Raw genomic sequence first — 57671 nt, 5'->3', positions numbered from 1 at the left:
TCCCAACGCACCTCGAAGCGGAATCCCTCGTCGTAGGCGTCGGCCGCCACGTATCCCGCATCGGTTCCAAATCCCGTCAGCGTATCGAACTCGCTCGCCCGTACGCGATACAGGCTGTCCGAGTTATCGGGGTCGTGGAGATTCCAGTCCCAGCCGACCAAAAAAGTCAGCTCGGTCCCAAGTTTGAAGTTGAGTCCAAACTTCGAGTATCCAATGTAGACTCCACCGCCGATCCCTCCCAGAACACGTGCCTGGGGCTCATCATTCAGTAGTGAATTGGCATTGCTCGTGCTCGCGGCGCCCAGCCCGGTGCTGTAGCTGAAATTGCCAAAGTTGGTTCGCTCGTCACCGCTTCGATCATCGTTGACAAGCAAACTCGGGGTCGGTGCAATTCCCTCGCTGTCATCGAAGTAGAACCCCTCCACCAAATCGTGCGGATTGCCAGTCTTGCCGAACAACCCGAGACCTGTTGCATCCCATCCGATTGCAAAATCGGCCCGCGCTTCGAAGTTGATCGAGATGAAAGGCGTCGGCGCGATTTCTGTCAGCGGAATCGCATCGCACGTAAACCCGAGTCCAGGAACCTCGCAGAAGAACTTTTCTTTGCTCAGGGGAAAGTCCTGATACAAGGCGACAAACAGCTCGGGCGTGCCGTAGTTCATCAACATGCTGTCGTGCTCGGCCAACTGCACCTCGACCAGATTGTAACCGTCCAGGAGAAAGTCTAAGTTTCCAAACCCATCGGGAATCAGGACTCGTTCTTCGGGAAGGATATCGCCGGTTGCCTTCACCTCGGCCCCATAGAACGTTGTATCTCCTAACAAGACGCCAAAAGCATTCCGTTCGTCCTTGAGCATTGGAAAGTCGATCGGGTCGATCTTTGTCGTGAGCGCCAAACCGGCACCCGAGAGAACGCCATCGATCGCGTTGCGGCCCGGCAACAGTTGCGTCACGATAAACGAATTCGCCGCAGCGCCAGCCAAACTCGCTTGCTGCGGATCGCGAGCCAATGCCATGATTTGGCCGAAGATCGAACCTTTCGTACCGTCGGGGTTGGCCGCGGTAATCGACACCCCGTTTCGCGAATCGATGGTCTCGTCAACCACGCCACCGGTCTTGGTGATGGTGATGTAGGCGGCGGTTACGGCCGTGATGGTTGCGGTTCCATCATTCTCGGCGGTTCCTTTCACTTCAATCGTTTGCCCGACCTCGAAACCGTCGGTTATCCAGGTTGCGAAATTCCCTGAAAATGTCCCGAACTCCACCGTCGGGGCTGTCGTGAGACCGGCTGCATCGCCCCATTCAACCGTCAGGTGTGTCGCCGTGTCCTCGATAATCCGGAAGGCTTGTCCGTCGTAAGCACTGGGGGTACCGCCAGGAAGTATCTGAGCATCAAACGTCAGATACATTTGCTCCTGGAACCCATCTGCCAACCAACTCCCGCTCGCGCGAACAATCTGTCCCTCGCTCCAATTGCTTGGCAAAAAGAGAACTTCCAGCTCCGTCTTCGCACCGTTGCTGGCACGCCCGATGCGGCTGGTACCTGCTTCAAACGTCAAGGTCGAGGCGCCAGTTAAGGCAAGTGGTTTATCGTCGATGTTGCCGAAGAGTCGTGTGGGCGTATCATCCCAGCCACGCCGCGCATAATATTCTTCGAGCGACTCGTTCGCCGGTGCGACGACGTTCGCCGCATCGGTAACGGGCGCTATCGGCCTGGTCTGCGCACTGTCACGCGCCTTCTCGAAGTCGACGGTGAAACCGCCGACATCGATCCAAGCACTGCCGATCAATTGGTCGATCGGAAGGACCGCGACATCGTCCCACGGATTGGAATTAAAAATGTCGGAGAAGAACTCGATCAGCGCATCGCGTTCGAAAGGCGTTCCGCCATGAACGAGCTGTTTAATCGCGACCGACGCCCCCAGATAATCACCAACCTCTGCCTCGCCGCCAAACGTTCCGGCCGCGGAAATGTAGTTGGATCGTCCAAACAACAGCGATAGGATCGGGAACGCTTCGCTTTCGAGAAAGTTGGTGATCGGTTCAAAGGCTTCGAAGGCAACGTCCAGCCTTTGCAAGCCCGGCCCAACAAAATCCCGCATGAAGCTGACGAATTCAAATTGCACATCGTCAAAGTGGATCTCCCCTTCGGTGCGGCTGTTTTCGGTCAAGAGGGAATTGTTAACGTAGAAATTCCAATTCGAGATCGTTAGCTCCGATCGATAGGGAGCGAAGGCAGATCCCGGTGCCAGCGCCGTCTCGATGTTCAGCTTAATGTCGCGGAGGTCCAACGGATCGTTGGGATCGGTCGTTATCGTCATCAGGTCCGACAGCGGTGCGGCCACGAAGCCACCTGGAGGTGCCTTTTGCCGGGTATTGATCCCTCGCAAATCGTTGACCGACAATCGCTCCTTTCCGCCGATGACATTCGGGTCCAGTAGATCAAACTGGAATGTCCCCGTCAGTTCCGATTCGCCCGGCGTAGCATCCCAAACACGATAGGGCAGAATCCCCATCGTGGCATCGAAGCCGTGGAAATAGCCGATCGGATCGGCTTCGTTACTCTGATTGCCCGAGCTTGTCGGTGCGCCAGAACTTGCGTAGTTCAACGTGCCGATACTGGCGAAGACGTTGGCGACATTGCTCTCCGGCGCTACCGTCTGTTCGACCTGGATTGTCTTGCCATCGGCGGCCAGTGCCGCGATCGTGTAGATGGTATTGTTGTTTGCCGTGCCACTGAACTGCACGTGGTCGCCAATTCGAAAACCGTCGTCGAACCAGGTTCCCGTATCGCGTGAGATCGTGCGCGGCGAGGTGAACGTCAGCTTCGATCCTCCCGTCATCGAAACCTTGGATACGGTGACGTGGAAATCTTCCAACGAACCTTGCGACCGAATCTCTGCCGCATCCAGTTGATTCGGAAACAGCGTCAGTGTGGTTCCTGCGGTGTCGATCGACTTGATGACATATTCGCCTTCGTTAAAGACCTGCGAATCATCATGGGAATCGGCGACATTGATGATCTGCCCGGCTTTGAAGCCATCGAGAATCCAACTGCCACGATCACGAAAGAGTGTGGGCTCCGGATTCAAAATCGTCGCGCTGGTAAACGTCAATTGCGGATCACCAACCATCTAAACGATAGACGATGGCAACGAGACGTCGAGACTGACATCGAGATCCTTGGCGAGATCGACGTCGATGTAGACGCCGTCCGCTGTGCTAATGCCTACCTTCAGCGGCAGATGGAAACCGATCATCACCTGGGCCAACGCGTCGATATCGAGCCCAAGTCCAGGGAGCAGCAGGTCCAAGGCAACCGGGAAATCGAGCAATTCGGGCGGCATCATCAAATCGAGGTCATATTCAACACCAACGACCAGTTCACGACCGCCGCTGGGAGTCGTCTTCTCGAACGTGGTCTGAACATCCTCGATATTGATCGCGTTATCCGCATCGTCGCCGTCTTGCAGCCACGCCAAGCCGCCAGGCCCCAGTGCATCAAAGAGTGATTGGCGAATCGAATCGGGAGTCAGCACATCGGACAGGAGGCTTAAGTTGTCCGTGACCGTATCACGAATCTGCAAAAGAAAGTCGGATGCTTCGGCCAGTTGCGTGCCGACCAATGGGATTTCCGAGCCAAACAGCGAGGTGTCCAACGACTCATCAAGCTTGGTGAACAGTTCAAAGACCCCTAACTTGAACCCGTTCATCGAATCGGACAGCGAGAAGTTTTGGGAGAGCGAATCAAACGTCGACCAACTCCCAGCACCTCCCACAAGGTTCGTCGTCACGCTGCTAGTCGATGAGGCCGAAGGAGCATTCAAATCTCCAATCCGGACATTGATGGCAGGCAAAATTGCTGTTGGTGCAGAAGCTGGAATGACCGAGTTGGGAAACTCCAGGGTGAATTGGGCGTCGGCCTCTCCAGCAATGGAGACCAACGTCCTTGAAGGCAGAGCAGCCGCCTTGGCGTGCGCTGTCGTCCCCAGAATCGCGTCGCTTTGCAGTCCCACGCTATACGCGGCACCCGCTGTTGCGACTCCGAAACCATCTGTATCGAGGACAAAACTTCCGCTGGCGACATCGACCTGCATGCTGCCGAACAACACAGGGAAGCTCAGGTTCTCGTTCTTCGCGGAGATGCTGAACGATGCGCCGGTGCCCGAGTTAGGCGCCGAGTCGCCGTAAAGGAACGGGGCGGGAACCGATGCGTTGCTAAGGTCGATGCCGACATCCAAGTTAATCGTGCCATCGGCCGTCACGTCCAGCGGGCTGGCGGATGTGACATCAACGATCGATCCAACGGTTGAAAGCCCCAACGTGGAAAGATCGGTTCCCAGGTCGGAGATATTCAAGTTCAACGGATACGGAGCGTTCAAAATCGTATCGAGATCCAATCGCAGCGCCAACTTAAGATCCTGCGCTGCCGCGTCAAAACTCATCGCGGCCGACAGCGGGATCACGTCGTCGAGCAATGTATCGAGCTGACTAGCTAGCTCTTGCAGCGTTTGCGGGTCCGCCTCGGCAAGTTTATCGATTTGCAGTTCGAACTTCGTGCCAAAGTCGAACAATTCGCCGATGCTTATCGGCAGACCTGGCAGATTTTCTGCGAGCTCGGATTGCGATTGCAGTTCCAGGAGATAGTCACGGGCATTGCGGAGTGCCGACATCAGGTCGTCGATCGACAGTTCTTGAACAGCTTCCAGAAGCGTCTTCGTATCGTTCGCGGTTGCGTTTTGGAACGTCGGATCAGCGGAAACGACGCTGATTTGATTCGAACCGGTCGACGTATCGGTCGAAAAATCGATCGTCGTCTGGATTTCCGCAGCACCGGCGCCAACAGAGTTTGTGATCACAACGCTAGGATCAGATATAACATCGAGTTCCAGCTGCGCCTGTCCGGCCACGACGGCGGCGCGGCCAGCGATCAAAGAATTCGGATCGGAGAGCCGTTGTTTGATCGAACTGAGCGACGCTGGCAATGGCAGCGGAGTCCCCGTTGGACTCGGCTCTGGATCTCGTGGATCGATCGTGATGGCCGCGGTGAATGGAGTCAGCGTCGTGACGGTGCCTCCTTGGAAGGCTACGCCAAGTGCTCCCCACTGTGCCGTCCCCGTTGCGTTGGCGGCATTCACGCTCAAGCTGGTAGAAACATGCGGCAACGATCCCGCGTTCTCAGCAAGGTAGAAGTGCTTGACGGGGGTGTCGCCATGAAGCGGGTCGCTGCTGATGGTTTTGGCAGGCGCCGTCATTACAATCACACGTTCATCGGCGACCGGATCGTCATTGAGATCCGCATCCAACATCTCGGCTGGTCTCGCAAATAGATCGCCCGCCGCAACGCCACTGACTTGGAAGCTGCTGCGCGTGCCGGCTGCCGCACGATCGACCAAATAGATCGCGCCGGAGTCGGCAAGGATCAATTCGAATTTCGCGGGATCGCCCGACGCGGTAGCCTTCAGCGAAGTCGGAATTGCGGCACGGATCCGGTCAACGATCTCCTGTCCGGTCGATGCACCATCGAGATTCACGTTGAAGCTGCCCGTGCCCCCACCCAACGTGATCGTGAGATCTGGTGATGCATTCCCGCTCAGCGAAACCGGCATACCGCCAGCGACGTTGATGCCGGTCGTGGTACGAAACGGCACTTGAGCTCCCGTACCTGAAAGCCCTAAATCGGTCACCGCCGACGAACCGTTTAGCGCAGCGAGGCTGAAGGTTGTCGGGATTCGGAAGTGCGTGCCAACCGATACGTCATCATCCCAAGGACCGTTCAGAATCAAAACGGTGTTGCTGTTGCCAACGATCTGTCGACTGTCGACAACATTGCCACCTGGCCCATCGAGCAGTTCAACGGTTCGACCAACCAAAGCTCCGGCAATAAAGCCCGCTCCGGTCAGCGTATTGTTATCGGCTGGATCGGGATCACTTTCCGAATCAACAATGATCTCGGCGGCGACGGTCCCGAGAATCGACGAGCCTGAAGTCGTTCGATCCTTCAAGACAAGACCATCGGTCTCGACCTGAACATCCAAATCCCAATCGTCCGCCACGCCAACGGTTCTGGGAGTGCTGACGCCAGCGGTTTCGGCGGCGTCGAAGATCTTCGCAACCAGAGATGCTACGGTCGCGGTGTTCGGGGCGAAATCAAGATCGACGGTGAACGAGGTACCGCTGTTCAGCTGCACTTGCATGTCCGCCGCGGCAACCGCATAGGCGCTTGTCGCATCGGGGACCACGCCCCAAGGACTGTCGACAGTGATGGTGTCTAATGAGTTAGCGACGATGGTTCGCGATTGTCCTGCACCGGTCCCGGAAGTGATCCCGATCACGCGGCCCACCAATGCGTCGGTGCCACCAAATTCCGCATCGACATCGAACAGCATGACAGTCGACTCATCGACGGCCGTCTCAGCAGAATCAATAACTGGACCAGACGACGTTCCAGAAATCGTTCCGACCGTGCGAACGCTTTCGCCACGATTAAGGCTGGTAACCAGCGCCGCTGCGTCAAGCGGAGTACCAACGGTCGTCAGGTCCATCTCAAACGGAAAACTCATCGCCACCGCAGGGCTGGCGACGTTCAACTTGTTCGCACTTTGAATCCCCGTTAGTGAACCAAAGTCCGAAACCATTAGATCGTATTGCGAATTTGGGAGCGTCTCGCTGATACCGAGCAAAAAATGGATCGACTGATTGCTGTAAGTAACACCGCTTAAAACCGGCGCCGTGAGGGAAGCCAACTGTTGGATTGTCGAGAAGTTTGCTCCCACATCGGGAATCAACGGCAATTTGTCGACAATCTGCTGATCATAAATATCCGCGAGGTCGAAGACGTCCGAGAACAATGCACCGGTGTAGGGGACCGGAACGGCCAACGCTGATGGTCCAAAAACCTGCAGCAGCGAGTGAAAGTCATCGACAAGCAACGTTCGCAACGTGCCAGCATCGGTGTTGTAGAACGGTTCGATGTCATCGAAGTTCGTTTTCGTGATACTTGGCTCGATTGTCGAATCGTAGGCGCGTGCATTGACATACTGTAGCGATCCGCTTCCGACCCCAGTGATCCCGGCCAAGGGTGTCACATCCAGTGCGATCGTCAAATCGTCGGTCGCGGTGCCAATCGTTTGGCTTAGCGTCGTCGCGTCAACTGACAGTAGATTGTCCGTGTCGACAGTGATCTACATGTCCAGATCCAGCGGTCCCGCTGCGTTAACGCCTAGAAAACCAGCTCGCGCCTCGAAGTCCAAGTTTTCGTCGACCGCCGCGGTGACGATCATGTCGCTCGTATTAAAGTCCCCGACAAAGTTGCCGGCGGCATCGACACCAATTTCGAACTGCCATTGAACTCGTGTCGTCAAATCACCAAACAATTTGGTGTCATCGGGCAGCGTCAACAGCGACTGTAATTCGCCGGCGAAAACATTCAGCTCGACGGAGCTGACTCGGCTAACATCCAGACTGACATCCAAATTCATTCCGCCGCCGGCCAGCAGCGTTCCTATCACCGATACATCGCCGGTCAGTGGACCGGAGGCGTCGTTGACGTCTAATGCGTTCACCAACGAATGAAGCTTTGTGCCGCTGGACTGGCTACTGACCTTATCAACGATATAGACATCCAGAATGTCAGCAAGATCCAGGAAACCGCCGATCGTCTGGCCTGACGCGCTATCGAGAAACGCGACGTCCTGGCCGAGCGGTCCGGTCGCGCTCAATTCATCGACGGCGTCGATCAGATCGGACAAACCTGTGACGAATTTGTTTTTGCCGTTGGCGGGCGTAAACGCGTCTCCATTCCCCGTGTCAACAATCGACACACTGCTCGATGCAGCATCCAGCTGGTATTGGTCGTTCCCTGCGGCACCGGTCAGCGTTGCCGAACCATTCCATCCGGAAAGCTGAAAACTGTTGGTCCCCGTGCTGCCTTTGAGTTCTACGCTTTCGACGCTATTGAGCGTGAACGTGGCTTCTCCAGCGATTAACTGGTTTCCGGCGAGTTGAAAGTCGTCATTCCCGGTCACCGCGGCAAAAAGCACGTCGTTGTTACCGCCTGCGTTGTAGGTCAATTCAGCGCCGGCAGGCAGCGAGCTCATCGACGCATCAAGCCGCAGCTGGTCATCACCGCTGCCAAAATTAACTGAAATCTCGGACGCACTGGAAATCGCCATCGATTGAACCCCGCCAGCCGGGCTCAGATCGTTGATCCAGTTCGTTCCATCGGAGCTAAATTCAAGCGTCCCTGCATCGATCCGCAGGAAGACCTCGTCCGCTGCCGATGTCCCAACGAAGTTAACTTCGGTGGGGCTTATCAAATCGGGCGTAACGGCCAGCAACAGACGGCTCTCGAGGCACTCGAAATTCGTCCTCCTTCGGTAAAGCTTGTCGAGTAGTCTTCTCTTGCGACGGGACCGTTTCGAGAATCGACAAGCCTTACTCTTCATGTTGCTATAGCCAGATGTGTTCGTAGGTTCGATGGCGTTCCGAACAATTTGCAAATGGCCGCTTGCCGTGTTCGATACAGTCGTCGATTCTATAGAGAATCTGGCCGCTGTGGTCAATTTCGATAGGTGCAATGGACCATTTTAAGTAAACAGCTTGCGGCTTTCTGCCATCCGTCAAGCTGTACTCTTCAGGGTGCCCTAGCCACTCGCGGCATCTTGTTGCTCGCGGCACCTAGAAAAGAAATGCCATCCGGGCGAACATGCCGTCGAGCAGCAGATTCGTCGAGTTGGGCGAATAAGCGCCTTCGTGAGCGCTGTCGACGAACATCGATCGGTCGGAGACGTCGAACCAACTTGTTAGCTCATATCCGCACGCGAGTTCGATGTGATCGGAGCGCCAAGAGAGCCCCACGGCGGCTTCGATCGCCGGCAACGCTTGCTCATACCGATCGGTGACATCGACAATCGCATCGACGCCGCTCTGATTCGTTTCCAGGAGATGATTCTCAAACTTTCCGTAAGCAAGCGTTCCAGCCCCGCGAGCAAACAGACTCAGGCCATGCGACAATTGCCATAGCCCCATCGCCCCCAAACGAACTCCAAAACCGTCCATGCGTCCTGCGTTGATCACTTGCCCATTGGCAAAGTCGTCGCCGTCGTAATCGATTCGCAAATCTTGGTCGATCGAAGCCCAACGCAAGCCACCCAGGAACTGAATCGCCGCCACGCGATTGATCAGAAACCAGCGTCGCAGCTCGAGATCGAAGACATCGTAATCGAGATTCGCAAATGCGCTCGCCGTGCGCGCCTCTTCGTTCTCGTTGGGATGGCTGCGAGTCGCCCACATATTCCCAAGTGCAGGGGCTGCGGCGGAGCTTGCGGCATCGATGTCCAGGTAGGTGTATCGGAATCCAACTTCCCATCCCGTTGCGGTCGTGTAATGCAGACCGGCACGAAACCCCGATTCGCTACCAAACTGGACGTTGTGGACATCGCCCGCACCGACCGCACGGGTGCTATCTTCGGTTGTTATCGCGTAATCGAGTCCGCGGCGCCGAACGTTCCAGTTCAAGTAGTCGACGCTCGCGTTCCAGCCCGGACGCATCAACGAACTGCTTGCGACACGAGGGCGTTGGGGTAGGTAGCGGACCGAGTTTTCAGCTTCTTCCGCTGCCAGTCGCTGGCTCAGGCTTTCGACCTTCTGATCCAACTGCTCCATACGCTGAAGATGCTGTTGCCAGAGTCCGCCGTCCTCGACACCAAGAATCCCCGTCTCCGTTGGCTGCCCCGAATCGGCGTTGCAGAAGCTAACAGAAACCAACCCTAGACAGATGCTTGCCCAAACCTTCATTTCGAACCTCCGTGCCCCGTCAACTATCTAGCGCGTTGCTCTTTTAGGTGCCATCCGGAATGCGGAGGATGTTTACCAAGCAATCAATACATCGGTGTTTGATTCACGCGCGAAAAATGAACCGCCCTAATCAAATCGTTTCTGATCGGCAGGCTGTCGCTACCGCGCTGGCGAATCCGTCGTTGTCTGGCAAGAACTGACCGACACTTTACTAACGCGATAATTCTCGTATCGCATGGATGGCTCCCTGAGATGCAACCAAATTGGTTGAATCACACGGTATCCGGTATCTCAACGACCCATTGAGTAACCAATTCGTTGCAACCCGATGCATTGGACACAACTCAATCCGCTTGGATGCCCTTTCGATTCGGTTCGATGTCGAGTGTGATTGGGCAAACCGCCACTCGGAAAGAAACGTAAGAGATCGCGACCCGCTGCGCGGAGAGCCAAAATCAACGCATGATTGAGAACCGAGTGGACGAGTCCGTCATACGGCACTCCAGTTCAAAACACATGTCCCTAGGTTGTCCGATGAATATCCGTGGAGCGGTTTCGCTAGCCGCGCACCAGCCGTGTCAAACGGTTCCGCCAAGAGTACTGATGTTATGAATGTCGCTTGGTGCGCCAATCACTTCGTACGAATGCGTTTTCGAAGAGAGTTACGAGCCAACGTAGTCCCCGTCTGCACGCTTCACGCGCAACAAATGACGTGGAACGCGAGTTTCGCGCAAATCATTTACCACCTAATCGCAGTCGATGACGCTATTCGTTACGCTGGGTTCGCGGAGACACCTAAAGCACAAAGGTATATGCAAGACATGTACAGTTGGCGTGCACAATCGGATGATGCGATTACGCAGCCACTACCGAAACATACTCCCTGTTCCGAGTGCGAATGGCTGGGAGTCAATACTGGAATCGTGGAGCGTTGGTCGCATCTCGACCAGCGTGATGTCGAATCGCTCCAATGCGATCTGCAGGAGATCGATGCCGTCTATGTTGAATACACTGAAATGACTACGAAGATGATTCCGGCATTCGTCCGCAAGTTCGCTCCTCCCTTTTGGATATCCAATGCGAAAGTCACTTGACTGAACATTTCGTTAGCCAAATTGTCCGACCGATTCGATCAACGATCGAATGCGTGCGTTACGAAGTCGCCGGGCATGGTGACGCCTCAGCGAGATCCGATTTCGTGACTGGTGTCCATTTTAGTCGACCTGGCCAGCACAGCCCATTTTCGTTTCAACGGTGAGCTTCATCGGCGCAAGCCTGCCTCGCCTCTCCATAGCGACAACAAGCATTATCGAAGTCGTTCGCCGACGCGTTTCAGTAGAAACAAGATCGTGTCAGCTGGAGCAAATCATCCTTGTCTGAAAGTCGGAGTTGCCCACTGAAGCACCCAGCTCTGGTTCGTCACCGCAGAGCCTGACACCGGTACAACGACCGTGCTTAAGCTCTTTACCGGTGTTGAACTCTACGTATCATTCGTTTGAGGCAGAGCGTCTCGATCTGGCACATCCTCGAACCACTCAAAGGCTGCTCTGCCTAGAATTACCATTCGCTTACAACTACAAGCGAATATCCTTCATAACATTGTCGTATTAGAACTGGACCTCAAGCAATGTAGCTAAGATTTTAGGAACGCAACCAGATCATCAGCAAGTTGATCTTTATGTGTTGCGAACAATCCGTGCGGCGCTCCGTCGTACTCCTTCAGCGTCGAAGTTGCAATCCCTTTCGCTGCCGGGCGGCCACTCGCTTCAATTGGAACGGTGGCATCATCGGTTCCATGTATGATAAGCGTCGCAACGGAGAACGCTCCTAGGTCCGAGCGGAAATCGGTGGTGGCAAACGACTCGGCACACGCCAGCGTCGCTTTCAAGCTTGCCTGCATCGCAACCGTTCTTGTCCATTGCAGGAACTCTTCGCTGACGGGTTTGGATGAGGATCCAACCCCGTAGAAGTCTTTGAAGAACTCACTAAAGAACTTGGGACGATCTGCCAACATTGCTTCGGTCATCCCATCGAATACGGATTGTTCCACGCCGTTAGGATTATCATCCGTCTTTAGCATGTAGGGGACGACCGACGATATCAGGCCGCATTGCTGCACATGACGACCTGCGTGTCGTGACATATATCGCGCGACTTCACCGCCCCCCATCGAAAACCCGATGATTGAAGCGTCTTCCGCTTTCGTCGCAGTCATTACATCACTGAGGTCGTCTGATAGCGAGTCATAGTCGTAGTCGCCGAACGGTTGATCCGATCTCCCAAAACCACGTCGGTCATAAGATATCACCCGGAAGCCAGCGTCTGCGATCTTCATCGCGTGATAATCCCAGCTATCAGCCGAGAGCGGCCAGCCATGGAGCAGCACAACGGGTCGCCCGCTACCCCATTGTTTGACGTAAAGTGCATGTCCGTCGCGTGTTGGAATCATCGTCATTGTAAGTAACCTCGTTTTTCTACTGAGCGTTCCAGGAAATGGGGAATTGCGTTCACCAACGTGGTTCCACGCCGCTCTACTGTCACATTGGTTATCATTCAGTCATGCACGGTTCATTCCCTTGGGGTGCGCCGATGCCATCGGCTCATCTAGGTGCAAACCGCATTCCACTCGCACCCAATCAAGATGGAAACGTCGCGTGAGTTCCGAATTTTTTTCCTTCGCTAACTCCATTGCAGCAATAAAACTGCCAAATACTCTTGTTGCTTTGTTTGAGCGATCCCGTTTGCAAACAGACACAAACAAATGGGCAAAGAAATCTAAATCGTCGAGGAGACGGACGAACGCGTCCCCGTCACCCGCTGACGTTCCGATCGACATGAATGTGCCAGCAGCAACGTTTTCACGCGTAGCGGTGAGCTGCCATCGAGAATTGTCACCGAGTTCGATGAGAGCCTTGTCGGCCAAGACGATCGGACGCCTACCGGTCGCACGCTCGTCGATGCCAGCAATGCGGTCCAATCTGTCGGCGTGAAACGGGGAAGGAAGATCGATTTTGGAATGACTGGAGACGTGATGCGTAGCGTGCTGTGGATTCCTACTCGGGCACCGACGCGAGCCCAAACCCCTCAGCCCCTCCTGTTTGGATACCCCGAACACTAGATTTTCCTAACGTGCCGCACGATCGCGAGCGTCGCTGGAGATTTCCTCCGAGACACACCACCGCTGACCGAATCGCGTCTCAGCGTTCAGATTTGCCTGCACCAAGTCGCAACTCGTGCTGTCCAAAGTCTCTTGTTCCATTTGGCGTCCAGCCAACTCAACAGACCTAACGCGGTCATTATTCCGGCCTCGAACCCCACAACGTCCGTATCACCATTTCCGTCTAAGCGCCACTGAACTCAAGCTCCGATAAGCCCACCGCACGGACGAAGTCGGACACAAAACCACCGCGAATCAGGCTATTTAGCATTTACGGGAATGGAACGCCCCCTCCGCGATCGATGACGTACCACCAAATAAAAAAGCCACTTTGCGACGAATCGCAAAGTGGCTTTAGTGGAGGCGGCGGGCCACCGAGTTGCGTGTCAGATATGTTGGTACCAAAGGACTTACGACGACGGCCATTTTTCTTATCTGACACGAAATCTGACAAAACGGACAATCTTTTGACGGGTTGGAGGCACTTCACCTCCAACCCGTCTCCTGCGACTGTTGCCGTTCACTACGTCAAAGGCAACCATTGTGTCCCAAATGACCACTCGCCCGTTGGCGTGATCGTAACCACGAACCCTCCTGACGTTTTCGTCTGAAACACTCAAACTTGGTCAGCGAACTTTTGCATCAACCTCACCGTTTCCCCCGCCGCTATCCGAACCAACCGATTCCCATCCAAAAGGCACTTTTCAACCGCTTGCAACGCCCTTTTTGCTTCTTCCCCAAACTCCCTCAACAATCTCAGAGCCAAAAGTTTCAGTCCCACATCTTTGTGGCCCAAAGCCCAGATCAGACCATCGATTGCGATTTCCCCATCATCACGAATGGCTGCAAAGGCACGATCAACGGTCCACGGATCTTCCGCAAAGGTGTTGTGAAGCCAAAGTTGGTCGATGACCTCTTCAAGTTCAGGCATCGTGGCGGCTCCTGATTTCGGCCCAATCCTGTTCACTGATTTCTGGTGGCTTTGAATTGCCGAACTTCTGAAAATATTCGCTGCTATCTCCATTGCTTCCGTAATCGCAATTCCAGCAGACACAAATCCGTGTGGGCTGTCGTGCCCCACAAACTGGACATTGGAATTTCCAACTGGCCGGTGGCACAAATGAAGTCCTTGGCTCCGCCATGCCCGTTTCTCTCACCTGTCTTGAGTCAGGGTTGAGGGGCCAAGGCAGGCTGTCGAAGTATGGATCGCCGCCACCTCGACGGTAAGCGTCGTATTGTTGGCTTCGACCATAAATCAAACCCATTCCAAAATTTGTAATCGCCCAAGCGAAGCCACCGAAAAGCAACACCGTTAGAACGGCACTGATCGCCATTTCCGATGGCTTCCAAAAATTCGTGTTCGTCATCGAGTTCCACGCCCATGCCAGCATCATGTAGATGATGAACACGATCACGGTGGTTCGGATGAAGATCGTGAACTTACTGGTTCTCATTTTCGTCCTCCAATCCCCATTCCACAGCCGGATTATCTGGTTTGCCATTCAACGGCAGTTTCAGTTCTCGGATGTAGCCCCAATGGATCACGGGTAAGACCAAACATTCCGCAGGTCCGTTTCCGTACTCTTCAGTGCGAACGCTCAAGACTGAGGCTCGGTAGAGGTACTCTGCGATTTCCTTTTGTGAAATACTGCCGTAAACTTCGATCTCCACAGGGACCACAAAACGTCGTTGTCGAAGCTGGCCATAGTGTTCCTTCAAAATGTCTTGCATTTCAGCGCAGGCGTCACTCGGATGCCAATACTTTCGGGCCAGATCAAAATCATCGACGAATGATTGGCCATCCCACATCTGGTTGCTCCGCAGATTGAGGACTACGAATCGAACTGATGGCTGTTCGCCAACTGCTTGTGCTCTCAGAAGCATGTTTGGTTCCTTGTTGTTTGTGAATTGAATTGACACATCAACGACACAAGCGGGTGTTATCGACGGGCGTTCAAGAAGTTGACTGCGAATAGCCAGAAGATGCGTGACATGATCCAAGCAATCGACGAAATGATTCATCGAGAAGGGGAACTGCCGCTAAGGAGAAGGCGGGAATTCGAGTGACTACAACTGTCGGTGGGGGAACGGCGACAATTAGCGTAAGCTAAAGAAGTCATCGAGAAGATCGTTGTGCGTGACGACGCACGAGTCCATTGGAGTACAAATGGCAAACCGAGTTTTCATAGCGACCAGTTTGGACGGATTCATCTCGGATCGGGATGGAGCGTTGGACTGGCTCCACTCCGTTCCGAATCCTGACAACCTCGATTTTGGCTACGCCGCATTCATGGAACAGATCGATGCGATTGTCATGGGGCGCAAGACGTTCGGGACAGTTTGCGGGTTCGATTGTGACTGGCCGTACACGAAACCGGTCTTCGTGCTCAGTAAATCATTGACATCGTTGCCCGATGGATACGAGGGAAAGGCAGAACTGATTACCGGGTCTTTGGGCAATGTAATCGCCACTCTCCACGAGAAGGGGCACCAAGAACTCTACATTGACGGAGGATCGACGATTCAGAGCTTCCTGAAGGAAGACTTGATCGATGAAATGATCATCACTGTCCTTCCTATCCTGCTTGGTGGCGGGGCACGTCTGTTTGGCGAGTTGTCTGATTCGCTTGCGTTTGAACACGTCAAGACAGAAGTGCCGCTGAACTCGATGGTTCAGAATCACTATCGAAGAAGACGGTGAGCGCTTTCCTGTCCACTTGACCCTCTGGTATTCCCGGAAAATTCGGCGGCGGATTTTCGGCAATTCCGTTTCTCAATTGGCTTTCAAGCCCGTGGCAGCCAACCCTGATTTCCAAAAGATTCGAATTTTGCGACAACAGTACCAGCCTCGAAAAACTGCGAGCGTAATAGAAAGCGACAACGCACTATCCGTGGCAGGGGCGATCTGGGGACTTCGGGTTTCTAGGTTCCACAAAGAGTTTTTCAATTGAAAAAAATGCAACGTCGGTGCTTCCGAGTGAAGAACATCGACGTTGCATATTCCTAGATTGTCACTCGACTTCAACGCTGAAAGGAATCAGATGGCAACCAAAGGGGCAGACCCATGCGTCCCAGCCGCCATTGGTGCAAGTGGCAAGTTCACTCGACCAGTTCCAGATATCAGCGGCCAGCTTGTCGTAGCCGTGTTCTGCTCCCTGTCGTTTGGCTCTTGCGATTGCTCGCTCGTACTTCCTCAGATCGAGATCCGTTGTCACTCGATCCTCCCGCCAATCGCTGGCAACCCATTCGGACCATACAACTTCAAGCCACTGGGCAGCTTCTTGATCGCCATTGTTGGCGGCTTCAGCCTTGAGTTGAAGTTGCTCTTCGACCGTTGCGTATGCTTCGTCCGTGTGTGACCGTGACCATGCCATCGTTGTTCTCCGTTTGAGGTCTGTTGTTGATAACAACCAACAAGCGGGTGTTAGCAAATGGAAAAGGGGACCACCGAGCTTGTCGATGGTCCCTCTGGCTTGGTGCGAATTACTCTGGCTTCCAAGAGAAATAATATCTCGGGGAATGAGTGAACATCAGCGATCCACGTTCACCAGTGTCACGCTTGCGAACGATGATGAACGGGGCCATGAATCCGAGAGCGTCGAACTCCTCTTGCATCTCGGAAGTTGTCCAGATTTTGCCGTGCTTGGCTTCAAGCTCAGCCTTGGTGTTGTCCTCTGAATTCAGTTCAGTGACCATTGATTTTCGAATTGCTTCAGTCTGGTCGGCCATTGTTGGCTCCTTGAAAAGTGAAGTGTTGGTTATGCTCTTCAAGCGGGTGTTATTTCTCTCGCTTATCGACACTGGGACCGGCGCTGATGACACGGCAATGCGGTTTCGTCTTTGAGAACGTGGAGTGATTGACGGAATGCTTGGACGTTTTCACACGTCCAGACATTGAGCCCCTGTTCCGTAGTTCGCCCCAACGTGGTGTTCGTGAAAACAATCGTGTACAGCGTGTCGAACACGCTTGTTTCGATTGGGGGCATCTAGTAATCCGAAGGTTCGAGTACGCACGTCGAGCTTCGGTCTGCCTCTGTGATTACCCATAGGGTGTCTGTCTCATTTAGCTTGTAAGAAGACAGAATCCTCTCGTCATTCCAAATGGCTTCATTGTTTAGTTCCTTGTCGCCCTCATCGAGATCGCCAAAATCTCCAGTGACATGCCTTTGCAAAAATTGCATTGGTGTCATCGAATGCTTCTCCATAAGTCGGAGTGCTCCGGGTGTTGCAACGACGCTTCCAAGATTGAATAGCTGTTTGCTCATGTGTGGCTCCGTTGTGTGCGTTAAAGAAAGAGCCAAGGGGATTGCCCTTGGCTCTGATGTTGTTTTTCAAGCGGGTGTTAACCGTAAACAGCAAGCATGGCAGAGCGAACTCGATCCCAGTCACGTTCGTCGCAGTTCTCACGAACAAGTGGCGTGACGTAAGCGGATTGAATGGCGTCAGAATCTCGGCTGGTGAAACTGATGGCTGGAGCCCAACCGAAACCGCAACCGGGAGCACCAATTGATCCCATCGTTTCGGCATCTTCTGCTTGAAGGCCACAGCGTTCGAAAAATTCATCGAACTGTTCACGGTTCAGAATTGCACACCATTTGCGATGCGATCCGTTTTCCCATCGACCTTCCAAGTATCCGTACTCGTATTGGTCGTCGTCTTCGGTCTGGTCCCAAAGCTCCTCGACGTTTAGAGGAGCGTAAAGATCGATGTTTTCGTCTTCGGGACAATCGACGCTGTAGATAATAGAGAATTGCATTTGGAACCTCGTTGTGAATTCGTTTGAAACAACGAACTACAAGCGGGTGTCACAGTTATCTTTTTATTCAGTGAGGTTGATCATGAAAGACGCTGATATTTCGCAAGCGATCTCACGCTTGCTTGTAGCTCTTCAGGAAGTAGTTGAAGTTGCCCCAAGGATTCTTGATGATTCCATTGCCCGAGTTCTGGAAAGGACGAAGGCTGCGAAATCTGAACCGTTGTCAGCAGAGCATGCTACGAGAGGAACGATTGTTTCCAATTCAGAAAAGGCAAAGGCAGTTGAACTTAGGGATGCGTATTTGCTCGGCAAGCTCCCTGACGATGGAAGCCTGTTGATTGGAAATAAGGAAGTTTCGTCACTTCTCAATATTTCTCCCCGCACCTTGTCTCGTCTTGTTGACGAGAAGGCGATGCCCAACCCGATACGACTCGGCAACAAAGTTCAGTGGCGGCTTCGTGAAATTATCGAATGGGTCGAGGCGGATTGCCCTCCACAACGACATTGGAACTATTCCGAAGGCCGTGGGATGAATACTCGAACGAAGAAAGGAGGACGATGATGTCCCGCCAGCAGATACGCCACCATATTAAACCGGACGTTGGCTATCTTCGAGAATGCGGCAAGCTGCTCCTGACAACGGAAGAGATGGCACGGTTCATCCAGCTTCCAAAGCCAGTGGTTCAACAGCTTGTCTATTCAGACCGCATCCCGCTTCCTCTTCACCTCGGCCTTGGGAAGACCGCACGTTGGAGTGTGTTCGGATTGCTCGAATGGACCGAGGCTGGCTGCCCAAGAAGAACAGAATGGATCGAGGCAAGAGGAAGCAGTGGATGGTGTCCAGCCTATCGCTGGGGTCGATGGTGGCAGTAATTAAGCGGGTGTCTGTCCATCAGTTCAGACACTAATCGCCTGTGATCTTCGCTTTTCACGTTGGCGTTCGTGGTGATTGATCACTTCAGAACGCCATTCTGCATTGCCGCCGTATTCGTCAATGGGAACCATGTTCAGATACTTCAAAGGGCAGGAGTAATAGTACGGTCCCATTGATTCGTCCATGTCTTTGTAACCCCATCCAGAATCACGGCGATATTGAATTAAGTCGCAAGTGATCCAGCGTTGCCTTGGTTCGGTATCTTCGCCATTCTTGATGAATCGACGCTCCCAGACGGCCCACAATACGCCGCTGAATCCGCCGCCACGAAAACACTTTGCCAAACATTCGCTTTGAACGATTGTCTCGTCCGATTGTCGCTCCCACGACTCGGTTCGTTCAGCGATCAGTTCCTTACGGGTGATGTCTTGCCTGAAAAGCCAGCCCATTCTTCGGTCTCCCTTTTGAGTGATTTTGTTTGATGCCGATCAAGCGGGTGTTACTCCACATCAACGTGTTCAAACTCGGTGGGAAGAACTCCTGCTTCGGGGGACGGCTATCGCCGTGATAGCGGCATGAGAAAGGGATTTCGGCTCCCTCTTGGGACCAACAAAAAATAATTGACCGAGGCAGGCAGCCTGCTTAAACTTCCAGTTACCTGCTGTGATCGTCTGCTAACGATCTCCGAGCAGCAGGTGTTGTGGCCATCGGCATCCTCTGGGGTGCCGATGGTTTTTTGTGTCCATTGCAAAAGTCGTATTGCTGTTGATGCAAAACAAGCAGGTGTCAAAGGGCGATGACTTCGTATTCGACGGACTCACCTTCAGAAAGCTTGTCGATGGCTGAGAATGCCGCCATCTCTCGTTCGGTGGTCATCCGGCACAAGCTGTTCAGCTTGCTGATAAAGGCAAGCGAGACCGGATGATTGTTGAGATCATCGCCATTCAAGCCACTTTGACGAAGAGCCATCAGATGACGATGGAAGCAGCCAACAATTGCGATTAAGTTAACCGCATCTTGAACGGCATTCGCATCTTGAGCAGCAGATTTGACGGCTGGATTATTGCTGTCAGCAATGGAAGTCGTTTGGTTCATCGTGATCTCCAGAAAGGGATTAAATTGTTCTGGAGATCAAGCGGGTGTTAGCCGAGAGGCAAGTAGTTACCACTGGAATCTGTTGGCCGAGCATGAAGATAGCGACCGGTTGTCGCAATCGAACTGTGACCCAATGTGGCTTGAACCAAGTGGATCGGAGCGCCTCTATCGAGTGCATGTGAACCGTGGCAATGCCGAAACCAGTGACACGAAACGTCCTTGGGAATCCCCGCACGCTTGGTCGCCTTTTTTACAACTCGCCAGACGGCTGATTCGCAAAGATGACCTTTCTTCCGACTACGAAACACGGGCGCATCGAGTGGCGAATCACCACGCAGCGATGTTAGCGCTTCCCAAACGGATTTTGGCATCAAAACGGATCTTGTCTTGTCACGCTTGGCGAACACTGTGATTTGCCCAGTCGAGTCTCGCTTTTGCAAGTGTCGCCACTTCATGGCACAGATTTCAGAAACTCGGAATCCGCCAGCGTAGAATGTCAGCAGGATTGCTCGATTTCGTGGATTGGGTTCCAAAGAGATGATTCGGAGAACTTCCGTTTCGCTAATGATTCGCTCGGATAACTCATCTCTGAAGCCTTGCAATTTCAAGGCTCGTCCAACGTCGAATTGGAGATAGCCCAGTCGGTGTCCAAATGCGAGCAAGCTTTTTACGGCGCTGATGGCACGATGGACCGATGACGGTTTCAATGATTGCCCAAGGTGGTCCGCAAACGCTTGAAGGTCAATCAGCTTCACCGAACGGAGTTGCTTGTTCACATTGTCACTGAATCGATCCACTTCTTTGCGGTAGCCACGTTGGGTGTTCTTGGGCCGACCGTGGAGCCACAGTTCTATCAGTTGGTCATCGTTGTCGGCTTGTTCGATGATCTGACCCGTCGTCGAATCAGACGAACGCAAGATAATATGAGTTGTCGTGCCTAATTCCGAACACTTCTCGGACTGGTTATCGTTCATCTTTCGTACAGCTTTCGTTGGTAAATCGAACAGTTCTAAAACGCACTTCCGCCAGACAACTTGCGGAAGTTGACGGATACCACTTGGACTTCGGCGGCATCCCAAACAGTCACCGGGTAGTTGCGAAACACGAATCAACCAATTCCCGAACGCTTCAAATGTCGGAAAACTGTTCGGAGAACGTCGTTTTCGCCCTCGCTATTGGTGCCCTTCGGGTAACAAGCATCAACCGCTTCGCCGACTTGCTTGGTCGTCAGGCCGCTGAGGCCAAGGGCGTGAAGGCTCTCCAGCAGCCCCGTGTGATCTGCCTTGGAAGCGGGTGTTACCTTCGGCTTCGTCGGAGTTTCGGATCGTTCATAAAACAGGACGTACTCACCGTTGACGCCGATGCCAAGCTCCCTCGCTTTCAAGTTGTCTTCAACCTGACTGGCGTTGAAATACGGTCGTCCATTGGGCAATCGAAGCGGAGCGTGGAACGTCCCTCGTTTGACGTGCCAATAAAACTGGCTGCGACTCATCTTCAGAAGTGAACATTGTCGGCTCACTGTTATTGCAGCTTTGGCCTTGTTTTCATTCATCGTGTTTACGGTCATCGTTCAGTTACCTTGCGGGAATCGGACAGTGGAAGCACAAAAAAAATCAGCCGTTGCTGGCTTTCACATGCTCGTGTCCAGCGGGTGTTAAACAGCGTCCCTTTTCGTTCTTGGTAATCAGTCCCAAACGAATGAAATCGCTTTCGAACATTTCAATGGACTGCCGAGGCAATCCAAGATGCGTGGCCAGTACGTTGAGCCTCACTGCTCCCTGATGTTGCTTCAGCAGGTGAAGATAGCTTTGCTCCACCGGATCGAATCCGAGGGCATCAATGCCTTCCATCTCCAGCATTTCATCAACGTGACTGGTTTCGATGAAATCACATCCACCAGCGGAACAGGATCGTTTGGCTGCCTCCAGCATCCGAACGGCAAGTCTGGGGACGCCACGGCTTCGCTTGGCGAGTTCACGGACTGAGTTTGGATCGATGCCCCAACCAAGTCGCTTGGCTCGTTGTTCGATCAACACGCTCATTTCATCGGTGTCGTAGTGGGAAAGACGGATCAAAATTTGAAACCGATCTCTCGAACTTGTCGTGAGCATGTATTCATGCGTGGTGGCACCGATCAGCGTGAACGGTGGCAGAGTCACTGGCTTTTTGTTGCCACCGAGGAACAGTTTTCGTTCTTCCAAAGCTCGGTAGAGACAAACTTGAACGGACTCGTTCAGTTGATGTATTTCGTCCAAGAACAAGATTTGGCCCGGCGTGTCGAGCATCATCAGCAGCCCTTGCATTTGCCCGATGTTGCTGATGTTCTGAGCGAGTTCAACGTGAACTTCAGTGCAAAGCTCCCGAGCGACCAATTCGCTCAGCATCGTTTTGCCTGTGCCACCGGGGCCGCACATCAAAAGGTGTGGGAAAGAGACGTTCTCTTCGCCATGCTTGCTTCGTTCATGCCAATAGGCATCGAGTGCCGTTTGCAGAACTCGAACGGCTCGGCTTTGCCCCACAACTTGACTGAGGCTGGTGATGATCGGTTCTGTCTCTTTCACGTCATTACTCCGTGGTGGTTGATTTGAATGACAAGCGGGTGTTACTCGTTGCCCATCTCGTGGAAGACATGGAATGCAACCAGAGCCATCACATCTACGGTGGGGCAATCACTTTGCATTAGTCGCCGCCATGCAGCCCCGGTGGCTTTGTTTTTCCTTCCCATCCGTCGCCAAATTTGGAAGGCCATCAGGGCATGGTCCGAACAGTCGAAGAATTCACCGGACGTGGTGCGGGCGGAAAGCTGGTCGGGATCTCGGATGAGCGATAGCAGTGGTTGGAGTTGCTCCCGTTCATCGTTGGTGATCATTGGTGCTTGTGGCATCGTTTGACTCCGTTACAAAAGTTGGATTGAGTGATGCCTTACAAGCGGGTGTTATTACAAAAGTTGGAATGAAAACGGGGCCTCCATGCCCCATCGCCACACACAACAACTAAGCGGCAACTTCATCTGCAAAACCGACTGAAGTGACGGCGATTTCGAGATCCTTGAAGTCGGCGTTTTCTTTATTCCAAACCTTTGCGATGAGGCTTTTGATTGTGTTGTTCATTTGTGTGGTTCCTGTGTGAAAGTGATTGATTAACTGGCTTACAAGCGGGTGTTAGTTTTCGCTCGACGTGACCTGTGGAATGACAAATGGTTCAGTCTTCAGCAGAGATTGAATTTCGTCTGGCTGGACTTGATCTGCTCGAAAGGGAAGTTTCAGCATTCGCCCCTCTTTCATCTCGCAGAGCAAAAGCAGCATGTACTGGCTGGCGATTTCATGCGGCATGGGCCATCGGAAGTGAAAGTAAGAACTGGCAATTGCACAGGCCCAAACCCAAGTCAAATGCCACGCATCGCCCTTTGGTCGAACGCCGTATCGCCAAAGATGTGAACGGACTTCCTTGACTCGTCGTCGGCTGGGGCATCCGGGAAGGTATCTGTCATCAGCCATAATTTGCGATCTTGGAAACTTGGAATTTAGAAAGACCAAACGGGGACACCGAAGATGATCAACATTGACTTCAGGGCTTCGCAGTTGACAGCAGATTTCCACGGCTCACTGGCCAGAGTTATTGCGGTGGTTCACGCTGCCCGTTGAAGTGCCGAAGCTGAGTCGTCTTGCGATCATCAACGGTGTTCCGAGTGGCTGTCCCGATCAGGACCGACCCACAAGCGGGTGTTAGAAGAAATGGCAGGTGGAATCGGATTCCACCTGCCATTACAAAAGTTGGATTAAGCGGTTGCTTCCGCTGGTTCAGGCGTTCGCACAAACGACAGCAAGTAGTCGTTTGCCTTACTGGCCTGCGAACAAGCTCGAAAGATTGCTCGATTGTCGTCTTTCAACGCTTTGAGCCAGCTTTTCAGGTAAGCGCCCGACTTGTCCATTCGTTCGCTGTTTGGGATTCCCAATTCAGCAGCGAGATAACAAGCGGAAATTTCGGCGATCAACTCACCAGCGGCGTATCCTTCGCCTTTTCGGTCCCAGTTCAATCGATGTTCTGGTTCGGTCCAGTGCGTCAACTCATGAAACGCCGTTTCGTAGTAGTCAGCCGGTGAGTGAAATGATTCCTTCGTTGGCATCATGATGAAATCACCATCGGGGACGTAACAAGCACGATTACCGGTTCGGATATTCGCACCAGTAGCGGTGATCAATTCATCGCCAGCTTCGAAGTTTTCGAACAGCTTGTTCGGTTCTGGCTGTTGTGGACGAAGATGGTCAAAGTCACCTTCAACTTGATCCAAGCTGAAAACCGTGTAGCTCTTCAGAATCCAAAATTTGTCTTCCTTGTCTGTCCCGTCATCGGCACGTTTCTTTTTCGTGACAGGAGCCGTGAAGCAGATTGTGGTTCCCCATTTGCCGGGCTTCACATTGTCGGGACGTTTTTTGACGCTTCCGCCAGCTTGCTTCCATTGGTTGAACGTCGCCCAAATTGATGACGTGAATCCATGACGCTGTGAAGCGAGTTCCAAGACAAGCGGATTTACGCCGCTGTAAGGCTTCCCTGAAACCAGATTGCGGTGAGGACCAGCGTTGGTCGTACTCCATGGCTTTCGCCACGGGGGAAGATTTCCTGATTCCAAAGCGTTAATAATCTGTTCGGTGATCTCGCTTCGCAGTTGTTCAGTTTTGCTTGCCATCGTTTTCTCCTTGTGGGTTGAAATAACGATGAGCAAGCGGGTGTTAGTAATCGTTTGAGTGGGAAGTGGTGGCGTGAATCACTGGTTAATAACGGTCTACTTTCACCCTCTCTTCTTCCACGGCATCACCAGCGACATCAACAAAAAAGAACCGAGGGTCCACGAGGTCCAAGCAAAATGGCGTTTCTGCTTCCTTTCCCATATTTGCATTTACCAAATTTCAAATTTCCATATGAATTAGTGATTTGCTTGGACCTCTTGGACCCAACCTGCAAAACATGCTTAAAACGCTGGAAAAACGCATGAAAAAGGGTCCAAGCAAAACTGATTTTGCTTGGACCCTGCATGGACCTACTTGGACCTAATTTCCATTCAATCATGCACCAAGGCGTCTGTTGATGATGTCGGTGCGTGCCTCGGGGGTCAGATTGAGGCCGGTGTAGTGGCGTTCACGACGACCCTCGATGTTCTTTCGAACGTCACCGACCCTTGAAGGTGCCCAAACACCGTTTCTAAATGACAAAAACAACTTTGGGAACGAGACCATGCGGCGGGGCACCTGCGATGGAATGGCCGAGAAAAATCGGCAAGAATGAGGACCGTTTACGACTATCGAACTTCAGAGAGAAAACGTATGGATTGGGATAACGTCTTTCAGCATGTCGCCAAAGAAGTTCCGGCAACTGAGGATGATATTGCCTACCTACAAGTATCCGTGCTTGCGCCGTTGACGAAAAGCGAGATTGCCGAGATTAACTCACAGCAGCAGAACCCGTTTGCGGTTGGCGACCCATTACACGACAAATACCAGTCATTCGATCCGTCGCAATGGTACATTCCCCGGCGACAGTTTCCAGATGCGTTCGTTGAGTTTCTTCGTTGGTCAAACGGAGGCAACTTTTTCAGGGGCGAACGTGAATTTGGCATATTCGGTATTAAGTCACTCAGGGAATACCTGCTTGGCTACCAGATACCCGAGTACATGCCCGGTGCTGTACCCTTCGCTTTCGACGGCTGTGGAGGCTTTTATCTATTCGACATGAGAGAAGCGATGGTAGACGGCGAATACCCTATCGTAATGGCGCACAGTGGAAGTCTGGGCTGGGACGAAGACGATCAGGTTAGGCTTGCAGACACATTTTTCGAATCCATCGCCGGTTGTTAAACCGCTGCTGAAACCATGACAGAGCAACACATCCCAACCGACGAACATTTCGAACTGGTCAAGGATCATGCCGAGTGGACTTCTGGCGATGGCGTTCATTTCAATGGACAAGGCAATGAAGCACTGGCGAAGCAGGTGGCGGAAAGCGTCTTGGAGAATCTTTCGACCGCTCCATAGCTCTCCGCAATTTGGTACAGGTTTTATACGGCGACAAATAGGAAGACCGTTCTCCACTAGCCCGGAAGAGTGCGAAGTCCAAGACACTTCGCCCGTATCCAACGAAATCCCGTAGCACCCGTATCGCAGAGAGCCTATGTGCTGTCGCCTACGCTCATTGGCCACGATCACACCGTCTACGATATCGACGATTTCATCGGGGTGGAGATTGTGTTCCCAATGGACTAATCCAGCCTGACGATCCAGACAGAACCACTGGCCGACCACTTTGTCCGTGAGCAAACGAACGTGGCCGTACCACCGGATTAGCGGTTGTTTCGCTTGGAATTCCCAAATAGGCGTCTCATTCAACATCAGCGTTGTCGCTTGGCTGAGTTTCAGCCGAGGTGTGTTGTGTTCGTCGATAGTACATCAACTCTCTATTTGCTCGTCCGATTAGCAGCCCATCGCCATCCACATCATCGATCCTGCACTCGCTGTGTTTTTCGCCATCGAGCGGGAAGTCTTGAACCACCTCACCTGTTTTGATGGATAGCGTCACAAAGTGCCACCGGGTCGGGTTCGGTAACGCATAGTGCTCCTTCGTTGGATGCGGTTTCGAATTAGCCTCATCAGAAACAAGCATGTAGATGAATGGCGGAACGAGTCGGTACGAGCCGATGTGGCGGCCAAGATGGTTGATGGAAAATGTCCAAAGCGGTTTTCCAGATTCGGACTCGGCGGCGATCTCCAGTGTCCCTCGCTGCCATCCTTCCGCATCCTGTGCGTGTCGAAGAAAGAGATTATCCATCACTTTCACCCTTGGATGATGGCGTTCCACACCGCTGCCAGCAAACTGCGACCCGATTGACAATGGCTTCTCATAAGATCGAACGTCTTCGGAGTCCATTTTGTAAACCAGCTTTCCCGATGTCACGTCGAGTACCCGTCCACTGTTGCAGTAAACCTTGCCGTCTTTGACGTAGTGCGGTGTGTCCCTCAACTCGTTGGTAAAGCCGGGAACGTAATCCAGCAGTCGAACGATACGGCCCCAAATACCAGAACCGTGAGAGGTCCAAAGTAGCCGCCCGCTTTCCATAGAAATTCCGTAACAGCCAAAGTCTGCCGTCCATGGCCCATCCGACCTCATCTCGCTGGCGACAATGATCCCTGAATCAAAACCACAGATGGTATTTGGACGCAACAATCTGGCCTGCCAATCCCGTTTCCCTGTCGTCCGATCTGCGCAGAACCATTGGCCAACAACTTTATCCGGCAGGAGATGAACGTGGCCGTACCACTTCGTGAGTGGCTTCTTGGTGTTGAACGTCCACAATGGAATGGATTCAATCATCGGGATTGATCCGGGGTTCGTTTAGTCTCTCCGGGATTGGCCGAAGCAACTGATCATTTCCAAGCTGGACTTCAATCCGATGCCGGATGTATTCGTCGTGGTGGCTTCTGGCGATGGCAATAGCCTGATTCACCAATGGCTTCAACTCGTCAGGATAAGCATTCTCATCCAGCTTGAGGGAAGGGATGATTTGTCGCCGAACATTCAGGTCTTGATTGGAAACGAAGATTCTGAGGTAACAGCATCTCTTCCGTTCCCATACGTCGTTGAGAGCCTGATACGCCTTTCTGGACTCGGGCGTTGCATGTTCCAGTGTGTAGGCTGGGACGTTTCCCGAAAATACGATCTGCATGTTTGCCCAGTATAAGGCAGCAACGGCACCAGCTATGGACACGTCGCAGTTACCTTCAACGACATCGAGCAGATACTCGTTAACTCGACGATGGCCAAAGGAGTCAACACACGGTTGAACGAACTGACGATTTTTACTGGCATTTGTTTCCCTAATTGCGGCATCGAGGAATGGATTTAATAATCGTTTTGGAACCGGGTATCGCTGAAATACGGCTGTGACGAACCATTTCGTTTCTTCCTCCCTCAAACCATCAATCAGCCAACGCCAATCTGAGTCGACTGCGTTCTTCAGTAGTTGCCTCGCTTGTTGAACCGCTGATTGCCTGTCGCCTGTTGCGAACTTCTCAGCAATTTGGCTCCATGGACATGTCATCGTTTGCTCTTTTGCATTCACTCGGGTTGGCTTTGCCGCAGAGTTTCCAAGAATTCAGTCGCAAATCCATCGGCCATTTCCAACACGACTTTAGCGGATGTAAACTTGACCTTTGTGACAACTTCCCGCCCCTGCTTGATGATAGTGTGTTGTGTGCTCTGCACACCGACAAAGGCGTAGTCACGGATCGCCCTGTTGGTAAATAAATCAACGACAACGCCTCCACTCATTCCTGCTAGTGTCTCTGTATCCTCTGCTTCTGGCCTAGCATGAAAATTGACGCCATCTTCAGTGGTTGAATCAATCAGTCCCGCCAACTTAAATGGCAATGCCCCCAGTGATGTTCTGTATCTTGGACGGAGGCGGTTGTTTTCAATCGTCACGAAGACTTCTTCATCATGTACCCTTGCACCATCTGCACCATATCCAACCAGAATCCGCTTGGCCCGTTTGGCATTCGGAGGCCCAAGACAGTCTCGATTTACAAGGCTCAATCCCGCAGTATGTAGTTCGTTTACAAGATCAGGTGCAATGCACATGAAACCAACGTCACAATCTAATGATGTGCTGTACTTCGCTAGTGCAAGATCGGATTCGAACAGCGAGAGTTCCGCAACGCTTTTGGGGCCTGATGGAACTACAATGCTTACACCGATAAGACGATCTTTCTGTTGAAGCTCGTCGATTCTTTGCATCACATGGCCAGCAGTGACAAGCACAAAGAGCCCCTGTGATTTGATTACAAAGCCAGACCCAATCTCGAAGTTCGGTCTCTTGTCTCCATTAGACTCAGCGAAAACGATCCCGCAGACTCGATTCCTCATGTATGACTTGAAGCCGTCTATGAACTCGGCAAGCGATGCAGGATTCGTCACTTTGAAAGTCGCCAATCGCTCACACGCTTCCAGCATCGCCTTCAGTGGCTCTGGAGCAGCCAAGCGGTGATCATCACCGACTTCAATGAGCGTGTCCTTTGGCAAGCCACTGTTGGCGATAAGTTCCTCAGAATCGGCAAACGGGATCACGTCATCTTGGGGTGAATGCAGGATAACCGAGTTTGGCTTGAGCGTTGTTGCCGTACCCCAGTTCTTCCATGCTGGGCAAAGCAAAACGAGCGGTGTGTTTTTTGAATCGATATTCATGGCGACTGCACCACCACGGGAAGAGCCAACGATCACATCTGGCTGATGCTGGTCAAATTCGGCTTGTGCAGTGCGGACGGCAAGATCGAAGTCGTCATTGTCCAGTGCAGGGTTGTTGACTTCGTGCCCAGCGTTTTTCAGGTATGACGGTTTGACGCCGCCGACGACACTGTGCCAGCCGTGAAGAAAAAGGATTTTCATTGGAAGCTGATCTATATCGAGGTGTACTCGCAAACAGAAACGAACAAGCAATGACTGTTCAGGTCAAGCTAAAGTCGGGCAGATTGCGATATTCGCTCAGATGAACTTCGCCAGCCGGATACAAGTTGACGACCATTCGTCTGAACGATCCATCTGGCTTGAAAATATCGAAGCCTTGGTCAAAGTTAATGCAGATGGATTCCGTTTGCAGCATTCTGCAATGGCTAATTCTGGAATCATCCTCTTTAAAGAAAAAATTTATCGGGATGCCTAATTCGTCTTGCAGGCGTTGGACCAGTTCCTTTTTTACGATGTAATACGACTCGCTTGGCTTCTTTTTTCGATAGTGCGATTTATCAACGACGGTGTAGATCTCGGCACTAAGATTTTCTCTGCCGAAGTGCGACCCATCTCTCCATAATTTCAGAATGCGACGGATTCCGTCTCGGAAGCGGCTGGTCCCAGTCCCCTTGCCGATCATTGCGTCGTAGAAACGAAGCTGCTTGGAAAACTTCGTTGCCTGAACGATAGTTTTGTCAAACACTTCAGGTCGAAGAGTATCTAGTGGGGGCAGATGCGCTTCAGAAAAATGCCTGCGTCGTGCTTCAGCATCACTTTGAATGTACTCACTGGTTGGCACCACCGAGCTTCCCCGTGCCATCATTGCAAATTTCGCAGCTTCTTCCGGCGATGAGACAATCAACGTATCCGAGCGACACTTGATCGCAAGAGTTGCGACCATTTCCTCTTCTGACCTACCGTTTTCAAACTTGGGACGGCATGTCACAAACCGCACAATTTTACGCTCTCTTTTCTGCTTCAATAATTCTTCGAACAGAATGTGCGTCTTTTTACCCTTCCCAGTTCCAGCAAGAGCCTCAACCTTGTCGCATAGCTGGTCGTACAATTTCTTGTCTGCATCAACGAGCACAATGCCATTGGTCGCAATTCCCATAAGGAGAATTTCAACATTAAGGTGGTAAGCAGAATCGCTAAAATGTTCTGAATCAAACATCTCGGGACTCAGCACGTTCGATATCAACATAACTGGCTTTACCTCAACTCTCGAAGACGTTCAGGAAAAAAGCCACCGGGGAAATCGTCCATGAAGTCACCGTCTTCATCGAGCCGCAGCTGCGTTACCGTAGAACCATTTTCGCCTCGACTGACGTAAAGAATAGAGATGTCTTCGGGAGCGATCTGCTTCTCCCGAACTCGCCTTTGAAGCCGAAGAGCTAAATGTTCGCTGTGAGTTTCGATGAGAAACTGATTGCGGCGTGGTTCCTTAGTTGCTTCGATTAGGAGATCGCCAAGGTCGGCCTGTAGCCTTGGATGAATGTGTACCTCTGGCTGTTCAATCGAAATGATTTGATCACTGGCAGCAAGGCTTTGAACAATCAATGGCAGGATTTGGCTGATTCCGAAACCCACATCAGAAAGGCCAACTTCAACACCGTTCTTGCGACGGGTATCCAGTAATCGCAATTCAAACAAGTCCGAACCCGGATTTCCAAGAGAACGGGCTCTCAGTTCGTAACCGATATCAAGACGTTTCAGCCACTCATTGGCTTCGTCACGAACGTCGTCTTTGCGGAAGATCAAATCGGGAAGGGACTGTCCTTCGAATCCGACATCCTGCGGCGTTGTTCCTGAAAAAACGTACCAGCGTGACGGAGACTTGCGGAAAGGACCAAGAGGAAAAAGATTTGCCAATGTCTGGTCAATCTGGCGACCTGCAAATATTGTTGCGTTCCCAAGATCAACCATACAATCCTGACCAATACGGGACTCTCTTTGGCCCTCAAGTAGGATTCCATTCAGGTTAAAATGACTTTCTGGAAACTGCGCTCCAATAGGAATGAATCCATCAAGTGCGACGTATTGGCCAAGCTGTTGTTCCGCCATCCGTAGACGATATGAGTCAGGTGTTAATTCATCAGTGAGGTACGCAACAAACTCCTTAATCTTCTGGCTTGCAGGACTTCCTGACCGCTCTACTTCAACCTGCTCTTCTTCATACTCGTCGATGTTTTTGGACTTTGGCTGGTCCAACGACCCAGAGTCAAGAAGTTCTTTAAGATAACGAATCAGACGCTCTTTCTCTTGCGTAATGCGATTGAATGCCGACGCCCAATACGAGGAATCGGCATTTGAGGAGACGCACTTGACCGCTCGCAGATTTGCCTGATTACGATGTCTATTCAAACGGGCAGGCCCATACGCAAGCCGTCGCATCTCACGAGGCAAGTCAACTTTTTGATATGTCGCTATTGGCTGCTGTTCACCACCATTGCATAGATGTAACTCGTCCAAGCTGATTTCGTCTTTTGCTGATTTCCGGGAGAACATCAGTTCAAGTCCCACCGAATCAAAATCTCGACTGTACCGCCCCATCATCCCACTGAGTCTTCTCCTGTCGGGAATTGTTTCTATCCGTATCCGTAACTGTCTTTCTTCGTCATGATCAAACAGCATCTCATGGAAGCTGCCTAAATCGGTCAGTCCACTTTCCGCTCTTGGCAGTAACAATGCGTCAGCATCCCGACTCTCTCTTGATTGCTTGAGAAGATTGAGCGACTGGAGAATGCTGCTCTTTCCAGAACTGTTCTGGCCAAAGATCAGCGTGATCGGTGCAAGCGGGATCGTTGTCCGCTGGCCGAACGCCTTGAAGTTTTCGAGTTCGATAGATTTCAACATGCTTTGATTTTCACTGAATGAATCTGAATGTTGCGTGGTCTTTAGCCACCACAAATGCCACAGGGCTTTCCATCATTGGGAGCACACACTCGCCCCCGTTTCGTGTTCTTAAAATATTCGCAGTTCTGGTTATGTCTCGTGTTCGATGACGAGTTCAACCAGAACATCGTTGCAGGTGGATCATTAGATGTTCGCTGGCGTGTTCTGTATTCCCACGGTGCCAGCGGATTTGGATCAGCCCAAAGCCCTCGTTTGGCTTCCCTTGCTTCGTCTTCTAGCTTCGCCAGCCGTTCTTCGTCATTGTAATTTTTGTAATGCCATGCCCAACCATCTTCGATCATCTTGGCGTTGATGTCGACGCTGCCAACCATGATGACGCCAAGAGTTCGACCGTAGCGGTCTTCACCGGTCTTTTTGACAACCACATTTTTGCCGAAGACCATTTTGGAAAGTGCTTGCTTCGACCTCGTTCCAAAACTTTGCTTGGACTCAGGAGCATCGATTCCTTCGAGCCGCACTTTGACTGGTTCTCGGTTAACCAAGACGGCGATGGTGTCGCCATCGGTGACGCCTATAACTTTCCCGGTGAGTTCTTCAAGAACCCGTGGCGGTGAGGCAAGTGTGAAAGCCGCCAAGATTAGGACAGAGAAGATTGATGCCACGGTTTTCATTTCGTTTCCTTCTCTATTGCCAATCGTACACACGTTTCCAACATCGCCTTATGTGGCTCTGGATCGGCCAAGCGGTGATCATCCCCGTCTTCGATCAGCGTTTCCGTTGGCAAGCCACTGTCGATCACAAGTTCTTCAGAGTCGGCAAACGGGATCACGTCATCTTGGCGTCATTCGTCCCGTAAAATTTTGTCCCCCGCATGATTCTCAGCGGAGGACAAGTTTGGTAAGGTTTAATCATGATTAACCATGTTCCGACATGTCGGAGGGAACGTCAAGTGACCAAATTAAGCGACTATCTGCGAGTTTCAGAGGCGGCTGAGTATTTGGGCATCAGTCCAAACACTCTTCGCAACTGGGAACGAGCAGGCAAAATCGAGGCTCACCGAAATCCGGTGAACTCGTATCGGCTGTTCAAGAAGGAAGAACTGGATGCGTTGTTGAAACAGGTGCAGGAACCTGATGAACCGAAAGATAACCGACCAAGAAAGTCCAAGTAGCAAGTGATTGCAGAGGCCCCATTGCGTTATCGAGCAGACATCACGGCTGGCTCTCTCAAGGTTGCTGAGAGTCGGGTCATCGCCGACTTGCTGTTGAAGCAAGCCGATGATGCTGCGTGGAAGGCTGCGCTAGGGGAAAACAATCTTTTGCAAACTCGCAGTCCTGCAACCTCCCGACGACTGGCCCGTTTAATTCGCAACCGTCTGGAAACAATGTCCCCTGAACTTTGGAAACTTGTCAGTGACGGCAACTCCACGGTTTCCACTCATGCCTGTCTGGCGGCTGCCGTCAAACACAGTGCCCTGTTGGCGGACTTTTTTGGGCTGGTTCTTAAGGAGCAATATCGAGTTTTTGCAGAAAAATTGCCTTCAACGGTGTGGGGTGATTTCGTTGCTGACTGTCAAAGTCGTGATCCCGAACTTCCCGATTGGAGTGAGTCCACCATCAAACGGTTGAAGTCATCGGTATTCCAAATTTTGCAACAGGCTGGATACATCGACAGCACCAAATCGTTACGACTTCAAACGGTTCACATCGCCGATGAAGTGGTGCGTTACCTAAAGAACCATGATGAAGGCAACGTCCTGCGTTGTATCGAGGTGGCACCATGAGTGATCGATTGACAGAACGACTGAACGCCATTCTGCCGAAGATCACTTCGCCAGATTTTCTGAGCGGCCAAGGGATCGGCAATGAGATTCCCTTTTACGTCTTCGATTATCCACCGGAAGACGAACTGAGAATCAGGGAGCATTTGGCATTTCTGCAAGACAAACTCCCCAAGCAGGCTCCTGATCTGAAGTTTGTTCACGTCAACTTGTTCGATTTTATGATCGACTACATCAAGGGACGTGGCTACTTCGAAAAGTCATTGGAAAAAGAGCGACAACTGGGAAGTGCCAAAGCGATCAAGTCCATCAAATCGATTGCCAGTGCAGAAAAACTCGCTGATCATTTTTACAACGAGGTCATGAGTGGACAGCCCGATTTGGTGCTGGTGTCCGGTGTGGGTTCATCGTATCCGATTATTCGCACCCACGAACTCTTAAACAACCTGCACAAACACATGGGGCTTGTGCCTCTCGTGATGTTCTACCCCGGCGTGTACGACAAGATCACGCTCAAATTGTTTGGCAAAGCCAGTCTGGCTTTTGATTCGTCGTCCACTGACCGAAAGCGGAAAGCCCGCTATTACCGAGCCTTTCGTTTGATCGACTGAGAAGCATAACCATGAGAATCAGTGAACTATTCAAAAAAGAAATTGGTCGGCCCATCAATGGAGTCGTCAAAGCGGATCAATTGGATGAAGAATCCATCTGGCAAGAGCTTGATGAATTCGTAGTCACCAAGGAACTCGATGGGCACCTTCGAAAGTTCTTTGAACGCTACTGCGAAGCCATTGACACCCCCAATGATCCCAATATTTCAGGGAAGATTGGCGTTTGGGTTTCCGGCTTCTTTGGCTCCGGTAAATCGCACTTCATCAAAGTGTTGTCCCACCTGCTGGCCAACAAAGAGCATGTCCACGATGGGCAAGTGAAAAGAGCCGTTGATTTTTTCAATGATAAAATCGCCGATGCCATGATCCTTGGCGACATCAAGCGTGCGGTTGCTTCCGACACGGATGTTATCCTCTTCAACATCGACAGCAAAGCCGACAGCAGTTCTGGTCGTGATGCGATCCTTGCCGTTTTCCTCAAAGTGCTTAACGAAAAGCTGGGCTACAGCCCCGATCACGCTCACATCGCCCACATGGAGCGATATCTCGATGAGAAAGGCAAATACGACGAGTTTCAGAACATTTACAAAACGCTCACCAACACTGAATGGAAGGATGAGCGTGATGCCTATGAATTCAACCGGGATGAAGTTGTTGAGGCTCTGTCCAAAACACTTGGGCAAAGTGAAGAGTCGTGTGCCAAATGGGTTGATACTGGCGATGCCACCTTCAGCCTGACCATCGAAAACTTTGCTAAATGGACTAAGGAATATCTCGATAAATGTGGGCCAGTACACCGGGTCATCTTCTTGGTGGACGAAGTTGGGCAGTTCATTGGTTCCGATACCGCTTTGATGCTCAACCTGCAAACCATCACCGAACAGCTTGGGACAGTTTGCAATGGCCGTGCTTGGGTAGTGGTGACATCACAGGAAGATATCGATGCGGTTCTGGGGGAAATGCGAACCAGCCGTGAAAATGATTTCTCAAAGATTCAGGGCCGTTTCAAAACTCGACTTTCCCTCTCCAGTGCCAACGTCGATGAGGTCATTCAGGAACGATTGCTTCGCAAGCACGATTCTGTCCGACCTGATTTAGAAAAGCTGTACAAGGAAAAGGGAGACATCCTCAAGAACCAGCTTTCTTTCCGTGAGGTGGGGACCACATACAAGCAGTTCAAAGAGACAGACGATTTCGTCCACACTTATCCGTTTGCTCCATACCAGTTCAAGCTGCTGCAACGCATTTTTGAATCGATCCGTAAAGCTGGGGCAACGGGTCTGCACTTGGCACAAGGTGAACGGTCACTGTTGGATGCGTTTCAACATGCGGCTAAAACCATTGCTGATAAAGACGTTGGCGTTCTGGTTCCGCTCTACATGTTTTATCCGTCGATTGAAAGTTTCCTTGATACAACGATCAAGCGAACCATCGATCATGCTAAAGAAAATGATAGCCTTGAGCCATTCGACATCAATGTATTGCAGGTGCTCTTTCTGATTCGTTACGTCGATGAAATGAAGGGTAATGTGGATAACCTCGTTACCCTTTGCCTCGATCAAATCGATGCTGACAGATTGGCGATCAAAAGGAAGATTGAAGAAAGTCTTGCCCGTTTGGAGAAGGATTCACTCGTTAGTCGAAGTGGTGATCTTTATTACTTCCTGACCAATGAAGAACGTGACATCAATCAGGAAATCAAAAAGGAAATTATTTCCAGCGCTGATGAAGCGAAATTGTTGGGTGACATCATCTTCCTTGATGTTCTGAAGGATCAGAAAAAACACCGCTACTCAGCCACCAAGAAAGACATCCCTTTCAACCGTGTTTGTGACCAGCATCCAATTGGTCGCAGTACCGAAGGGGCCATGACCTACGCCGTGGTCAGTCCACTGGATGATGATTTTGGTTCCTACAGCGATCAAAAGTGCATCCTGTCCAGCAGCAGCGATAATGGCAAAGCTCTTGTCAGGCTGGAGGATAAGGAAGCTCTTGGCCGTGAACTGAAGACTTATCTTCGTACCGACAAATACCTGAAAACCAAAGACGATAGCACTTCCGCCCCAACGACACGCCGTATTCACAAGGATCTGGCTGCGGAGAATCAACAGCGGCGTAATCTGCTGGCCAACATGCTCAGTGACATGCTAGTGGAGGCAGGCTATTTTGTGGCAGGTGAGAAACTGGATATTAGCGCCAGTGGCCCCATCACGGCCATGGAAGAGGCTCTTGAATACCTGATCGAGAATACGTTCACCAAGCTCAGCTACCTGAAATGCTTGAACGATAATCCGACCAAGGAAATGACGGCGATCCTGAAGAGTGATGATACTGCCCAGCAGACTCTTCAAATGGATCTGCCTGAAAACAACCCACAGGCATTGGAGGAAGTACGCCGTTACATCGATCTGGCTTACGGTCGAGATCGAGAGATCGTCATGTACGACCTTTGTTATGGTCGGTTTTCTGATCGTCCCTACGGCTGGCCAGAAATGGAAACGGCCATCCTGCTGGTTCGATTGTATGCAGCCGGTGAGATCCTCTTTATGCGTGGTGGAGACGCCATCAAGCATGATGACCTTCCTTCATCGCTAACCGATCCGAAAAACTGGCGAAAGATCACCATTGTTCAAAAGGTGACTGCTAAGCCAGAGGTTGTGAAGAAGGCCCGTGAACTTGGGAAAGATGTTTTCCACGAAATGGGACCGGAAACCGAAGATGGACTTTTCGCTTTTCTTCGCAAGAAACTGGAGCATCAACGGTCATGCCTTGGTCGTTACGCCGAACTTGCTGCCGATGGACGTTACCCCGGCAAAGAAACGATCAGCGACTCTTTGTCGATCATCAAATCTCTGCTGATGGTGGATGAAAGCAACAAGTTCTTGGAGCGGTTTAACGAGAACAAGGATGGGCTTCTACAGCTTTCAGATGACTTCCACGATCTGGAACATTTTTATGAAAGCCAGAAGCCAACTTGGGACAAGATGCTCAAGGCCGAACAGCAGTTTAGCCTCAATCAAAGTCAGCTATCACAGGACGATGACGCCAAGAAGGCATTGGATCGGATCAAGGCTATTCGAACTGCTGCGGAACCTTATGGCATGATCCATGAGGTCGATCCATTGATCACGGTGATTCAAAAGGTCAACGACAAACTGGTCAGTGAGCAAAGGGCCAATTCCCTCCAAGTGATCGAATCACAAATTGAAGCGATCAAGTCTGAACTCAAAGTAGCGGGTGACGATCCTGCCTTAACTTCGTCGTGTTTGAAACCGCTGGAGTCACTCAAGAGCCAAGTGACCGGGCAAACCAGTTTGGCGCACATCACTCAGGCTGAAACTGATGCCGTCAACCTGAAGGATTCGGCCATCGGAAAGGTCGGACAATATCTGGCTAAGAAAGCGGAAGAGACCAAGGGTGACGATCCTGAACCACCGCCCAAGTTCAAAAAGCCCAAAGTTGTTCAACCAAAGACGCTGATCACGAAGAGTTACTTGGAATCACAAGCAGATATCGATGAGTTCCTTTCTGCGCTGCGGAAAGAACTTGAGGCAGCCATCAGCAACGACGAACGAATTGAGATCAGGTAGGGCAATCAGAATATGTATAAACCCGGTGGAACCATCAAAGAGACTCTCGAATCGATTCAGCAAAACAAATTTGTTTTGCCTGCAATCCAGCGTGAGTTCGTTTGGAAACCTGAGCAGATAGCTCGCCTGTTTGACAGTCTCATGCAGGGATATCCGTTCGGAACCTTTCTCTACTGGAAGGTCGATAAGTCGAACAGCAGCAAATACAAATTTTACAGTTTTGTTTGCAACTACCATGAACGAGACGCACCACACTGCCCCCAATTGCCAGTTTTTTACGATACCGACTTAACTGCGGTGCTTGATGGTCAACAGAGACTCACCGCACTCAACATTGGCCTTTGCGGTTCAATGGCATGGAAACTTCCCGGAAAGTGGAAGAACAACCCCAATGCCTATCCACTTCGTCACCTTTATCTTGATCTGCTTGCGAAGCATGGAGATGTTGATGACGCCGGTGAAAAATATCGGTTTGAGTTTCTAACCGAAGAAAGAGCAACTGCGGATAAACCGGAAGAATGCTGGTTCAAGGTCAGCGAGATCCTTGGGATGCAGAGTGGACCCTCGATGCTCCTTTGGCTTAACGAACGGCTTCCGCAGGAGAAAACCAATCAAGCATTCACGACCCTCGATCAGCTTTTTCAGGTAATTCACAACAAGAACCTTCTTTCGTACTACGAAGAGGCCAGCCAAGACTTAGAGAAAGTGCTCAACATTTTCATCCGCATGAATAGCGGTGGCACGGTCCTCTCGTACTCTGACCTATTGTTATCAATTGCAGTGGCTCAGTGGACGGGAGATGCCCGTAAAGAAATTCACACACTGGTTGATGAACTCAACAATACCGGCGATGGATTCACTTTAACAAAAGATCTTGTCCTGAAAGCGGGATTGATGCTTGCCGACATCGGAAGCGTCGGTTTCAAGGTAGAGAACTTTAATCGTGAAAATATGGAGATCCTTGAACAGCGTTGGCCCGAGGTGAAGAAGTCTCTGAAGGTTGCGGTGCAACTTTTGGCAAGTTTCGGCTTTACGGAGAAGACGCTACGAGCCGACAGTGCCTTGCTACCCATCGCTTACTACATTAACCATCGAAAGCTCGACACCAAGTACTTAACCCAAAGCAAGTTCAAAGAGGATCGAGAGTCGATTCACAAATGGCTTATTCGGAGTCTGCTAAAGGCGTCAGGGATTTGGGGCAGCGGACTCGACACCCTGCTTACGGCCCTTAGAGAGACAATTACTACTCACGGCGATGAAGAGTTCCCAGTTGGCAAGCTGCAAGAAGTTATGGCCAAGCGGGGCAAATCACTTCAATTTGGTGAAGAAGAGATCGACGAACTGGTTGAGATGCAGTACGGCGATAAACGGATGTTTGCCCTGCTGTCACTTCTTTTCCCTTTTGTGGACGTAACCAATCACCATTTCCATGTCGATCATGTTTTCCCCAAGTCTCGATTCACAAAGCCACGCTTGAAGAAAGCTGGAGTTACCGAAGCCGATTGGGACGAATTCAAAGAGATGGCCAACAGCCTTCCCAATCTCCAGTTATTGGAGGGTGGTGAAAACATCGAGAAACAAGCTGCCATGCCTGCACTGTGGATGAGTGACACGCTCACTGCCACACAGCGAACAAATTATTGTGACAACCATCTTCTAGGAACCGTGCCCGAAATTTTGGTGGACTTTCGTGAGTTCTACGACTCACGAGCCGCAGCACTTCGGCAACGAATCATCAGTCTGATTGGCGTGGCAAAGGAAGAGGCAGAATAACGATGGAAACGAAACACCTGAAGAAGTACGCTCCTGAAGCCCGTCGTGAGTTCATCACTGCCGTAAAGAATAAAGCGGCGGTGTATGGGCTATTGCCGAAGCAAATTCTTCCGATGAAGGAAGAGGGTGATGTCGTCATCATTGGGGATCGTCCATTCCCAAGGTCGGTTGCCAAACAGCGGAAAGAACTGGAGGACCGGATTAAGCGGGATGGCTTCCAACAGTTCATCGAAGCAGTTGCCTACACATGGTTCAACCGGTTTGTTGCCATTCGTTACATGGAGCTTCACGGTTATCTTGACCATGGCTATCGGGTGCTCAGCCATCCTGAAGGAAAATCTGCTCCAGAGATTCTGGAGAATGCGGAACGGATCGAATTGCCCGGTTTGAACCGTGATTCGGTCGTGGATCTGAAGCTGGATGGTGGCAAAGACGAGCAGCTTTATCAGATGTTGCTGCTGGCCCAGTGTAATGCGCTGCACAAGGCAATGCCTTTTTTGTTTGAATCGATCAAGGACGGCACTGAACTTCTTCTGCCTGACAACCTGCTGCATACCGATTCGTTGGTGCGAACACTGGTAAATGATATTCCCGAGGAGCAATGGGAAAACGTCGAGATCATTGGCTGGCTTTATCAGTTCTACATCTCAGAAAAGAAAGATGAAGTAATCGGCAAGGTGGTCAAGAGCGAGGATATTCCCGCCGCCACTCAATTGTTTACCCCGAACTGGATCGTCAAATACCTCGTCCAAAATAGTCTGGGTCGCAAATGGATTGCAACCTACCCCGACTCGCCGCTCAAGCAGCAGATGGAGTTTTACATCGAGCCTGCGGAACAAACACCGGAGGTTCGACAGCAGCTTGATGAAATTACACCTGACAGCCTGAATCCAGAAGATCTGACCCTTCTCGATCCGGCTTGTGGATCGGGCCACATCCTTGTTGAAGCATACGATTTGTTCAAAGCGATTTACGAAGAGCGTGGCTACCGTGCCCGTGACATTCCTAAGCTGATCCTCACAAAGAATCTATTCGGGTTGGAAATCGATGGCCGTGCAGCGCAGCTTGCGTCGTTCGCACTAATGATGAAGGCTCGTACGGATGACAGTCGGGCTTTTGGCCGAGATTTCCAGCCGAACGTGGTCATGATACAGGACAGCACGGACCTTGATGCGAAAGAGATTACAGAGGCGTTGAACCAACCGGTCCTCAAGGACCAGCAGCCGCCGAGCGGCGAATTGTTCGAGGAAATTGCAGACGACAAGTCACCACTCTTCAGCAAAAAACATTTGGGCGTTGAAGGGAATGTTTCGCAGACGGATATAGCCTGCCTTATCGATGTGTTCAAATTCGGAACGACGTATGGCTCGCTAATCAGAGTTCCACAGGAACTGGCGTCACAACTAACTGACCTTGATGAAAGGATTCAAGAGGTAGCATCACATGGTGGAATGTTTGAACGAGCGACGGCGAACACCCTCAGCCCATTCTTAAAGATGGCCCGGATTCTATCATCGTCACACGATTTTGTAGCGGCAAATCCACCATACATGGGTGGGAAAGGCATGGCACCATCGCTCAAGGCTTTCGCCAAGGTCGAGTACCCACGATGTCGCCCAGACTTATATGCAATGTTTGTCGAGCGGGCGCATGAAATGTGCAGCCCTAAGGGGCATGTCGGATACATCACCATGCACTCTTGGATGTTCTTGCCATCTTTTCAGCAGTTCCGAGAGACGTTCTTACATCGTGCGACATTGACTACGATGGCTCATCTAGGAGCGAGAGCTTTTAGTTCGATCTCTGGTGAAGTTGTTCAGACGACGGCATTCAGTTTTATACCAACTGCAATACCGCAGTACCGCCCTAGCTTCGTGGATGCGACCGATGGCGACGAAGACAGCAAGGTCACGTCACTTATTGGTCGGTCACACCTATGCTCTCATTTAATGCAGCATGATTTCGACAAAATTCCCGGCACCCCCGTTGCCTACTGGGTGAATGATTCTGTTGTCGAATCATTTAACTTTCAGCGACTTAAGACACTTGCGCAAATACGGGCGGGGATTGGCACATCAGACAACGAAAGATTTCTCCGATATTGGCACGAAGTCGAGTTCGACGAGATTGGATTTGGCTGCGACTCTATCGAGGATTCGATCTCCTCAAACAAAACTTGGTTTCCGTACACCAAGGGTGGTCGATCTCGGAAGTGGTTTGGGAACAACGAATTCGTCGTGAAATGGCGTAACGACGGTGAAGAGATCAAGCACGCAGTTGTAAATAATCCCTCTGATCCAAATACGACGCACTGGTCACGCCGCATTTTTAATACCGAGTATTTTTTCCTTCCTTCGTTGACGTGGAGCGACATTGGTGGCGGAGAACTGTCAGTTCGGTGGAACGACAGTGGATATATTCATGATGCCGTCGGCGTTGGTGCTTACGGAATTACGCCCGATAGACAAAAGTTACTCGTTCTTGGAATACTCAATTCTCGCATATCCGCACTCTACACGGACATTCTATGTCCAACATTGCATTTTAAAGCGGGGCAGATGGGTGAAATCCCCATCATCGAACCGGATGTGGACTTGTCTGCTTCCATTCGTAAATGCGTTGAAATTTCCCGAGACGACTGGAACTCAAGCGAAGCCTCGTGGGGGTTTCGTCGTTCGCCACTAGTTCATGGCCACTCAACCACGCTCGCAAGCAATTATCAGGAGTGGGTAGTATCGCAAAATGCGTTGATATCACTGCTCGTAGAGCTTGAGACCGCTCAGAACGAGGCGATAATTGAGAGCTATGGTGCGACTGACTTAGCCAACTCCACAGTCGAGCGTGATGACATCACGCTAAAAAATCCTGATCGAGGAGTGGACATGAGCGAGTTTGTGTCCTATGCAGTCGGCTGCATGATGGGCCGCTACAGTCTCGACGAACCGGGACTAATTTATGCTCAAAGCGGCAACGAGGGTTTCGACTCAGGCAAATACAAAACGCTTCCCGCCGATGAAGACGGGATCGTCCCAATCAGCGACACCGCATGGTTTCCTGATGATGCCGCCAAACGACTTGAGGAATTCATCAAAGTTGCTTGGCCGAAGGAGCACCTCGAAGAGAACCTGACGTTCGTGGCCGAAAGCCTTGATCGAAAGAAAGGTGAGACTTCAAGAGAGTGCATTCGCCGCTACTTCGCCACAGGCTTCTTCAAGCATCACTTGTCGATGTACAAGAAGCGGCCCATCTACTGGCTCTTCTCCAGCGGCAAACAACGTGCGTTCCAGTGCCTTGTTTATCTTCACCGGTATAACGCTGGCACACTGTCACGAATGCGAACGGAATATGTCGTTCCACTTCAGGGAAAAATGAACGCTCGAATCGAGCAACTGGAAAGCGATATACCTGCTGCTGGAAGCACAAGTCATCGCAAAAAGCTGGAGAAAGAACGAGACACGCTCATCAAGCAGCGTGAGGAACTCCAGACCTTCGACGAAAAACTTCGTCACTACGCAGACCAACGCATCGAACTCGACCTCGATGACGGCGTAAAAGTCAACTATGGCAAGTTCGGCGATCTATTGGCGGAAGTGAAAGCGATCACGGGGAAGAAGTGAGAATCAGGACTGCGAGGTTATCGAAAATATGGCAAAGAACAATACCAGAAAAGAACCTGACGTAGGGCGACAATTCCAGCATCGCTACATGGGAGATGTCTACACCTTAACCGTCGTTAAAACCGATAGCGGCATTGGCTATGAGCTTCTTGGCGAGGTTTATCGGTCCCCTACGGCTGCGGCAAAGGCACTTGTGGGCAAAGACCAATCAACGAATGGCCGAAAATTCTGGCACATTGACGACTAGAGAATCAATATGGACACCAAACAACTCACCGACGCCTTAACGAAAATCTTTGTCGAAGATCAGTCACGGGTCGTTTTTTGGAACGATCCCCAACAAGAGTTTGATCGGGTCGTTGAAACTCTGGATCTCGATGGCGTCAATGTCGTCAGATTGGATCAGGCTGGTGGTCTGGAAACCAAACTTCGTATTGAACGTGACGAACCTCAATCCAAGTTCCTTCTTTATGCTCCCACTGAAGAACCTGAGTTTGAAGATGATATCCTCCTTGACGTGAGGCTCTACAGCCGCAGTTTCAGGGCAGATAAGTCGTCGATCATTCTTGACGACTTGGGACTGGCACGACAACACCTCCGCAGTCACTTAAACCAACGTCGCAAGTTCTTCGACAACAAAGATCGACTCTCCAAGCTCAAACAACTCGTCAATGCCGATGATAATGAGTTGGACTTGGACCGAAAAATGTTGACTGTTGTAACCAAAGCGGATCAGCCAGAACTGTTCAACATTGTAAGGACACTTTTCCATTCCATGACCGAACAGGAAGAGGTGGATTTGGAGATGCCGCCGCCAGTTTGGACCCAGATTGAAAAATTCGATCTCGATGGTTCATTTTGGAAAATGGTCTCAACAGCCTTTGGATACGACGATGAGAATCCGACTCTCCAAAAATTATTGATGCGGTTGTTATTCTCTGATTTTGCTCACCAACTTGGCATCAACGTGCCTCCTGCAATCCAAAAATTGCAATTGAGCCGTAGCGGCACCCACAATGCTGTGGTTTGCCTTGCTCAATGGCGAGACAGTGCCAAACACGCCCACAGTTACAATGTCCTGTCGGATGCAATTGCCAACCAAACGAACATCGACGAACAACTTAAGGGTTTGGAGCCTGAAAAACTGGCTGATGCAGTCACGTTCCGAAATGTGGACCGTGCGATTCTGTTGGGGTTATTGGAACGAGTTACCTCCACCAAAGACCACATCCAAGCTGAGGCCATTCGTGAGATCGTAGGTCGCCGTCAGGACGAACACTGGATTGCATCCCTTTCGATCCCTGAACAGCAGCGGAAGGCCCGTCACGCTGCCTACGAAGCCATTGCTGTGTCCGCTGAGTTCTTCGATCTCAGGAATCAACATTCGGATGGTTTTGACGGTTCTTCACCTGAAGAGATGTACAACCTCTACACCGAAGAGCTTTACAAGTTCGATCAACTTTATCGCCACTTCTGCCACAACGCCGATGTGGCTGAGTCCCAAGCATGGGACATCCTGAAATCACTTCGCCAAGAAGTGGAAGCCGCTTATAAAAATTGGTTCTTGGTTCAGCTTGCTCTCAAATGGGGCAAGTTTGTTGGCAATGGTTTGCTGAACAAATGGGAGATCCCCAACGTCCCCAACCAATACCGGTTTTACGATAAACATGTTGGTTCACGCCAACGTGAAGCTGAGAACCGCAGATCCTTTGTCGTCATCAGTGATGCTTTCCGTTACGAAGCTGCTACAGAACTCGCCAAAGTTTTGAATGGCGAATACCGATTCCAAGCGGAACTCTCGACACAGCTATCCGTTTTGCCGTCCTACACAGCTTTGGGAATGGCAGCACTGCTTCCGCATAAAAAACTTGAGTACACCGACAAGGGTGATGTCCTTGCTGATGGAATCTCCACTTCAGGCAGCGAAAACCGCAACCAGATTCTTTCCAAGGTTGAGGGAATGGCCGTTCAGGCTGACAAGCTGTTGGCGATGAAGAAAGAGGAAGGTCGCCAATTGGTTGAAGGGTCCAAGGTTGTCTACGTTTACCACAACGAGATCGACACTCGTGGAGAAAACCCTGCAACCGAAGCCGACACCTTCCAAGCCACTCAGGAAGCCATCCGTGAACTGGCTGATATCGTTCGTTACATCATCAACAACCTCAACGGCAATTATGTTGTTGTAACCGCTGATCACGGATTCCTGTTTACCGAATCATCCCCCGGTGAAACGGACAAGAGCAAACTGGCTGAGAAACCAACGGGAACTGTCAAAGCCAAGAAACGATACCTGATTGGCTACAATCTCCCTGACTACGAAGACGCTTGGCGAGGCAAGACAGAAATCACGGCCAAGTGCGATGGGGGCATGGAATTCTGGATTCCCAAAGGTTCCAATCGATTCCACTTTACCGGTGGCGCTCGTTTCATTCATGGTGGAGCGATGCCACAGGAAATTGTCGTTCCGGTGATCACGGTCAGGCAGGCCAAGAGCAAGAAGGCTCTTGAGAAGACCAAGACCAAGCAGGTGTCATTCTCCGTGTTGGGTAGTAATCACAAGATCACGACCCACACCCATCGATTCAAACTGATCCAGATGGAACCGGTGAGTGAACGTGCCAAGGCAGTGACCGTAAAGATCGCCATTTACGATGGGGATGAGCCAGTTTCGAACATCGAAACCGTGACGTTCTCCAGTACGTCAACGAACCTTGATGATCGCCAGCAGTCAGTGATGCTGACCCTGAAGGATCAGCAGTTCGACAAACACAAGCGATACAAACTGTTGGTGAAAGACACCAATACCGAATTTGAAATACAAAGCCACGATGTGACCATAGATCGAGCGATTGCCGATGACTTCGACTTCTGAAAATATTGAAAATGACACGGGCCTTGATGAACTGCTAAACCAGCATTTCGCAGGCAAAGTAGTCCGCAAAGACCTGACCAAATTGGTCAAGGAAGGTGCGAATGTTCCGGTGTATGTGCTGGAATATTTGCTGGGGAACTACTGCGCCTCCAATGACCCTGCTGTCATTGAAGAGGGATTGGCCACTGTAAAAAAGGTTTTGGCCGACAACTATGTCCGTCCTGATGAAGCAGAAAAGGTAAAGTCCACGATCCGTGAACGTGGCAGCCTCAAGATCATCGATAAAGTCACAGTCTCTCTCAATGAGAAGCGTGACGTTTATGAAGCCCTGTTGTCCAATCTGGGGACCAAGGGAGTTGAGATCCCAACCGGTACTGTCAAGAAATACGAAAAGCTCTTGGCTGGTGGGATCTGGTCGATCATCACGATGCGGTATTACTTCGAAGAGGGGCAGAAAGGATCTCCCTTTACAATCGAAGAACTTAAACCCATCCAGATGCCCAACATGGACATGGGTGAGTTGTTTGCCGGAAGAAGATATTTCACACAAGAACAGTGGATCGATGTTCTGCTTCGGTCCTGTGGTTATGAACCGACTCAATTTGAAGAGCGGGTGAAGTGGCACATTCTTTGCCGCATGATTCCACTTGTTGAAAATAATTATAACGTCTGCGAACTTGGCCCAAGGGGAACCGGCAAGAGCCACATTTACAAAGAAATTAGCCCCAACAGCATTTTAATTTCCGGTGGCCAGACAACAGTTGCAAATCTGTTTTACAACATGGCTCGCCGTCAGGTTGGTCTTGTTGGCCTATGGGACTGTGTGGCCTTTGACGAAGTGGCCGGGATCTCCTTCAAGGACAAAGATGGCGTCCAGATCATGAAGGATTACATGGCATCGGGCTCATTTGCCCGTGGCCGTGATTCCGTCAACGCTTACGCCTCCATGGTGTTTGTTGGGAACATCAACCAGCCTGTTGATACTTTGGTGAAGACTAGCCACCTGCTGGCACCTTTCCCTGAAACGATGATCGATTCAGCTTTCTTTGATCGCTTCCATGGCTACATCCCCGGCTGGGAGATCCCCAAGATGCGGCCAGAGTTCTTTACGAACCAATACGGCCTCATTGTGGACTACTTTGCCGAATGGGTCCGTGAGATGCGTAAGCGGAACTTTGGCGATGCCATCAACAAATATTTCCGTTTGGGTCGGGATCTCAATCAGCGTGATACCATCGCCGTCAAGCACACGGTGTCTGGCTTGCTGAAATTACTGCACCCCAACGAAGAGTACGACAAGGAAGCTGTTCGCAAGTGTCTTGACTACGCTCTTGAAGTCCGCCGTCGAGTTAAAGAACAACTCAAGAAAATCGGTGGGATGGAGTTTTACGATGTTCACTTCAGCTACATCGACTTAGAAACCTCCGAAGAGAAGTTCATTTCAGTTAAGGAGCAAGGTGGTGGTTCTCTCATTCCCGATGGTCCATTGAACCCCGGAGTCCTCCACACCGTGGCCACCGGTGGAAATGATTCTCACTTGGGTCTGTACCGATTGGAAACACAGGTGACATCCGGTAACGGTTCATTGAAGATGTCGGGCCTTGGGTCCAACATGAAAGCAAAAGAAGCCATCAAAGTTGGTTTTGATTATTTCAAAGCCAACGCCAGCGGGGTGAGTGCCTCGGTGAAAGTCGGTGATCACGATTATCACCTCCATATTGTTGAACTCCACAATACAGGCCCAACCACGGCGATGACGTTAACCACGTTCATTGCCCTTTGTTCTGCCGTCCTTGGCAAACCACTCCAGAGCCAACTGGTTGTACTGGGAAGCATGAGTCTTGGTGGCAACATCATCCCCGTCGAGAACCTCGCTGAATCTCTTCAGGTGGCTCATGACGCTGGTGCCAAAAAGGTTTTGCTTCCCATGGCAAGTGTGTCAGACATTCCCACGATCCCCGGCGAATTGTTCGCAAAATTTCAAACCAGCTTTTATTCCGATCCAAAGGATGCGGCGTTCAAGGCTTTGGGGGTTCAGTAGACACGACGTTACCAAAAGTCATAACAAGATTAGCGTCATGCTTGGGTCTCCCAACTGCTGTGTCGCATGTAAAAACAACCGAGCCCTTCCATGCAAATATTTCCAAGCAAGCAGCAATTCAAGAAGTTTCCCGCAGCAGAAGCTCTATTAGATGTACTTGAGGCAAATGAAGGACGATTGGGCCTAAAGGAAAGCGTTCTGTACCACAATTTCCCTCTCTATCGAGATGAAGAGGGTGGAATTATTGTTGCAGATGCCATGCTTTTGTCTCCTTGTCATGGCGTGGTTGGATTTGCGTTAACTAATGCTGGGCCGGGAGCTTCATCCGATGAACTATCCGCTTGTATCCCAGTCGTAGAGCAGCTACCAGCCCATGTTCATTCACGCTTGATTCGCAATAAGTCGCTCCGAAAATCTTCGGTTAACCTCAGCTTCGACATCACACCATTTGTATTTGCTCCGTTTCTTGGAACTGTTCCAGAGGATATCGAGTTCGATTGCGATGTGGTTACTGAGTTAACGACTCTGGCCGACTACTTGGAAGCTATTCGTGAAGAGCCGATGGATGAAACTGTTTTCTCGGAATTGGTAGCAACCATTGATGGAGCAAAGGGCCTTATCCGCACTAAGAAGCGAGACATTTCAGGCAAGGACCAGAAATCAAAAGGTAAGCAGGCGGAACTGGTAGAGGCAGCCATTACGAATTTTGACCAGCAACAAAAACATGGAATTATGGGCGTCGTCACCGGCCCCCAACGAATTCGTGGTCTCGCAGGCTCGGGAAAAACTGTTGTTTTGGCTATGAAAGCAGCCCAAACACATCTCCAGAATCCCGATGCCCGAATTGCTTTTACATTTTCGACGAAGAGTCTCTACCAGCATGTAAAGCGCTTGATCACTCGTTTCTATCGCCAGTTTGATGACCAAGACCCGGACTGGGATCGGGTGCAAATTCTCCACGGCTGGGGTGGGAAAAGCAGCCCCGGACTCTATTCACTGTCTTGCGAGCAACACGAAGTTCCATCGCTCACAGTTCCCGAAGCGAAACGCCAATCGCTCGGTGATGCGTTTGAACACGCCTGCACAGTTCTAATGGAGACGGCTCGGATACAACCTCAGTTTGATTACATCTTCGTCGATGAAGGGCAGGATTTTCCATTGTCGTTTATCCGCCTGTGTCATTTGTTGGCCGAGAATGGGAAATTCGTTTACGCCTATGATGAGCTACAAACGCTATTTCACGCAACAACGCCCGGTCAATCCGAAGTCTTTGGTGTGGGGGAGGACGGCACACCTAACGCAACCTTCGAGGAAGATATTATTCTTCATAAGTGCTATCGAAACCCCCGTGAAATTATCGTGTGCGCTCACGGTCTCGGATTCGGCTTCTACAGCGAACGAATCGACCAAATGCTCGAAAATCAAAAACATTGGGAAGACATCGGGTATCGAGTCGTGAGTGGAACCTTTGAAGAGGGCGAGAAGATTGTCGTTGAACGGCCTGAAGACAATTCACTTACGGTCATTTCGGACATCAGTGGATTGGATGAGATTGTCAAAGGATATGTCGCAACCAACTTTCAAGACGAAGTGAGATACGTTGTCGATAACATCGCCAGTGACATTGCAGACGGACTGACGCCAGAGGATATCCTCGTTGTTTCAGTGGATGATCGAAATGCGAAAGCCTATCTTTCATCCGTTGAAATGGGGCTGATGAAGAAAAAGATCAGTTGCAACAACCTTCACAGCGATAGCTTCGGCATTCAGGACTTTGCTAAAGACGGACGAGTTACTCTTGCGACTGTTCACAAAGCGAAAGGGAATGAAGCGTTTATGGTATATGTCGTGGGCGTTGACGCCGTGATGTATCGCCCAAATGTTAACAAGCGGAATAAATTGTTTACGGCGATGACCCGTGCGAAAGGTTGGGTTCGGGTTAGCGGTGAGGGCGAAGGTGCAGCGCAATTTATCAAAGAATTAACAACTGCGAAAGCAAAGTTCCCTCGCCTCGAATTTACTTACCCTAGTGAAGAGGAATTGAAGGTAATGAAACGGGATCTGGCTGAGTCAGCCGATCAGAAGTTACGGCAAAAGAGACTGCTGGATCAGCTAAGAGAGGAACTAAGCGATGAAGAGATCCGACGATTGATGAATGAAGAGACCCCGAAAGGAAAAGTAGCAACGAAGAAGGTAGGAAATTCGACACGTCGAAAGGGAGATTAGCACGGTGATCGGCGATGGCATGTTTAATGACCAGATCAATCGTGCGGCTGATGTGCTGAACCAACTTGATCTACTTGAAAGGCAAGAGTATTGCCCAAACCGGAGCGTAAAAGCGGCGACGTTTCGAGCGCTGTCGTACCGTGAAACATTCGAACGCACAATACAAGAGATTGCCTATGACTTTATTCTCTCAGATCAATCTCTCATTCATTTTAGCAAATCGGGTAACAATGAGCATGATGGTGGATTGAGCTACTCCTATCTCGATTGTCCTTTGGAAGTTCAGTCGTATCAGGACTTTTCCGCCGAGTGGCTTGACATTAAACCCGAAGACGCAAATTACGATGACGTAATTGCAGAATGGGGTGACTCTCTTCGCCAAGAGTACGAACAATATGTGAACACTTGCGAGGCGAGACCGGTTACTCCGATTCGATACGATTACGCAGCGAGTGCCTATATGCCCGGCAGACATCCAGTCTCGCATGTTCACTTTGGCTTCAAGAATCATATTCGAGTTGCGACAAGGCGTATGTTGAGACCGATTTCGTTTGTCTTACTTGTGATTCGGCAAAGATATCCTGATGAATGGATGCGATTTCTCTCACTTGATGAAGGCCGCCACTTGTGTCAGGAAATAAGGGGAACTCTTGATTTAGTTAGTAGTGAATTCTGGGATGAACCTGACGAGCATCAGATGATATTGGAATAACGAGCGATTGCGACTGCGTGCGAAATTCCGGCCAGACTGCAACTGCCGCCTGTCCCTTCCGGCCATTGTCACAGTCCCTTAAAATGCCGTTCTTAATCGACAAAACTATTTTTCAGGTGGATTTCCATTGGATTTGATCGAACTGCAACGTGAATTCATTGGCCGAGTTGAATCGGCCAGCGGTAAACCTTTGATCATGCAGTGCGATCCGAAGTTTGCTGGACATGCGACCATTCGCATTGCTCGGGATGATCAGCCAGCCCATCTACTGCTCCACAAACAGGAGCATGAGGCTGTGCTGCCGTACCTAGTCGCTTTTCAATGCTTGTTGGCGCTCCGAACTATCGAGGCTGACAAAGAATCGAGATTCGACCTTGCATCGAAGCCAAACATGGCGGGTGATGTACTGAAGTTGACGACCGAACACGCCAACAAGAATCCCAGCATACCGGAACACGCTATTCCTCAACTTGCAACTCAATTTGGGAACGGACTCGGTTGGCAGTTACGATCATTTCCAATTGCGATTCGTGTTGACAGGCAAATTCACGACGACCATCCCAAACTCCGACCGCTGCAACGCAAAAACATCGAACAACAACTGCAAGAGTCGATGGAAGCGTTGAGCCCCAGCATCAAGAAGATCGCACCGAAAGAAATAATTGACGCCAACGCCTCAATGAGTTCAGCATTCACCCAGTTCTGGGCTGACCTTTGGAACGAACCGGCGCTCAGCACTCCGTTTACCGCTGCTGGCTACAAACCGATTGGCGAAAAACTTTTGGCATTAAACGCATCCATTGCCGATGACCCGAACAAGGATCGTGAATTGATTGAGTCGTGGGCAAAAGCGGTTGGTATCGACCGCTGGTTTCAGACGGTGGCGAGGTAGATCATGTCCAAAGAGTTCACATTCAAATTAGCTTTCGAGGACTTTGATATCTCGCTGCTTGGCGATGAGGTCAAGTTGGGATCAGACGAGTTTACATCCAAGGTAAGCCAATTTTTTGCTAAGCAGTTTGCTGGTTTCGGTGGTCGGGCTCGTGTGATCGTGAGTGATGCCGATCAAGAAATCGAAGTCCACTGGACCAAGGAAGCCAATTGGAAAGATCCCAAAGAGAAAATCCTTGATCTGCTAAACGATGGAAAGCTGACGACCGCTTTGCCGATGTTGTGGACTCTGGTTCAGCAAGACCCAACCGATGCTGACAATCTTTATCATCTTGGTGTCGTTTACAGCGAACTACGCCAGTTCGACAAAGCATCCGCAACTTTGGAGCAACTTATTGAAATTGCACCAGATCACGTTCATGGGCTGACGGCTCTTGGAGTTGCGGAAATTAACTCTGGCAATTTGTTGATTGCGGAAGAGTGGCTTCGGAAGGCAACAAAGGTTGACCCCAAAAACCAATGGGCCTTGAGAAATCTTGGTGCCTGTTTGATGAAACAGGATCGCTATCAAGATGCCAGCGAGATTTTGAGCCGCTGCCTTGCTGAAGCTCCCAAAGATATCGCCGCCATGGTTGGACTTGGCGAAGCTCAAGAGGCCCTTGGTGATGATTCCTCGGCTGATGGTCTTTATCGAATGGCAATTCAAATCGGCGGTCCAGAGCACATCGTCGATATCGCAAAAGAACGTCGAACGAAAATCGCTGAAAATCGGATGCGGGAAAACTCCGATGTTCGTCTGGATGTTGTCGAGTACATCGGAATGGCGCTGGAAAAGTTTCGGACTATGGAACCGAAGCAGATTCAAGATCTTGGAATCGAAATTGGTTTGCTTGGCACAAAGGGGCTGAGCATCAACGATCCCACCAAAACTTACAAAGTGAAATCGCTTGACGGCGAGTTCACTGGCCTACAACTTGTCTCGATCATGTATGCAGCATTCGAGCAGTTCGCACCGGGAACCAACGTAGGTGTGGATTTCAGCAAGGAATATCAAATCGCTGCGGAACAGTAGGGATGCGGCCATAAGTATATGAATCACAAATCATCATGAACAAAACGCTAGATTTGCCGCCGTTGAACGAACAAGACTCCGTTGCTGCGCTCATCGAAACGCTGAAAGTCGGACTCCAGTATCCCGCCGACGATGGCTTTAACGACTCATATTGCCGCATACGAGCGATCCTTCGTCGCCATCCTTTGCTCAAGGGGAAACTTCCAGAATTTCTGGCAAGTAGCACGACGTTAGAAGCCTATCGTGTGTGGATGAAGCAACGGTACGAGAAGTCGTTCGAGTGGAATTCTCATGTCGGTAATGCTCTCGCACAACTCATAAGTCTTTTGTCGTCTGGGGATTCCTTGGACAACTACGATATTGAGAGAGAGTTGGGCCGTGGTGGATTTGGCCGAATCTTTGTTGCACGTCACAAGCTAACCGAACGACGATTCGCAATAAAATTCTATCAACCGATGTTTCATGACGGCGGCGGTACAGCCCTAAGCCGATTCTTTCAAGAAGCAAGCATGTTGTATGACCTTCAACATCCAAACATCGTAACTGTCCGGGACGTAGGCCTGTATCGAGAGCGTCCTTTTATTGTGATGGACTACTTCGAAAGCTTGACGCTCAATCGAGCGTTGATGGCGTATGGGCGAATGCCACCAGTGAAGGCGTTGTCGATGGTGAAGTTAATGACCTCGGCCCTGCAACACGCACACGAGAAACAAATTGTACATCGAGACCTTACGCCGGGTAATGTTCTCCTCGCACCCAACGACTGCCGCATAATTGATTTCGGTCTGGGAGTTTACGTTGAACGTTCCTTGACTTCCCGGCTCACACAACAGGGAGAAAACCCCGCAGGAGGTCACTATACCGCCCGTGAGTTGATTGATAATCCCAAACTCATTGATCGACGGTCGGACATTTATTCTATAGGTGCTCTGTGGTACAACGCTGTAACGAACACTGTTCCCGGTGGAGCCAATTTCGCCGATTCCCTGACTGAGATCGCTGAACTGCCCGAGAGCCACCGTGCAATAATATTGACTTGTCTTTCGGATATGGAGCATCGCTACCAATCCTGCGAAGAGTTGCAGTCCGCAATCCAAGCAAATGAGGAGGCTATCGAGTGAAGTACGCAGATATCCACTTGCCCTATTTCAAACAAGGCGATGACTTGGGACATCATCTCAAACATTGTGCCACCGTCGAGGATGCGTTGGAGGCACACGCACAACAACTCGATTACGCTGCGGAAATATTGCGTAAAGTTCGGAGCATGATTGCTGGTCAGGGCGTTACGCTGGAAGCTGACACACACATGATCATGGCGTCCGGGCCTGACGAAATTATCGAAGCGTTAATTGACGCAAAATATGCCTCGAATACTTGGGATGAAGACGGAGAGATTGAGGCAGAGAATGAAAACGGAGAGAATGAGAATCAGGGAAAGACAGGATGGGACAGGGTGTTTTAGGACGATGCGTTTTTAATCGGCTTCGAAAAATGTCTCGGCTGGGTCAAAGTCGAAAAAGCGGACATTGATTTTTCTGTTTCATCACGGTGCTCAATCCTTGTTCGTTTCGAAACTCTACTTAACCAACTCGTTTCACCTAACAATGGAAAAAATTTACAAGCTGGGTGCAGTGAGGGCTTTCGATTCATGTCATCACTCCTTCGGTGCCGTTGTTCCCGACTGCTTTGACAACTCTTCACGAACATCCATCAAAGCAAACCCAAGCAAGTTCTGCCCCTGCCACGTCACGGGGTTCTTTGCCCGGTCATCGTCTGCTTTCAAACCAATTCCCCAAATTCGATCATACGGACTTGCTTCAACAAGCACGGCATCGCCAGTCCCCAACAGGAACTCTTGAAGGTGACTGTTCTGGCTGAACTTGGCGACGTTGCCCTCGGTCACAAGACGACGAGCGTTCTCATCCCAAAGTGAACTGTCGAAGTTCTTCACTTTCCGGCCAAGGGCCTTCGCTGTCTTTGGATCACTTGATTCCAAAATTTGTAACAGCGATTCTTCGTCGCCGAATAGCCGGGCTTTCGCCGCCATCATCCAATGCTCAGCAGTTTGGTAAACTGTTCCATCAACGGTGAACGATGATTCGTACCACTGGCTCAGGCACGATTTCGTGATCTTGCCATCCTTGGACGACTGATGCCCCCAGAAGTACAGGTAGTCGAATTGTTCGCCGGTCGAACATCGTTGTCGTAATGTTTCAAGATCAAGCATGTTGTGGCCAAACAGAAATAGGGGTTCTGGCAAGACATGATTTTACAGGAATTGGTTCATGTGGAAATTCGGTGGATGGATTCTCTTTGTTGTGGCTCTTGTTGGCTGTGATTCAGCGACAAAGCCAACACCGGATGCTGATCGGCCAGTTCAACCAGTGGTCGAACAGCCAACCGCTTCCAATCCTTCGGCAAAGACCGGAGCAATTTCCATTCTGGCATGGAATGTGGAATCAGGCGGCAACTATCCCGAGGTTATCGCCAAGCAGCTTGGTGAAATGAGCGGGTACGACGTTTATTGCCTGTCCGAAGTGGCCGACGAAAATTTTGACCGATACACCGCTGCCCTTGGTCCTAAATTTCAATCGGTCAATGGCCGTACCGGCAGGAACGACCGTCTCCAAATCAGTTTCGACTCAGATCGATTCGAGTTGCTGGAAACCAAAGAACTGATGGAGCATCGTGACTTTACGTTGAACAACGGAACTCATCGATCACCGCTTTACGTTCGACTTGAGGATAAAGTCATCGGCATTCAATTCATCGTAATGACGAACCATCTTGCCCGTGGTAACGCTGAACTCAGAAAACAACAAGCCATTGGACTCAGGGAGTGGGCTCGTGATCAGAACGTCGGCGTGATCAATATCGGCGATTTTAACATGGATTATGACTTCCACACTGAACGTGGAAACGACGCCTTCCCAGAGATCCTTAGAGACAACATTTTTTCATGGGTGAAGCCGGTTGATTTGATCGATACCAACTGGTCTGACAACGACGGAGACGGCAACGATAATTATCCAGAATCAATGCTGGACTTTGCTCTTGTGGCTGGTCCAGCCAAGGATTGGAATCCGGTTTGTCGTGTGATTGTTCGTGAAAATGATTTCCCCGATGATAAAACAACCAGTGATCATCGACCGATTGAATTGAGATTGACCGTGAAGTAGTGAGCAGCAACATGGCAAAGAAAACAGCAACTAAAAAACTGACTTACAAAGAGGCAATAAATTGTCCCGTAGCGGAAACATTGCGTGCCAAAGTAGGAAAACCGAGAATACTGACGCTAGGTGAACTTGCCAAGGCAGTCGATGGCCTTCCGTCAACAAAGGCTATCTTTGGCCAGCTATCAAGTACGAGCGTGAAACCGAAGAAGCTCTCAAACGCCAAGTCCCTCAAAGCCGATTTAGAGCAGTTTGCAGAACTCTCTCCTGACACCCCTGCTTATACGCTTATGAAATCGAAGGGCGAGGCGTATTCAGCGTGGCCGATAATCTGGGCCGGTGAGAACAACTCGAAGTTTATCATTGTTGGATACCACGACCCTGTTCGTTTTGGGTTTCCTAGTGAGTCCACAGGCGTCATCAGCATCGGGCCAGACAAGCCGTGGACAACGCAAGACCGAGAATTTGGAGTCGGCCTTGCTTTTGAGCCGCCCAAGAAAGGGAAAAGTGGCTGCAAAGTCATCATGGAGCCAATGGGTGAGCGATTGACCGGTCGCCAGCTTACATCACGATACGGTTCAAGCTGGCGAAAGGTATTGAAGGGAAGTTTTCAGCTTTTCGGCCCCGAGGGAAAGAACACGATCTACCGGTTTCAAAAGCCTCTACCATTACCAGAGGAATTTGAATCGCTCCTTCGTAAGAAATGCACGAAAACTGTTTTGAAATGGGTTGAAGAAGCCTTCAGCATTATTGAAGAACTTGGAAGCGACCTTCGAGACGCCTTCGAGAATACACCGGAGTCCCTTCAGGAGTCCGATGTCGGAATGGCCCGAGATGAAGCAGCAACAATTCTGGAAGAGCTTGCCTATGAAAAACCGGCTATCCCCGAGACTTTGAAAAGGAAGAAGGTCTTCGTTCCGCCTCCCAAAAGGTTGAAAAGCCGTAGAGATCAAGCTAACGAAGCAGCCGACATATTGGAGGCAGTGAACCAAGAGGTCTCCAAGCACGGTGATCTTTGTGAAGCTCAAGAATTCAAGAAATTCACATCACAGATTGAGGACACGGTTTCCAACTTGGAGGACGTTGAGTTTCCGGGAATGTTTGGCTGAACTTGGCGTAGCTGAAGGTGGTTGTTTTTGGCTCACGCCACCAACAGTTCCCGCCATTTCGGTCCTAAGTGCTGAAACACCGCTTGTTGTAACCACACTTGTCCCTTGGACTTTTCAACTTGCTCATAAGCCCACTCCGTGATCCTGATTGAAGCTAATGAATCTGAGGGCAATCCAGCATCAATCAATCGCTGGTCCAACTCAACAGACCGAACCCGATTTCTTTCCGACCACGATTCCAAATGTTGTTCTGCGGCAAGATAGTCGGACTTTGAGTTGTTACAACGTGGATGAGCCAACACAAAGTTGTGCCCCAGATCAGTTGGATATCGAGACCAAGGAACAAAATGATCAACTTCCAAATTGGTTCGCAGTTCTTGATGACAATAGAA

The 57671-nt window shown here is 50.8% G+C and carries 49 protein-coding genes (2 of these 49 cut by a window edge); 22 read left to right on the top strand and 27 right to left on the bottom strand.

The window, feature by feature from the left end:
- The 9 genes from Poly24_RS13390 to Poly24_RS13350 all read right to left on the bottom strand — a co-directional run.
- On the bottom strand, positions 1 to 3116 hold the 5' portion of the coding sequence (locus tag Poly24_RS13390) for a calcium-binding protein (protein WP_231753610.1). Its footprint begins 1480 nt before the window's first position; only the first 3116 of its 4596 coding nucleotides appear in the window; its start codon is at positions 3114 to 3116; its stop codon lies beyond the left edge, outside the window.
- A gap of 18 nt (positions 3117 to 3134) precedes the next feature.
- Positions 3135 to 7106, bottom strand: a complete 3972-nt coding sequence (locus tag Poly24_RS13385; RefSeq protein ID WP_145095959.1) for a hypothetical protein — start codon at positions 7104 to 7106, stop codon at positions 3135 to 3137.
- Positions 7107 to 7184: 78 nt separating this feature from the next.
- Positions 7185 to 8339, bottom strand: a complete 1155-nt coding sequence (locus Poly24_RS13380) for a hypothetical protein (RefSeq protein ID WP_145095956.1) — start codon at positions 8337 to 8339, stop codon at positions 7185 to 7187.
- A gap of 340 nt (positions 8340 to 8679) precedes the next feature.
- The gene (locus Poly24_RS13375) at positions 8680 to 9798 is read right to left on the bottom strand and encodes an Lpg1974 family pore-forming outer membrane protein (RefSeq protein ID WP_145095953.1); all 1119 of its coding nucleotides are present in this window, start codon (positions 9796 to 9798) and stop codon (positions 8680 to 8682) included.
- 1633 nt (positions 9799 to 11431) lie between these two features.
- The gene (locus tag Poly24_RS13370) at positions 11432 to 12253 is read right to left on the bottom strand and encodes an alpha/beta fold hydrolase (protein ID WP_145095950.1); all 822 of its coding nucleotides are present in this window, start codon (positions 12251 to 12253) and stop codon (positions 11432 to 11434) included.
- 102 nt (positions 12254 to 12355) lie between these two features.
- On the bottom strand, positions 12356 to 12775 hold the full coding sequence (locus tag Poly24_RS13365) for a hypothetical protein (protein ID WP_145095947.1): 420 nt from the start codon (positions 12773 to 12775) through the stop codon (positions 12356 to 12358).
- 796 nt (positions 12776 to 13571) lie between these two features.
- Positions 13572 to 13886, bottom strand: coding sequence for a hypothetical protein (locus tag Poly24_RS13360; protein ID WP_145095944.1), 315 nt, complete (start codon positions 13884 to 13886; stop codon positions 13572 to 13574).
- The gene (locus Poly24_RS13355) at positions 13879 to 14409 is read right to left on the bottom strand and encodes a hypothetical protein (protein ID WP_145095941.1); all 531 of its coding nucleotides are present in this window, start codon (positions 14407 to 14409) and stop codon (positions 13879 to 13881) included. Before Poly24_RS13355 ends, Poly24_RS13360 begins: the two co-directional genes overlap by 8 nt.
- The gene (locus tag Poly24_RS13350) at positions 14396 to 14977 is read right to left on the bottom strand and encodes a hypothetical protein (protein WP_145095938.1); all 582 of its coding nucleotides are present in this window, start codon (positions 14975 to 14977) and stop codon (positions 14396 to 14398) included. The genes Poly24_RS13355 and Poly24_RS13350 overlap by 14 nt, the downstream gene beginning before the upstream one ends.
- Before the next feature lie 145 nt (positions 14978 to 15122).
- Between Poly24_RS13350 and Poly24_RS13345 the strand changes: the two genes are divergently transcribed.
- Complete coding sequence (locus tag Poly24_RS13345) at positions 15123 to 15656, top strand: dihydrofolate reductase family protein (RefSeq protein WP_145102879.1); 534 nt, start codon at positions 15123 to 15125, stop codon at positions 15654 to 15656.
- Positions 15657 to 15966: 310 nt separating this feature from the next.
- Here Poly24_RS13345 and Poly24_RS13340 read toward each other — a convergent pair whose 3' ends face one another.
- The 3 genes from Poly24_RS13340 to Poly24_RS13325 form a co-directional block, all read right to left on the bottom strand.
- On the bottom strand, positions 15967 to 16329 hold the full coding sequence (locus Poly24_RS13340) for a hypothetical protein (protein WP_145095935.1): 363 nt from the start codon (positions 16327 to 16329) through the stop codon (positions 15967 to 15969).
- A gap of 109 nt (positions 16330 to 16438) precedes the next feature.
- Complete coding sequence (locus Poly24_RS13335) at positions 16439 to 16684, bottom strand: hypothetical protein (protein WP_145095932.1); 246 nt, start codon at positions 16682 to 16684, stop codon at positions 16439 to 16441.
- 613 nt (positions 16685 to 17297) lie between these two features.
- Positions 17298 to 17711 carry a hypothetical protein gene (locus Poly24_RS13325; RefSeq protein WP_145095926.1) on the bottom strand — a complete coding sequence of 138 codons (414 nt, stop codon included), beginning with the start codon at positions 17709 to 17711 and terminating at the stop codon, positions 17298 to 17300.
- Positions 17712 to 17793: 82 nt separating this feature from the next.
- On the opposite strand from Poly24_RS13325, the gene Poly24_RS13320 reads away from it, so the two are divergent.
- Positions 17794 to 18273 carry a helix-turn-helix transcriptional regulator gene (locus tag Poly24_RS13320; protein ID WP_145095923.1) on the top strand — a complete coding sequence of 160 codons (480 nt, stop codon included), beginning with the start codon at positions 17794 to 17796 and terminating at the stop codon, positions 18271 to 18273.
- Between the two features lie 335 nt (positions 18274 to 18608).
- Here the strand turns inward: Poly24_RS13320 and Poly24_RS13315 are convergent, their stop codons facing one another.
- The 6 genes from Poly24_RS13315 to Poly24_RS13290 form a co-directional block, all read right to left on the bottom strand.
- Positions 18609 to 19034, bottom strand: a complete 426-nt coding sequence (locus Poly24_RS13315) for a hypothetical protein (protein ID WP_145095920.1) — start codon at positions 19032 to 19034, stop codon at positions 18609 to 18611.
- Between the two features lie 337 nt (positions 19035 to 19371).
- A complete protein-coding gene (locus Poly24_RS13310; protein WP_145095917.1) occupies positions 19372 to 19680 on the bottom strand; it encodes a hypothetical protein in 309 nt (102 codons plus the stop codon).
- A gap of 47 nt (positions 19681 to 19727) precedes the next feature.
- A complete protein-coding gene (locus tag Poly24_RS13305; protein ID WP_145095914.1) occupies positions 19728 to 20654 on the bottom strand; it encodes a tyrosine-type recombinase/integrase in 927 nt (308 codons plus the stop codon).
- Between the two features lie 134 nt (positions 20655 to 20788).
- Positions 20789 to 21247 carry a helix-turn-helix transcriptional regulator gene (locus tag Poly24_RS13300; RefSeq protein WP_145095911.1) on the bottom strand — a complete coding sequence of 153 codons (459 nt, stop codon included), beginning with the start codon at positions 21245 to 21247 and terminating at the stop codon, positions 20789 to 20791.
- Between the two features lie 46 nt (positions 21248 to 21293).
- The gene (locus Poly24_RS27660) at positions 21294 to 22199 is read right to left on the bottom strand and encodes a Holliday junction DNA helicase RuvB C-terminal domain-containing protein (RefSeq protein WP_261343117.1); all 906 of its coding nucleotides are present in this window, start codon (positions 22197 to 22199) and stop codon (positions 21294 to 21296) included.
- An 83-nt stretch (positions 22200 to 22282) separates the two neighbouring features.
- Positions 22283 to 22564 carry a hypothetical protein gene (locus Poly24_RS13290; protein ID WP_145095905.1) on the bottom strand — a complete coding sequence of 94 codons (282 nt, stop codon included), beginning with the start codon at positions 22562 to 22564 and terminating at the stop codon, positions 22283 to 22285.
- A 312-nt stretch (positions 22565 to 22876) separates the two neighbouring features.
- Between Poly24_RS13290 and Poly24_RS13285 the strand changes: the two genes are divergently transcribed.
- Positions 22877 to 23131 carry a hypothetical protein gene (locus Poly24_RS13285; protein ID WP_145095902.1) on the top strand — a complete coding sequence of 85 codons (255 nt, stop codon included), beginning with the start codon at positions 22877 to 22879 and terminating at the stop codon, positions 23129 to 23131.
- A 327-nt stretch (positions 23132 to 23458) separates the two neighbouring features.
- Here the strand turns inward: Poly24_RS13285 and Poly24_RS13280 are convergent, their stop codons facing one another.
- Positions 23459 to 24367, bottom strand: a complete 909-nt coding sequence (locus Poly24_RS13280; protein WP_145095899.1) for an ArdC family protein — start codon at positions 24365 to 24367, stop codon at positions 23459 to 23461.
- A gap of 634 nt (positions 24368 to 25001) precedes the next feature.
- Between Poly24_RS13280 and Poly24_RS13275 the strand changes: the two genes are divergently transcribed.
- Together Poly24_RS13275 and Poly24_RS27060 are read left to right on the top strand one after the other, a co-directional pair.
- Positions 25002 to 25532, top strand: a complete 531-nt coding sequence (locus Poly24_RS13275; protein ID WP_145095896.1) for an SMI1/KNR4 family protein — start codon at positions 25002 to 25004, stop codon at positions 25530 to 25532.
- Between the two features lie 15 nt (positions 25533 to 25547).
- Positions 25548 to 25709, top strand: a complete 162-nt coding sequence (locus tag Poly24_RS27060) for an SGNH/GDSL hydrolase family protein (RefSeq protein ID WP_197452547.1) — start codon at positions 25548 to 25550, stop codon at positions 25707 to 25709.
- A 343-nt stretch (positions 25710 to 26052) separates the two neighbouring features.
- On the opposite strand, the gene Poly24_RS13270 is transcribed toward Poly24_RS27060, so the two are convergent.
- Genes Poly24_RS13270 through Poly24_RS13245 form a run of 6 tightly spaced genes read right to left on the bottom strand, consistent with a single transcriptional unit; the run spans position 26053 to position 32480 of the window.
- Positions 26053 to 27042, bottom strand: a complete 990-nt coding sequence (locus Poly24_RS13270; protein WP_145095893.1) for a hypothetical protein — start codon at positions 27040 to 27042, stop codon at positions 26053 to 26055.
- Positions 27035 to 27790 (bottom strand): hypothetical protein, encoded by a 756-nt coding sequence (locus Poly24_RS13265; protein WP_145095889.1) that lies wholly within the window; start codon positions 27788 to 27790, stop codon positions 27035 to 27037. Before Poly24_RS13265 ends, Poly24_RS13270 begins: the two co-directional genes overlap by 8 nt.
- Complete coding sequence (locus Poly24_RS27055) at positions 27787 to 29112, bottom strand: alpha/beta fold hydrolase (protein ID WP_197452546.1); 1326 nt, start codon at positions 29110 to 29112, stop codon at positions 27787 to 27789. The genes Poly24_RS13265 and Poly24_RS27055 overlap by 4 nt, the downstream gene beginning before the upstream one ends.
- 58 nt (positions 29113 to 29170) lie before the next feature.
- Entirely contained in the window at positions 29171 to 30127 is a 957-nt protein-coding gene (locus Poly24_RS13255; protein ID WP_145095886.1) for a hypothetical protein, read from the bottom strand.
- A gap of 38 nt (positions 30128 to 30165) precedes the next feature.
- Positions 30166 to 31809 carry a DUF3696 domain-containing protein gene (locus Poly24_RS13250; protein WP_145095883.1) on the bottom strand — a complete coding sequence of 548 codons (1644 nt, stop codon included), beginning with the start codon at positions 31807 to 31809 and terminating at the stop codon, positions 30166 to 30168.
- A 41-nt stretch (positions 31810 to 31850) separates the two neighbouring features.
- The gene (locus Poly24_RS13245) at positions 31851 to 32480 is read right to left on the bottom strand and encodes a thermonuclease family protein (RefSeq protein WP_145095880.1); all 630 of its coding nucleotides are present in this window, start codon (positions 32478 to 32480) and stop codon (positions 31851 to 31853) included.
- Positions 32481 to 32758: 278 nt separating this feature from the next.
- On the opposite strand from Poly24_RS13245, the gene Poly24_RS13240 reads away from it, so the two are divergent.
- From Poly24_RS13240 to Poly24_RS13170, 15 genes are all read left to right on the top strand, one after another.
- Positions 32759 to 32980, top strand: coding sequence for a MerR family transcriptional regulator (locus Poly24_RS13240; protein ID WP_145095877.1), 222 nt, complete (start codon positions 32759 to 32761; stop codon positions 32978 to 32980).
- A 21-nt stretch (positions 32981 to 33001) separates the two neighbouring features.
- Positions 33002 to 33592: a DUF1819 family protein gene (locus tag Poly24_RS13235; protein WP_145095875.1), complete on the top strand. Its 591-nt coding sequence runs from the start codon at positions 33002 to 33004 to the stop codon at positions 33590 to 33592.
- Positions 33589 to 34200 carry a DUF1788 domain-containing protein gene (locus Poly24_RS13230; protein WP_145095872.1) on the top strand — a complete coding sequence of 204 codons (612 nt, stop codon included), beginning with the start codon at positions 33589 to 33591 and terminating at the stop codon, positions 34198 to 34200. The genes Poly24_RS13235 and Poly24_RS13230 overlap by 4 nt, the downstream gene beginning before the upstream one ends.
- A gap of 11 nt (positions 34201 to 34211) precedes the next feature.
- Entirely contained in the window at positions 34212 to 37790 is a 3579-nt protein-coding gene (gene brxC / locus Poly24_RS13225) for a BREX system P-loop protein BrxC (protein WP_145095869.1), read from the top strand.
- Between the two features lie 12 nt (positions 37791 to 37802).
- Positions 37803 to 39563 carry a DUF262 domain-containing protein gene (locus Poly24_RS13220; protein WP_145095866.1) on the top strand — a complete coding sequence of 587 codons (1761 nt, stop codon included), beginning with the start codon at positions 37803 to 37805 and terminating at the stop codon, positions 39561 to 39563.
- 2 nt (positions 39564 to 39565) lie between these two features.
- Complete coding sequence (gene pglX / locus Poly24_RS13215; protein WP_145095862.1) at positions 39566 to 43180, top strand: BREX-1 system adenine-specific DNA-methyltransferase PglX; 3615 nt, start codon at positions 39566 to 39568, stop codon at positions 43178 to 43180.
- 28 nt (positions 43181 to 43208) lie between these two features.
- The gene (locus Poly24_RS13210; RefSeq protein WP_145095859.1) at positions 43209 to 43427 is read left to right on the top strand and encodes a hypothetical protein; all 219 of its coding nucleotides are present in this window, start codon (positions 43209 to 43211) and stop codon (positions 43425 to 43427) included.
- A gap of 9 nt (positions 43428 to 43436) precedes the next feature.
- Positions 43437 to 46052: a BREX-1 system phosphatase PglZ type A gene (gene pglZ / locus Poly24_RS13205; RefSeq protein ID WP_145095856.1), complete on the top strand. Its 2616-nt coding sequence runs from the start codon at positions 43437 to 43439 to the stop codon at positions 46050 to 46052.
- Complete coding sequence (gene brxL / locus Poly24_RS13200; RefSeq protein ID WP_145095853.1) at positions 46036 to 48093, top strand: protease Lon-related BREX system protein BrxL; 2058 nt, start codon at positions 46036 to 46038, stop codon at positions 48091 to 48093. Before pglZ ends, brxL begins: the two co-directional genes overlap by 17 nt.
- 90 nt (positions 48094 to 48183) lie before the next feature.
- Positions 48184 to 50319 (top strand): DEAD/DEAH box helicase, encoded by a 2136-nt coding sequence (locus tag Poly24_RS13195; protein WP_145095850.1) that lies wholly within the window; start codon positions 48184 to 48186, stop codon positions 50317 to 50319.
- A 4-nt stretch (positions 50320 to 50323) separates the two neighbouring features.
- The gene (locus Poly24_RS13190) at positions 50324 to 51031 is read left to right on the top strand and encodes a DUF2290 domain-containing protein (RefSeq protein ID WP_145095847.1); all 708 of its coding nucleotides are present in this window, start codon (positions 50324 to 50326) and stop codon (positions 51029 to 51031) included.
- Between the two features lie 127 nt (positions 51032 to 51158).
- A complete protein-coding gene (locus Poly24_RS13185) occupies positions 51159 to 51923 on the top strand; it encodes a hypothetical protein (protein WP_145095844.1) in 765 nt (254 codons plus the stop codon).
- A gap of 3 nt (positions 51924 to 51926) precedes the next feature.
- The gene (locus Poly24_RS13180) at positions 51927 to 52994 is read left to right on the top strand and encodes a tetratricopeptide repeat protein (protein WP_145095841.1); all 1068 of its coding nucleotides are present in this window, start codon (positions 51927 to 51929) and stop codon (positions 52992 to 52994) included.
- A gap of 35 nt (positions 52995 to 53029) precedes the next feature.
- Positions 53030 to 54115 carry a serine/threonine protein kinase gene (locus Poly24_RS13175; RefSeq protein WP_145095839.1) on the top strand — a complete coding sequence of 362 codons (1086 nt, stop codon included), beginning with the start codon at positions 53030 to 53032 and terminating at the stop codon, positions 54113 to 54115.
- The gene (locus Poly24_RS13170; protein WP_145095836.1) at positions 54112 to 54459 is read left to right on the top strand and encodes a hypothetical protein; all 348 of its coding nucleotides are present in this window, start codon (positions 54112 to 54114) and stop codon (positions 54457 to 54459) included. The genes Poly24_RS13175 and Poly24_RS13170 overlap by 4 nt, the downstream gene beginning before the upstream one ends.
- 192 nt (positions 54460 to 54651) lie before the next feature.
- Here Poly24_RS13170 and Poly24_RS13165 read toward each other — a convergent pair whose 3' ends face one another.
- Positions 54652 to 55224 (bottom strand): NADAR family protein, encoded by a 573-nt coding sequence (locus Poly24_RS13165; protein WP_145095833.1) that lies wholly within the window; start codon positions 55222 to 55224, stop codon positions 54652 to 54654.
- Positions 55225 to 55282: 58 nt separating this feature from the next.
- Between Poly24_RS13165 and Poly24_RS13160 the strand changes: the two genes are divergently transcribed.
- Both Poly24_RS13160 and Poly24_RS13155 read left to right on the top strand, forming a co-directional pair.
- Positions 55283 to 56176 carry an exonuclease/endonuclease/phosphatase family protein gene (locus Poly24_RS13160; protein WP_145095830.1) on the top strand — a complete coding sequence of 298 codons (894 nt, stop codon included), beginning with the start codon at positions 55283 to 55285 and terminating at the stop codon, positions 56174 to 56176.
- Positions 56177 to 56187: 11 nt separating this feature from the next.
- Positions 56188 to 57279: a hypothetical protein gene (locus tag Poly24_RS13155; RefSeq protein WP_145095827.1), complete on the top strand. Its 1092-nt coding sequence runs from the start codon at positions 56188 to 56190 to the stop codon at positions 57277 to 57279.
- A gap of 32 nt (positions 57280 to 57311) precedes the next feature.
- Here Poly24_RS13155 and Poly24_RS13150 read toward each other — a convergent pair whose 3' ends face one another.
- A protein-coding gene (locus Poly24_RS13150; RefSeq protein ID WP_145095824.1) for an HNH endonuclease crosses the window boundary here: on the bottom strand, positions 57312 to 57671 show its end. Its footprint extends 702 nt past the window's final position; the window shows 360 of its 1062 coding nt (coding positions 703-1062); its start codon lies off the right edge, out of view; its stop codon occupies positions 57312 to 57314.

It is taken from the genome of Rosistilla carotiformis (genome assembly GCF_007753095.1).
Classification (GTDB): Bacteria; Planctomycetota; Planctomycetia; order Pirellulales; family Pirellulaceae; genus Rosistilla; species Rosistilla carotiformis.
The sequence above is the reverse complement of the archived record's forward strand: the minus strand, read 5'-3'. Positions and strand labels throughout refer to the sequence as shown.

Bases quoted from the DNA above. Each gene is read 5' to 3' on its own strand.
- Poly24_RS13375 (WP_145095953.1), bottom strand. From the start codon at position 9,798: ATGAAGGTTTGGGCAAGCATCTGTCTAGGGTTGGTTTCTGTTAGCTTC.
- Poly24_RS13370 (WP_145095950.1), bottom strand. From the start codon at position 12,253: ATGACGATGATTCCAACACGCGACGGACATGCACTTTACGTCAAACAA.
- Poly24_RS13360 (WP_145095944.1), bottom strand. From the start codon at position 13,886: ATGCCTGAACTTGAAGAGGTCATCGACCAACTTTGGCTTCACAACACC.
- Poly24_RS13355 (WP_145095941.1), bottom strand. From the start codon at position 14,409: ATGAGAACCAGTAAGTTCACGATCTTCATCCGAACCACCGTGATCGTG.
- Poly24_RS13350 (WP_145095938.1), bottom strand. From the start codon at position 14,977: ATGAATCATTTCGTCGATTGCTTGGATCATGTCACGCATCTTCTGGCT.
- Poly24_RS13345 (WP_145102879.1), top strand. From the start codon at position 15,123: ATGGCAAACCGAGTTTTCATAGCGACCAGTTTGGACGGATTCATCTCG.
- Poly24_RS13340 (WP_145095935.1), bottom strand. From the start codon at position 16,329: ATGGCATGGTCACGGTCACACACGGACGAAGCATACGCAACGGTCGAA.
- Poly24_RS13335 (WP_145095932.1), bottom strand. From the start codon at position 16,684: ATGGCCGACCAGACTGAAGCAATTCGAAAATCAATGGTCACTGAACTG.
- Poly24_RS13325 (WP_145095926.1), bottom strand. From the start codon at position 17,711: ATGCAATTCTCTATTATCTACAGCGTCGATTGTCCCGAAGACGAAAAC.
- Poly24_RS13320 (WP_145095923.1), top strand. From the start codon at position 17,794: ATGAAAGACGCTGATATTTCGCAAGCGATCTCACGCTTGCTTGTAGCT.
- Poly24_RS13315 (WP_145095920.1), bottom strand. From the start codon at position 19,034: ATGGGCTGGCTTTTCAGGCAAGACATCACCCGTAAGGAACTGATCGCT.
- Poly24_RS13310 (WP_145095917.1), bottom strand. From the start codon at position 19,680: ATGAACCAAACGACTTCCATTGCTGACAGCAATAATCCAGCCGTCAAA.
- Poly24_RS13305 (WP_145095914.1), bottom strand. From the start codon at position 20,654: ATGAACGATAACCAGTCCGAGAAGTGTTCGGAATTAGGCACGACAACT.
- Poly24_RS13300 (WP_145095911.1), bottom strand. From the start codon at position 21,247: ATGACCGTAAACACGATGAATGAAAACAAGGCCAAAGCTGCAATAACA.
- Poly24_RS13290 (WP_145095905.1), bottom strand. From the start codon at position 22,564: ATGCCACAAGCACCAATGATCACCAACGATGAACGGGAGCAACTCCAA.
- Poly24_RS13285 (WP_145095902.1), top strand. From the start codon at position 22,877: ATGGTTCAGTCTTCAGCAGAGATTGAATTTCGTCTGGCTGGACTTGAT.
- Poly24_RS13280 (WP_145095899.1), bottom strand. From the start codon at position 24,367: ATGGCAAGCAAAACTGAACAACTGCGAAGCGAGATCACCGAACAGATT.
- Poly24_RS13275 (WP_145095896.1), top strand. From the start codon at position 25,002: ATGGATTGGGATAACGTCTTTCAGCATGTCGCCAAAGAAGTTCCGGCA.
- Poly24_RS27060 (WP_197452547.1), top strand. From the start codon at position 25,548: ATGACAGAGCAACACATCCCAACCGACGAACATTTCGAACTGGTCAAG.
- Poly24_RS13270 (WP_145095893.1), bottom strand. From the start codon at position 27,042: ATGATTGAATCCATTCCATTGTGGACGTTCAACACCAAGAAGCCACTC.
- Poly24_RS27055 (WP_197452546.1), bottom strand. From the start codon at position 29,112: ATGAAAATCCTTTTTCTTCACGGCTGGCACAGTGTCGTCGGCGGCGTC.
- Poly24_RS13255 (WP_145095886.1), bottom strand. From the start codon at position 30,127: ATGTTTGATTCAGAACATTTTAGCGATTCTGCTTACCACCTTAATGTT.
- Poly24_RS13250 (WP_145095883.1), bottom strand. From the start codon at position 31,809: ATGTTGAAATCTATCGAACTCGAAAACTTCAAGGCGTTCGGCCAGCGG.
- Poly24_RS13245 (WP_145095880.1), bottom strand. From the start codon at position 32,480: ATGAAAACCGTGGCATCAATCTTCTCTGTCCTAATCTTGGCGGCTTTC.
- Poly24_RS13230 (WP_145095872.1), top strand. From the start codon at position 33,589: ATGAGTGATCGATTGACAGAACGACTGAACGCCATTCTGCCGAAGATC.
- brxC (WP_145095869.1), top strand. From the start codon at position 34,212: ATGAGAATCAGTGAACTATTCAAAAAAGAAATTGGTCGGCCCATCAAT.
- Poly24_RS13220 (WP_145095866.1), top strand. From the start codon at position 37,803: ATGTATAAACCCGGTGGAACCATCAAAGAGACTCTCGAATCGATTCAG.
- pglX (WP_145095862.1), top strand. From the start codon at position 39,566: ATGGAAACGAAACACCTGAAGAAGTACGCTCCTGAAGCCCGTCGTGAG.
- Poly24_RS13210 (WP_145095859.1), top strand. From the start codon at position 43,209: ATGGCAAAGAACAATACCAGAAAAGAACCTGACGTAGGGCGACAATTC.
- pglZ (WP_145095856.1), top strand. From the start codon at position 43,437: ATGGACACCAAACAACTCACCGACGCCTTAACGAAAATCTTTGTCGAA.
- brxL (WP_145095853.1), top strand. From the start codon at position 46,036: ATGACTTCGACTTCTGAAAATATTGAAAATGACACGGGCCTTGATGAA.
- Poly24_RS13195 (WP_145095850.1), top strand. From the start codon at position 48,184: ATGCAAATATTTCCAAGCAAGCAGCAATTCAAGAAGTTTCCCGCAGCA.
- Poly24_RS13180 (WP_145095841.1), top strand. From the start codon at position 51,927: ATGTCCAAAGAGTTCACATTCAAATTAGCTTTCGAGGACTTTGATATC.
- Poly24_RS13175 (WP_145095839.1), top strand. From the start codon at position 53,030: ATGAACAAAACGCTAGATTTGCCGCCGTTGAACGAACAAGACTCCGTT.
- Poly24_RS13165 (WP_145095833.1), bottom strand. From the start codon at position 55,224: ATGCTTGATCTTGAAACATTACGACAACGATGTTCGACCGGCGAACAA.
- Poly24_RS13160 (WP_145095830.1), top strand. From the start codon at position 55,283: ATGTGGAAATTCGGTGGATGGATTCTCTTTGTTGTGGCTCTTGTTGGC.
- Poly24_RS13155 (WP_145095827.1), top strand. From the start codon at position 56,188: ATGGCAAAGAAAACAGCAACTAAAAAACTGACTTACAAAGAGGCAATA.